The 57,671-nt window shown below is 43.4% G+C and carries 48 protein-coding genes, 13 tRNA genes and 1 pseudogene (2 of these 62 only partly in view); 33 read left to right on the top strand and 29 right to left on the bottom strand.

Features of this window, described 5'->3' with window-relative positions:
* Positions 1–437, top strand: the final stretch of a protein-coding gene (locus tag GSF13_RS21385; protein WP_211867036.1) for a choice-of-anchor U domain-containing protein. Its footprint begins 5,143 nt before the window's first position; only the last 437 of its 5,580 coding nucleotides appear in the window; its start codon lies off the left edge, out of view; the stop codon is at positions 435–437.
* Between the two features lie 172 nt (positions 438–609).
* On the opposite strand, the gene GSF13_RS21380 is transcribed toward GSF13_RS21385, so the two are convergent.
* The 4 genes from GSF13_RS21380 to GSF13_RS21365 form a co-directional block, all read right to left on the bottom strand.
* Positions 610–3,390 carry a serine/threonine-protein kinase gene (locus GSF13_RS21380; protein ID WP_211867034.1) on the bottom strand — a complete coding sequence of 927 codons (2,781 nt, stop codon included), beginning with the start codon at positions 3,388–3,390 and terminating at the stop codon, positions 610–612.
* Between the two features lie 18 nt (positions 3,391–3,408).
* The gene (locus GSF13_RS21375) at positions 3,409–3,957 is read right to left on the bottom strand and encodes an ECF-type sigma factor (RefSeq protein ID WP_211867032.1); all 549 of its coding nucleotides are present in this window, start codon (positions 3,955–3,957) and stop codon (positions 3,409–3,411) included.
* Positions 3,958–4,017: 60 nt separating this feature from the next.
* Positions 4,018–4,254, bottom strand: a complete 237-nt coding sequence (locus tag GSF13_RS21370; RefSeq protein ID WP_211867030.1) for a hypothetical protein — start codon at positions 4,252–4,254, stop codon at positions 4,018–4,020.
* Positions 4,255–4,529: 275 nt separating this feature from the next.
* On the bottom strand, positions 4,530–7,955 hold the full coding sequence (locus GSF13_RS21365) for a PAS-domain containing protein (RefSeq protein ID WP_211867028.1): 3,426 nt from the start codon (positions 7,953–7,955) through the stop codon (positions 4,530–4,532).
* A 411-nt stretch (positions 7,956–8,366) separates the two neighbouring features.
* Here GSF13_RS21365 and GSF13_RS21360 point away from each other — a divergent pair, with 411 nt between their 5' ends.
* The 12 genes from GSF13_RS21360 (at position 8,367) to GSF13_RS21305 (ending at position 23,336) form a co-directional block, all read left to right on the top strand.
* Positions 8,367–8,630, top strand: a complete 264-nt coding sequence (locus GSF13_RS21360) for a DUF4212 domain-containing protein (RefSeq protein WP_010607553.1) — start codon at positions 8,367–8,369, stop codon at positions 8,628–8,630.
* Positions 8,631–8,641: 11 nt separating this feature from the next.
* Positions 8,642–10,366, top strand: coding sequence for a sodium:solute symporter family protein (locus GSF13_RS21355; RefSeq protein ID WP_010607554.1), 1,725 nt, complete (start codon positions 8,642–8,644; stop codon positions 10,364–10,366).
* A 90-nt stretch (positions 10,367–10,456) separates the two neighbouring features.
* Positions 10,457–12,295, top strand: coding sequence for a DUF294 nucleotidyltransferase-like domain-containing protein (locus GSF13_RS21350; RefSeq protein WP_010607555.1), 1,839 nt, complete (start codon positions 10,457–10,459; stop codon positions 12,293–12,295).
* Between the two features lie 3 nt (positions 12,296–12,298).
* Complete coding sequence (locus GSF13_RS21345) at positions 12,299–12,916, top strand: 3'-5' exonuclease (RefSeq protein ID WP_174169715.1); 618 nt, start codon at positions 12,299–12,301, stop codon at positions 12,914–12,916.
* A gap of 109 nt (positions 12,917–13,025) precedes the next feature.
* Positions 13,026–14,036, top strand: coding sequence for an erythrose-4-phosphate dehydrogenase (gene epd, locus GSF13_RS21340; protein WP_010607557.1), 1,011 nt, complete (start codon positions 13,026–13,028; stop codon positions 14,034–14,036).
* Positions 14,037–14,163: 127 nt separating this feature from the next.
* Complete coding sequence (locus GSF13_RS21335) at positions 14,164–15,342, top strand: phosphoglycerate kinase (protein ID WP_211867026.1); 1,179 nt, start codon at positions 14,164–14,166, stop codon at positions 15,340–15,342.
* Positions 15,343–15,540: 198 nt separating this feature from the next.
* Complete coding sequence (gene fba, locus GSF13_RS21330) at positions 15,541–16,605, top strand: class II fructose-bisphosphate aldolase (RefSeq protein ID WP_010607559.1); 1,065 nt, start codon at positions 15,541–15,543, stop codon at positions 16,603–16,605.
* A gap of 528 nt (positions 16,606–17,133) precedes the next feature.
* Positions 17,134–18,087: a porin gene (locus tag GSF13_RS21325; protein ID WP_010607560.1), complete on the top strand. Its 954-nt coding sequence runs from the start codon at positions 17,134–17,136 to the stop codon at positions 18,085–18,087.
* 301 nt (positions 18,088–18,388) lie between these two features.
* Positions 18,389–19,078, top strand: a complete 690-nt coding sequence (phoB, locus tag GSF13_RS21320) for a phosphate regulon transcriptional regulator PhoB (protein WP_010378755.1) — start codon at positions 18,389–18,391, stop codon at positions 19,076–19,078.
* A gap of 51 nt (positions 19,079–19,129) precedes the next feature.
* The gene (gene phoR / locus GSF13_RS21315) at positions 19,130–20,458 is read left to right on the top strand and encodes a phosphate regulon sensor histidine kinase PhoR (RefSeq protein WP_211867023.1); all 1,329 of its coding nucleotides are present in this window, start codon (positions 19,130–19,132) and stop codon (positions 20,456–20,458) included.
* A 77-nt stretch (positions 20,459–20,535) separates the two neighbouring features.
* A complete protein-coding gene (locus GSF13_RS21310; RefSeq protein ID WP_017216573.1) occupies positions 20,536–21,504 on the top strand; it encodes a phosphate ABC transporter substrate-binding protein in 969 nt (322 codons plus the stop codon).
* Between the two features lie 209 nt (positions 21,505–21,713).
* A complete protein-coding gene (locus tag GSF13_RS21305; RefSeq protein WP_211867021.1) occupies positions 21,714–23,336 on the top strand; it encodes a HAMP domain-containing methyl-accepting chemotaxis protein in 1,623 nt (540 codons plus the stop codon).
* Between the two features lie 333 nt (positions 23,337–23,669).
* Here the strand turns inward: GSF13_RS21305 and GSF13_RS21300 are convergent, their stop codons facing one another.
* The 10 genes from GSF13_RS21300 to sfsA form a co-directional block, all read right to left on the bottom strand.
* Positions 23,670–24,077: a phosphate ABC transporter substrate-binding protein gene (locus tag GSF13_RS21300; protein WP_102057510.1), complete on the bottom strand. Its 408-nt coding sequence runs from the start codon at positions 24,075–24,077 to the stop codon at positions 23,670–23,672.
* Between the two features lie 11 nt (positions 24,078–24,088).
* Positions 24,089–25,282 carry a porin gene (locus GSF13_RS21295; protein WP_102057509.1) on the bottom strand — a complete coding sequence of 398 codons (1,194 nt, stop codon included), beginning with the start codon at positions 25,280–25,282 and terminating at the stop codon, positions 24,089–24,091.
* A 329-nt stretch (positions 25,283–25,611) separates the two neighbouring features.
* Positions 25,612–25,842 (bottom strand): hypothetical protein, encoded by a 231-nt coding sequence (locus GSF13_RS21290; protein WP_010607566.1) that lies wholly within the window; start codon positions 25,840–25,842, stop codon positions 25,612–25,614.
* Positions 25,843–25,851: 9 nt separating this feature from the next.
* A complete protein-coding gene (gene panC, locus GSF13_RS21285) occupies positions 25,852–26,700 on the bottom strand; it encodes a pantoate--beta-alanine ligase (RefSeq protein WP_211867013.1) in 849 nt (282 codons plus the stop codon).
* Between the two features lie 85 nt (positions 26,701–26,785).
* Complete coding sequence (gene panB / locus GSF13_RS21280; RefSeq protein WP_010607568.1) at positions 26,786–27,580, bottom strand: 3-methyl-2-oxobutanoate hydroxymethyltransferase; 795 nt, start codon at positions 27,578–27,580, stop codon at positions 26,786–26,788.
* Between the two features lie 20 nt (positions 27,581–27,600).
* Positions 27,601–28,083 carry a 2-amino-4-hydroxy-6-hydroxymethyldihydropteridine diphosphokinase gene (folK, locus tag GSF13_RS21275; RefSeq protein ID WP_010607569.1) on the bottom strand — a complete coding sequence of 161 codons (483 nt, stop codon included), beginning with the start codon at positions 28,081–28,083 and terminating at the stop codon, positions 27,601–27,603.
* The gene (gene pcnB / locus GSF13_RS21270) at positions 28,084–29,400 is read right to left on the bottom strand and encodes a polynucleotide adenylyltransferase PcnB (protein ID WP_029215927.1); all 1,317 of its coding nucleotides are present in this window, start codon (positions 29,398–29,400) and stop codon (positions 28,084–28,086) included.
* Between the two features lie 173 nt (positions 29,401–29,573).
* Positions 29,574–30,521 (bottom strand): tRNA glutamyl-Q(34) synthetase GluQRS, encoded by a 948-nt coding sequence (gene gluQRS, locus GSF13_RS21265; RefSeq protein ID WP_174169719.1) that lies wholly within the window; start codon positions 30,519–30,521, stop codon positions 29,574–29,576.
* Positions 30,522–30,531: 10 nt separating this feature from the next.
* A complete protein-coding gene (dksA, locus tag GSF13_RS21260; RefSeq protein WP_017216564.1) occupies positions 30,532–30,975 on the bottom strand; it encodes an RNA polymerase-binding protein DksA in 444 nt (147 codons plus the stop codon).
* Positions 30,976–31,149: 174 nt separating this feature from the next.
* Positions 31,150–31,869: a DNA/RNA nuclease SfsA gene (sfsA, locus tag GSF13_RS21255; protein WP_010607573.1), complete on the bottom strand. Its 720-nt coding sequence runs from the start codon at positions 31,867–31,869 to the stop codon at positions 31,150–31,152.
* A 76-nt stretch (positions 31,870–31,945) separates the two neighbouring features.
* On the opposite strand from sfsA, the gene pepB reads away from it, so the two are divergent.
* Positions 31,946–33,241, top strand: coding sequence for an aminopeptidase PepB (pepB, locus tag GSF13_RS21250; protein WP_102057504.1), 1,296 nt, complete (start codon positions 31,946–31,948; stop codon positions 33,239–33,241).
* 60 nt (positions 33,242–33,301) lie between these two features.
* Here the strand turns inward: pepB and GSF13_RS21245 are convergent, their stop codons facing one another.
* On the bottom strand, positions 33,302–33,721 hold the full coding sequence (locus GSF13_RS21245; protein ID WP_010378791.1) for a CBS domain-containing protein: 420 nt from the start codon (positions 33,719–33,721) through the stop codon (positions 33,302–33,304).
* Positions 33,722–33,858: 137 nt separating this feature from the next.
* Here GSF13_RS21245 and GSF13_RS21240 point away from each other — a divergent pair, with 137 nt between their 5' ends.
* Positions 33,859–34,512 (top strand): DUF2987 domain-containing protein, encoded by a 654-nt coding sequence (locus tag GSF13_RS21240; protein ID WP_211867011.1) that lies wholly within the window; start codon positions 33,859–33,861, stop codon positions 34,510–34,512.
* Between the two features lie 21 nt (positions 34,513–34,533).
* Here the strand turns inward: GSF13_RS21240 and GSF13_RS21235 are convergent, their stop codons facing one another.
* The 5 genes from GSF13_RS21235 to gpmM form a co-directional block, all read right to left on the bottom strand.
* Complete coding sequence (locus GSF13_RS21235; protein WP_174169723.1) at positions 34,534–35,007, bottom strand: GNAT family N-acetyltransferase; 474 nt, start codon at positions 35,005–35,007, stop codon at positions 34,534–34,536.
* 9 nt (positions 35,008–35,016) lie between these two features.
* The gene (locus GSF13_RS21230; RefSeq protein ID WP_045990310.1) at positions 35,017–35,760 is read right to left on the bottom strand and encodes a divergent polysaccharide deacetylase family protein; all 744 of its coding nucleotides are present in this window, start codon (positions 35,758–35,760) and stop codon (positions 35,017–35,019) included.
* 81 nt (positions 35,761–35,841) lie between these two features.
* The gene (locus GSF13_RS21225; RefSeq protein WP_010378798.1) at positions 35,842–37,053 is read right to left on the bottom strand and encodes a S41 family peptidase; all 1,212 of its coding nucleotides are present in this window, start codon (positions 37,051–37,053) and stop codon (positions 35,842–35,844) included.
* Positions 37,054–37,091: 38 nt separating this feature from the next.
* Positions 37,092–38,237, bottom strand: coding sequence for a peptidoglycan DD-metalloendopeptidase family protein (locus GSF13_RS21220; protein WP_174169725.1), 1,146 nt, complete (start codon positions 38,235–38,237; stop codon positions 37,092–37,094).
* 12 nt (positions 38,238–38,249) lie between these two features.
* Entirely contained in the window at positions 38,250–39,791 is a 1,542-nt protein-coding gene (gene gpmM / locus GSF13_RS21215) for a 2,3-bisphosphoglycerate-independent phosphoglycerate mutase (protein WP_211867009.1), read from the bottom strand.
* 277 nt (positions 39,792–40,068) lie between these two features.
* On the opposite strand from gpmM, the pseudogene GSF13_RS21210 reads away from it, so the two are divergent.
* The 4 genes and pseudogenes from GSF13_RS21210 (at position 40,069) to gpsA (ending at position 42,352) form a co-directional block, all read left to right on the top strand.
* Positions 40,069–40,499: pseudogene (locus GSF13_RS21210) on the top strand (rhodanese-like domain-containing protein).
* 12 nt (positions 40,500–40,511) lie between these two features.
* Positions 40,512–40,769: a glutaredoxin 3 gene (gene grxC / locus GSF13_RS21205; protein ID WP_206473070.1), complete on the top strand. Its 258-nt coding sequence runs from the start codon at positions 40,512–40,514 to the stop codon at positions 40,767–40,769.
* Between the two features lie 83 nt (positions 40,770–40,852).
* Positions 40,853–41,341, top strand: coding sequence for a protein-export chaperone SecB (secB, locus tag GSF13_RS21200; protein WP_010607582.1), 489 nt, complete (start codon positions 40,853–40,855; stop codon positions 41,339–41,341).
* A 3-nt stretch (positions 41,342–41,344) separates the two neighbouring features.
* On the top strand, positions 41,345–42,352 hold the full coding sequence (gene gpsA, locus GSF13_RS21195; protein ID WP_010607583.1) for an NAD(P)H-dependent glycerol-3-phosphate dehydrogenase: 1,008 nt from the start codon (positions 41,345–41,347) through the stop codon (positions 42,350–42,352).
* Between the two features lie 32 nt (positions 42,353–42,384).
* Here gpsA and GSF13_RS21190 read toward each other — a convergent pair whose 3' ends face one another.
* A complete protein-coding gene (locus GSF13_RS21190; protein ID WP_211867001.1) occupies positions 42,385–42,681 on the bottom strand; it encodes a hypothetical protein in 297 nt (98 codons plus the stop codon).
* Positions 42,682–42,808: 127 nt separating this feature from the next.
* Here GSF13_RS21190 and GSF13_RS21185 point away from each other — a divergent pair, with 127 nt between their 5' ends.
* From GSF13_RS21185 to msrB, 6 genes are all read left to right on the top strand, one after another.
* A complete protein-coding gene (locus GSF13_RS21185) occupies positions 42,809–43,543 on the top strand; it encodes an RNA methyltransferase (protein ID WP_010607584.1) in 735 nt (244 codons plus the stop codon).
* A gap of 64 nt (positions 43,544–43,607) precedes the next feature.
* The gene (locus tag GSF13_RS21180; protein ID WP_211866999.1) at positions 43,608–46,997 is read left to right on the top strand and encodes an AAA family ATPase; all 3,390 of its coding nucleotides are present in this window, start codon (positions 43,608–43,610) and stop codon (positions 46,995–46,997) included.
* An 18-nt stretch (positions 46,998–47,015) separates the two neighbouring features.
* Positions 47,016–47,741, top strand: coding sequence for a cell division protein ZipA (gene zipA, locus GSF13_RS21175; RefSeq protein ID WP_211866997.1), 726 nt, complete (start codon positions 47,016–47,018; stop codon positions 47,739–47,741).
* Positions 47,742–47,807: 66 nt separating this feature from the next.
* Positions 47,808–49,826, top strand: coding sequence for an NAD-dependent DNA ligase LigA (ligA, locus tag GSF13_RS21170; RefSeq protein WP_211866995.1), 2,019 nt, complete (start codon positions 47,808–47,810; stop codon positions 49,824–49,826).
* 4 nt (positions 49,827–49,830) lie between these two features.
* Positions 49,831–50,343: a DUF2919 domain-containing protein gene (locus tag GSF13_RS21165; RefSeq protein WP_206473052.1), complete on the top strand. Its 513-nt coding sequence runs from the start codon at positions 49,831–49,833 to the stop codon at positions 50,341–50,343.
* Position 50,344: 1 nt separating this feature from the next.
* Complete coding sequence (gene msrB / locus GSF13_RS21160) at positions 50,345–50,785, top strand: peptide-methionine (R)-S-oxide reductase MsrB (protein WP_174169730.1); 441 nt, start codon at positions 50,345–50,347, stop codon at positions 50,783–50,785.
* Between the two features lie 23 nt (positions 50,786–50,808).
* On the opposite strand, the gene GSF13_RS21155 is transcribed toward msrB, so the two are convergent.
* From GSF13_RS21155 to GSF13_RS21125, 7 genes are all read right to left on the bottom strand, one after another.
* Positions 50,809–52,440, bottom strand: a complete 1,632-nt coding sequence (locus GSF13_RS21155) for a response regulator (protein ID WP_010607591.1) — start codon at positions 52,438–52,440, stop codon at positions 50,809–50,811.
* Between the two features lie 379 nt (positions 52,441–52,819).
* Positions 52,820–52,895: transfer RNA gene (locus GSF13_RS21150), tRNA-Val, on the bottom strand.
* Positions 52,896–53,026: 131 nt separating this feature from the next.
* Positions 53,027–53,102 (bottom strand) — tRNA-Val (locus GSF13_RS21145).
* 130 nt (positions 53,103–53,232) lie between these two features.
* Positions 53,233–53,308, bottom strand: a tRNA-Val gene (locus GSF13_RS21140).
* 131 nt (positions 53,309–53,439) lie between these two features.
* A tRNA-Val gene (locus GSF13_RS21135) sits at positions 53,440–53,515 on the bottom strand.
* A gap of 226 nt (positions 53,516–53,741) precedes the next feature.
* Positions 53,742–53,817 (bottom strand) — tRNA-Val (locus GSF13_RS21130).
* A gap of 65 nt (positions 53,818–53,882) precedes the next feature.
* Positions 53,883–53,958: transfer RNA gene (locus tag GSF13_RS21125), tRNA-Val, on the bottom strand.
* Between the two features lie 521 nt (positions 53,959–54,479).
* Here GSF13_RS21125 and GSF13_RS21120 point away from each other — a divergent pair.
* The 8 genes from GSF13_RS21120 (at position 54,480) to GSF13_RS21085 (ending at position 57,468) form a co-directional block, all read left to right on the top strand.
* Positions 54,480–54,555: transfer RNA gene (locus tag GSF13_RS21120), tRNA-Ala, on the top strand.
* A 75-nt stretch (positions 54,556–54,630) separates the two neighbouring features.
* A tRNA-Glu gene (locus GSF13_RS21115) sits at positions 54,631–54,706 on the top strand.
* 99 nt (positions 54,707–54,805) lie between these two features.
* Positions 54,806–54,881 (top strand) — tRNA-Glu (locus GSF13_RS21110).
* Between the two features lie 100 nt (positions 54,882–54,981).
* Positions 54,982–55,057 (top strand) — tRNA-Glu (locus GSF13_RS21105).
* A 98-nt stretch (positions 55,058–55,155) separates the two neighbouring features.
* Positions 55,156–55,231: transfer RNA gene (locus GSF13_RS21100), tRNA-Glu, on the top strand.
* A gap of 99 nt (positions 55,232–55,330) precedes the next feature.
* Positions 55,331–55,406, top strand: a tRNA-Glu gene (locus GSF13_RS21095).
* A gap of 101 nt (positions 55,407–55,507) precedes the next feature.
* Positions 55,508–55,583 (top strand) — tRNA-Glu (locus GSF13_RS21090).
* Between the two features lie 295 nt (positions 55,584–55,878).
* Complete coding sequence (locus GSF13_RS21085; RefSeq protein ID WP_174169731.1) at positions 55,879–57,468, top strand: PAS domain-containing methyl-accepting chemotaxis protein; 1,590 nt, start codon at positions 55,879–55,881, stop codon at positions 57,466–57,468.
* Between the two features lie 121 nt (positions 57,469–57,589).
* Here the strand turns inward: GSF13_RS21085 and folE2 are convergent, their stop codons facing one another.
* A protein-coding gene (folE2, locus tag GSF13_RS21080) for a GTP cyclohydrolase FolE2 (protein ID WP_102057492.1) crosses the window boundary here: on the bottom strand, positions 57,590–57,671 show its final stretch. It continues 839 nt past the right edge of the window; the window shows 82 of its 921 coding nt (coding positions 840–921); its start codon lies off the right edge, out of view; its stop codon occupies positions 57,590–57,592.

The raw sequence follows: 57,671 nt of genomic DNA, 5'->3' as shown, positions 1-57,671 counted from the left end.
GCTCTGGTGAGGCAGAAGAATACTTCTTTTATGACAGAGAGTTAGCAAGAAAATATATACAAGCGGCGCCAGGCAGGCATAAATATTCTGTTTTTGCCGGCAATAATAGGCTTGCCAATCATAATGAGTGGCTTACTCCGCTAGAGCACGGATACAAAAAAATTGGTGATACCGACTCAGCATCAGCCAGAAGGTTTTATGGTTCTTACAGATATTACGTCATTATGGTCGAAGACAATGAGTATGCTCACATTGATGCAGTTAAGGATCACAATGGAAACTTGTATCAAACTTACATAACAAGCAACGTATTGAACCACCAAAACCTAGCGAATGGCGTTGATGGCAACTATGCAGAACTGGGTTACTACGGTAAGTCTTATATGGTCATTGAAGTCAATGAACACACACGCTACATCAAGGTCTACCCTCATTAGCCAATGGCTTAAACGAACTGCGTATAACTAGTAAGCCAGGCTCAATTATTAAAGATTGAGTCTGGCTTTAATACCAATAGCGTTAATTAATTGACCAATTTTGAACTGAGAAAAGTAAGTTAAGCACCGCTATCGCTAAGGCTCTGCCAGAAATTACCATTATTCTGCAAAACTAGAGCAAAAGTAACACTGGACTTGCTATTTTGCACTCAGAAATAGGCTTGTTAATGTAGCAGTTTTGCAAGCTATGAAGTTCTTCTATCCGTCTGACTCCTCGGTGATTATAGGTTTGTTGTTTAGCCTTAGATAAATCTGTGTGTTTTTTATGCGGAATATTTTTCCAAAAATTAAGTAATGCCTCGCTACTATCATGCGAAACCGTTACATCAATTTTAGATGATGCTATTTTCGCTTGCTCAATATCTCCTCTAATTAACGCACTAAGCACCTTTACCTTATTTATATCATTCGAAAAACGAGTCTGTTCAGCTGAACTTCGTATAAACTCTTCAGCAGCTATAAAGCTTTCTTCAAGTTGTTTATACTCTTTTTTTGACAACTGTATAGTTAACTTGTGCATGATTGCGTCCCAAGTCGTTTTATTTCCCTTAGGATATATCTGCGAAAATACATCTACTGATTTCGAGTTATATTTTTTTGCTTGTTCCAGCTCCCCAATATTTGCATGAACAAAACCTAACCAGAAATACCTATGACCAGTTCGGCTATGAAGCTCTCCCGATGATAATAAATCAATTTTTAAAGCGGAGTTTAGCGTATCGATAGCTTGCTCGTGTCTTTTTAAATAAAATTGAGCAATGGCGAGATTACCTAAAATACTAGCTACATTGGGGTTGTTTTTACCTAGCACCTTTTTGGCGGTTGTAGCTGCTTTCAATAAATAGTGCTCTGATTGCTCAAAGTCTCCTCGTAGGCGTGAGGCTATCCCGATGTCATTCCATAAAAATGCCAGTTGTTCATGGTCCTCACCATAACTTTCTAAAAAAATGGACTCGCTAGACTTGTAATACTCGATCGCGAGTTCGAAATGATCCTGCATTTCTTCTATAAAGCCGATGTTTCTGTATGCATTACCGGTGGAAGGGTGCTGCTCACCGAGTACCTTTTTGGTAATGTTAAGGTGCTTTTTATATATCTTACTGGCCTTTTCAAGCTCACCTAAGCTACTTAGAATGTTGCCATGAGTATTGTAAACATCAAGTAGGCCAATATGGTCAGCAGGGTAGGTGGCTTCTGCCAGTTTAGAAGCTTTTTGTATTTCTTGCAGTGCTTCTTGAAACATGCTCTGCTCATCGTAAGCTATGGCTTTTTTTACTGATGCTTGAATGAGCTGTCTTTGTTGGTTTGCGGTGCTTGGAACTAGGTTTGCAAGTTTATCTAGCGTTTCAACGGCTTCTTTATTGTTGCCTCGCTTTAATTGAATCGCACTTCTAATGATGATTTTTTCTATCCACTCTTCACTACCATGCCTTAGAGTGAGTTTGCTTAATAGCTCATCAGCTTGGTCATAAGCACCTTGATAGAACATGGTTTCTGCCAAGGGTATATTGAGCTTGTTGCTATCTATATCTGACTCTAACAGCATTCGTGCCCTTTCATAATCTCCGAGTGATAATAGTGCGCGAGCGATAATTTCTTTAATTTCTATTCTGGCGTCGTTCTGCTTAGGTAATTGAGTGTCTAAATTAGCGCTACCAGAATATAGAAGCTGTGCATAATCAGGCTTTTCTCCGTTGTAATATCTCGGATCTGCGGCATAAAAGACATCTTTTAAGTAGTTAACAATTGCCGACTTTTGCTGATACTGTTCATTTAAGTGTTGGTTTTTAGCAATCAGTGCTGCAGTCATTGTGATGATTGCAAGTACTGCTACAGATAAAAGTGAGGTAAGAAATGGCTGACGGTAGAATCGTTTTTGCAACCTATAAAGAATTGTATTTTTCTTTGTTGTAGCTGATAAAGGCTTTTTTTCATAAACTGCATGAAGATCGGCCTGCAATAAGGCGATTGAACTATATCTTACTGATAAGGCCGCTGAAGTTGCTCTGTCTAATACTGCAAGTAAATCAGCATTAACTTTAGCCCTATTAGTTTCCGAATTTAATCGTTTTTTTAAGATCTTGCCCAAGCTATACACATCACTTTGTGTGGTTAATGGCTCTCCAGCAAGCTGCTCTGGGCTGGCGTAGTCTCTACTTAGCCCATTGATATATGCTGAATAGGTTGCGTTACTTTGCTCGCTTAGCGTATGAGCTACGCCAAAGTCCACCAGTTTTGGCTCACCCAGCTTATCCACCAAGATATTATCGGGCTTTAAATCACCATGAATAATTCGATTTTGGTGAGAGTAGCTTACTGCATCACATACTTTAATCAGTAGCTTCAGCATTTCATCATTAGTCGCAGTTGCACAAAACTGCTGTAAGGGGTCGCCTTCTATGTATTCCATGATTAGGTAAATTAGGCCACTTTCTGTTGTGCCAACGTCGTACACTTTAGCAATATTGGGGTGGTTTAAGCGGGCCAAATATTGCGCTTCTTTAAACGCGAGTTCTTTTGAGGTTAACAAAGTGATTGATGGCGCAATAATTTTAATGGCGACCTGTTGTTCTAGTTGGCCGTCGCAGCGCTCAGCAAGATACACCACCCCCATACCGCCCGAGCCCAGTAGCGTTTTGAGTTTAAAGTGTTGGATCTGTTCACCGGTGAGTGAAAGCAAATCTTTATCTGCATCTAAAGTATCTACTTGAGCCGCAATGATATTGCTAAACAAAGTTTGCTGCACATTTTGTTCATGTGCTGAGATTAATGCCGTTACTTCATCTCTCAGTTGTGGCGACAATTCGGGTATGCTATTTAAACCCGCGGTCAGGTTTTGAGAATAATTGTCAAGTAAGTGATCAAATACGCTGAGCGCATCATTAAAAGTCATAGGGCTTCCTTTATTATTTTACGCATTTACCCTGATAAAGGCTTTTGCGGCTTTGAGCTCTCTATAAACAGTCGCTGTTGAAATATTAAGTTGCTGAGCCAATTGTTCAGGCTCAAGGCCCAAAAAATAATGCTGTGAAAAAATATCTGCTTTTGTTGGGTGTTGTTTCGCAAGCAGTGAAAGGGCACTATCTAGTGCTAGATATTGGTCAGGAGGTGCCTCTGTAGCTTCTTCAACCCAATAAGTTGGTGGTGTTCTCTTTTGTGCTTTTAATTTGCGAATTTCATCTCGTAGCATATTACGTACAAAAAGGCTTAGGTAGCGATTAAAGTGTGTCTTATGCTCAATGCCATAGCTTGGAGGGATCAATTCCATTAAGGATTGGTGCAAGAGGCAGGTAGTATTAGGCAAATGGCTTAGAATGAATGTCGCGTCCATTTGTTTCTTGTGTGCTTCAAGGTGTAAACTACACACGGTTTTTAAGTGGTTATAAACTAAGGCTTTAAGCTTTTTCTCACTTTCTTTGCAGCCTCTTTGCCAATCGGCCAGCAGTGCAATGATATCCATGCGCATTCCCTATCTTGTTATTACTTCATTATCCTAGCAACAAATAGGTATCAAATGTAATTAATTTCTAGCTGGCAGAAAAAATCTCACAGGTTTTTCGTTAAGACGATTTTTGTCAGACAGTTCAACAGTGAAGCTATCACTTAGGTGTAACTGCATCGCAATGAAAGCACGTAAAGAACCGTGTTGCGTTACTTTAAAGGACCGAGGAGGGATATCCAATAGATTTACGTTGAGTTGTATTGCTTTGAGTTTGCTATTGGCGGGTTGTGGCTCTGATGATTCATCTTCAGACATTCCAAATAATGATAATTCAGGGGATAAGACCACTGGTAGAAGAGATTTCGGATGTGACTGTTGATGAGTTGTTTATTGCACAGCACAAGAGCCAGTTTAGTTTAGTGATGACTGTGAAGGGAGAGATTTTTATACAGCCGAATAAGTTAGCGACGTCGTAGAAGCTGAAAATCAATTACTGGCACTGGCATCACACTAGTTCTTGCTTAGCTTTACAATAATGGTAAAGCTTTGATATCCGCGACTAAAGCCTAAGTTTACTTAGGCTTTTTTGATCACCGTCCATGATTGAGCAGAGCTTTGAGTTTTGCTGGCTTTACTGGCTTAGACAGGTAATGGATCTGCTCACTTTTAGCGGCGATTTTTACTTCTTCATCCCTCACGGCGGTAATTAAAATAGCAGGAATCGTATTCTGCCAAACGGTGCGTAGCGATTTGATCAAAGAGATCCCATCACAGTTATCGTTAAGTTGGTAATCCATTAAAATAACATCAGGTGCGGGATTGTGTTTTGCGTAAGCAAGCGCGTCTTCTACTTTGTAAAACAGCTGATAGTGGCAATGCCATTTATCTAGCAGGCTCGCCATGGCTTCTAGGTTTTTCGGGTCGTCATCAACCGCGATGACATTAAGTTGAGTTTTGCTTTGCGGTTTTTGGCTAATATCTTCTTTTACTTGGAGTAAATCCACATTGCCATAGGGTATGTCTATGGCAAAGCGGCTGCCTTGATTGACAACCGAGTTCACTGAAATTGTGATGGATAAGAGATCGCATAGACGTTTTACAACACCAAGCCCAAGCCCAATACCTTTATTATCGCCTGCTTGAATACGATAAAAATCGTTAAAGATCTTATTCTGCTCATAGTTTGAAATACCTGGACCGGTATCCCATACTTCAAGCCTTAAACTATGTTTACGGCGTCGACAGGCGATGAGCACTTTGCCGCTGTCGGTATATTTAACGGCATTGGAAACCAGGTTTTGAATGATCCGGCGCAGGTAAGTGGTGTCGCTGTGTACAATGCTGTGGGAGCTTCTTACCTTAAGTTCGAGACCTTTCTCTTTTGAAATGATGGCATACTCATTTGCCAGTGGTAATAAGATATCATCAATGTTGAAGTGCCTAGGAGTGGGCTTCATTGCACCTTGCTCAAGTTTTGCAATATCCAAAAGCGCGCTCATCAGGTGCACGGTGGAGTCTAGGCTATCGGTGAGTTTTTCAAAGTTACCCTGATCTTTACTTATTAGATTGTGGGTATCAATCGCTGCTAAGTACAGGCGTGCGGCATTGAGTGGCTGCAAAATATCATGACTGGCAAGCGCTAAGAAGCGGGTTTTACTCTCATTTGCTTGTTCTGCTTCTTTTTTAGCGGCCATTAGTGCCTGCTCTGTTTCGTGACGATTGGCTATTTCCGCTTTAAGATCCATATTAATGGTGCGGATCTCTTGGGTTCTGGCTTCAATACGGTTCTCTAGATCCATATTGATTTCTTCCAGTGCGTTTTGCGTCGCAATATGCGTGGTGATATCTGAAAAACTCGTCACAAACCCGCCTTCAGGAAGCGGGTTTCCCGTCATCTCAAATACTTGGCCATTACGGCGGTGGCGAATAAAGTGGTGAGGAGTGCCATTTTTCAGATGTTGAACTCGTTTATCGACGTGTTTATCAATTTCTCCAGGTCCGCATTCACCGCGCTCGGCGTTAAAGCGGATCACTTCCTCTATCGGTTGTCCTACTTCTAAGAAACCATCTGGGTAGGCGAACATCTCGTGATAACGCCTGTTCCATGCAACAAGTTTTAGATCTTTATCAACAACTGAAATCCCATGGCTTAGATTTTCTAATGAGGTATAAAGTAGGTTTTGGTTGAACTGTAGTGCTTGTGTGGTTTCATCAAAAAAGTTAACCACCTCTTCAAATGCCATTTGGCGACCCGATGACACGGTACGGATCAGAGCTTGGGCAGATGAAGCACCGAGCACCCCCGTGAGTGCGCGCTCGCAGAATGAGATAAATTCAGGGGCTGGGTATGCGTCATTATCTTCTAAAATATTATTTTGAGCATAGTGCCCGAGCAGTTGCTGACTGCGCTGAACGCCCAAGAAGGTTTGTAGCAGCACTTTAAAGTCATACACGGTAGCGCGAACTTGTTTATTCAAGCGTTTAGAGAGCGCAGCCTGATCTTTAGGGTTTACGAATGCCGCGGCCTGAATACGGTCGATTAGGCGCTCCTGTGCGCCGATAGAAAAGCTAATATAGCAACTAATGTTGGCGAGCAGTGCAAGTAAAGTTCCTCGGGTGATAAGGGTCTGGCGCATTTCGTAATCAAGTAATCCTCCAGCTTCCAGAATTGGAAACATAAGAAATAGCATCCAGCAGATAAAACCTGCGATGAGCCCCGCATATACGCCATACGCATGGCCTTTGCGCCAATAAAGTCCACCGACAATTGCAGGCAATAGCTGAGTCACCAATGAGAAGGCAACTAACCCCATATTTGCGAGTGCTTCACCATGACCAAACCATTGCTGGTACATATATGAAAGTAATAAGATTGCGGCGATAACAAAGCGTCGGACTAAGAGTATTTGACTCTTAAAACTGCTGTTAAGAATGTTCTTCTTAAATTTACGCTTGAACAACAGAGGCAATACCACATCGTTTGATAACATGGTACTAAGTGTGAGAGTCGCAACGACTATCATGGCCGTTGCCGCAGATAAACCGCCGATAAATACAAATGTAGCTAGGATCGGATGCTCCATCATGATAGGTAAAGCGAGTACGAAACTATCCGGTGCCGCACCATAGCCAATATCGGGGTGGATAGCGGCGGTAGCGATTGGGATGATCATGGCTGCTATCAATAACAAGTAAAGCGTAAATGCCCAACGTGCGGTTTTTAAGTGTGAAGTATTGTGGTTATCTACCACCACAACATGAAATTGTCGGGGCAAACAGACGATGGCAGCCGCTGCCATAAGCGTTTGTCCAACGAAGTTGAAGTTAAAGAAGTCAAAAGATTGCCAATGTTCGCTCAATGCTTCAAATGAGTCTGGAACTTGAGCTAAAGATTGCCATGCAAGCACGGCAACAATACCGAGTGCGAGTAGTTTAACGATAGATTCAAAAGCAACGGCCAACATCAACCCTGAGCGATACTCAGTCACATCTACCTTTCTGGTGCCAAAGAAAATCGCAAATAATGCCATGATCAAGGTGCCAGCTAATGCGAGCGCAGTGCCAGACACTTGCTCATCCTGCTGTAATAACAAAAAGCTACTACTCAAGGCTTTGAGCTGGAGCGCAATATATGGAATGGTTGCCAATAGGGCTATCATCGTTACCATGACGGCCGTAGTTTGGCGTTTACCGTATCGTGCCGAAATGAAGTCGGCAATGGTGGTGATATTCTGCTTTTTACTGACCAATATGAGTTTGCGCAAAAACCCCTGACCGAACAAAAACAGTAAAATGGGCCCCAAAAGAATAGGGAAGTAATGCCAGCTACTGGTGGCCGCAGTACCTACCGAGCCGTAATAAGTCCAAGAGGTACAATAAATCCCTAAGGAAAAGGCATAAACAAACGGATGATGACTAATTTTGAGTGCGCGGGGGGTGGTTTTATCTCCCCAGTTGGCGAGCCAAAAAAGTACACCAATATAAGCAGCGGCAACAAGGAGTAAAATGGCAGTCATAATGTTTGTTATAGTTTTTGGGTATTAATATCGTCATACTTTAGCAAACAAATGGCACCCATAGTCTAGTTTACTCTATAATTTTATTTGAGCTTTACATGTGATTTAAAATCAAAGTGTTAGAGTTTTCTTTGGTGAGTAAAGACGTTCATTCACCATTCAAGTTAGACTAATGTCTTACTGTCGCATCCACTCATTGAAAATACATCTTCATCCAACCTGTTTTGACTTATCTTTTTGTTTATAAAGACTTTTTAATTCTTATGAATATCACGCATCTGCAGTTTACGTAAACGTTAATTTGCCGTTACGACTAAGGTCTCAATTTCAACTTACCAAGCCGTTGCTACTCTCATTAAGGTCTATTAACACAACTTGCTCCATGTTGGAGCGGGTGATAGGAGATTTAAAATGGCTTTTAAAAGTGAAGAACAAGCGAAAGCATATTGGTCAGAAAATCTCGCCTTGATGTTTAAGCTACTCGCTATTTGGTTTGTCGTTTCATTTGGATTCGGCATCCTGTTAGTTGATGTGCTCAACGAAGTTCGTTTTTTTGGATTTAAACTCGGATTTTGGTTTTCTCAGCAAGGCGCAATTTATACTTTTGTTGCGTTAATTTTTGTCTACGTTTCAAAAATGAATGCGTTGGACAAAAAATACGGCGTGGATGAGTGAGGAGCTAATCGATGGATGTTCAAATTTTAACTTTTATTATCGTCGGCCTTAGTTTTGCGCTCTATATCGGTATCGCTATCTGGGCGAGAGCTGGGTCCACGAATGAATTCTATGTTGCTGGCGGCGGTGTACCTCCTGTTGCAAACGGTATGGCAACTGCTGCAGATTGGATGAGTGCAGCGTCCTTTATTTCAATGGCGGGGATTATTTCCTTCGCTGGTTACGACGGCGGTGTTTACCTCATGGGGTGGACCGGCGGTTATGTATTACTTGCCCTGTGTTTAGCACCTTATTTGCGTAAATTTGGTAAGTTCACGGTACCAGATTTTATTGGTGATCGTTACTATTCTCAGGTTGCACGTGTGGTTGCGATCCTGTGTGCTATCTTCATCTGTTTTACCTATATTGCTGGTCAAATGCGTGGTGTTGGTGTGGTGTTCTCTCGTTTCCTCGAAGTGGATATTGAAACGGGTGTTTACATCGGTATGGTGATTGTATTCTTCTACGCGGTACTTGGCGGTATGAAGGGGATCACTTATACACAAGTTGCTCAGTATTGTGTACTTGTCTTTGCTTATTTAGTTCCTGCTATTTTCATCTCACTGATGATGACGGGCCATTTACTTCCACAAACCGGTTTTGGCGCTACGTTGGCTGATGGCTCGGGCACCTACCTACTCGACAAGCTAGATGGACTTAGTACCGAGCTCGGTTTTGCGCAGTACACTGAAGGCTCTAAGAGTATGGTTGATGTGTTTGCTATTACCGCTGCACTTATGGTTGGTACTGCTGGTCTGCCACACGTAATTGTTCGCTTCTTTACCGTTCCTAGAGTAAAAGACACTCGTATTTCAGCCGCTTGGACCTTAGTGTTTATTGCTATCGTATATACAACTGCACCTGCTGTTGCGTCGTTCGCTCGCGTAAACATGATCGACACTATCAACGGTAAAGATGGTAGTGGCACGGTATATGAAGAAGCACCACAATGGGTGAAAAACTGGGAAAGAACGGGCCTTATCGTATTCAATGATAAGAACGGTGATGGCAAAATGCAGTACTCTGCAGGCAAGATTGATGATCCTGCAAGTGCAAACGAAGTGAAGATTGACCGCGATATTATGGTATTGGCAAATCCAGAAATTGCGAATCTACCTGCCTGGGTGATTGCATTGGTCGCTGCGGGTGGTATTGCTGCGGCGCTCTCGACAACCGCTGGTCTGCTACTGGTTATTTCAACATCAGTATCACACGACTTGTTGAAGCGTACCATTAAGCCGGATATCAACGATAAACAAGAACTGCTAGCCGCGCGTTTAGCAGCGATGGTAGCGATTGGGATCTCAGCATATTTTGGTATAAACCCGCCAGGGTTTGTCGCCTCGGTGGTTGCATTTGCCTTCGGGTTGGCTGCGGCGAGTTTCTTCCCTGCAATTATCATGGGGATATTCTCTAAGCGAATGAATAAAGAAGGTGCGATTGCCGGCATGGTAACGGGTATAGGTTTCACTGCGGCTTATATTATTTACTTTAAGTTTGTTAGCCCTGAGCTAAATGCCCCTGCAAACTGGTTGTTTGGGATTTCTCCTGAAGGGATTGGTATTGTAGGTATGCTAGTGAACTTCGTTGTAGCTGCACTGGTTATGAAGGTGACTGCGGATACACCTGAAGAAGTCAAAGTGATGGTTGATGGGATCCGTAACCCTAAAGGGTCTAGCGCTGCTCACGCACACTAAGCAATGCTAATCGAATTTGCCCAGCCAGCGTGCTGGGCAAATTTGTTTTTGATAGTGCAAAATTGTAGACGATTAAAAGGACAGTTAGGTATGACGCCAGAAATTCAAGATGTCTTTCAGTTTGTTTATAAACAAGCCCCGTTTTCTGAATTGCCCGAAGCGGCTGCCAGCTACTTTTCAAAACATATCGAAATTGTTTATCTTAGCCAGACGAATCAACAAGATTGGCTTCAAGATGGCAAGCCAAATCTATATCTGCTGCGCTCAGGTGTGGTTGATCTGATCTCTGCAAAAGACGAAGTCATTGGTCGTATGAGTGAGGGAGATTACTTTGGTTATCCTTCTTTATTAACCGGTGATGCCATTCAAAATCGCATCGAAGTTCAAAAAGATGGCTTGGTTTATATTCTCAATGAGCAGAACTTTGATTTTTTGCGCCGAGAATATAAACCTTTTGAGCAATACTTTGTTAGAGCACATGCTAACCGACTACTTTCTTCTCGTTATAAACAGCAAAGCGAAACTTGGTCAGAGCGGAAAATATCTGAGCTAATGACTAAAGACGCGGTTACTATCGCGCCGACAGCGAGTATTCGTGACGCTGCCAAATTGATGAGCCAGCATCGTGTTTCATCAATTATGGTCACGGAGCAAGCGCGCTTGGTTGGCGTTGTGACGGATAGAGATCTGCGCAATCGAGTTCTAGCGCAAGACAAAGATCCCAGTGCTCCACTTGCTGAGATCATGACGGAAAAGCCAAAACATATTTTCGAAAACAATCGTGTGTTTTCGGCCCTGCATTTAATGCTTAAGCACAATATTCATCACTTGCCTGTGTTAAATGAAGCATATAAACCACTGGGCATGCTGACTAGCACCGATCTGCTGAGACAGCAAAAAAGTGATCCGGTGCAACTTATTGGCAGGATCTATAAAGCACAAAATCTTCTGGCTATCAAAAATTGCGCTCAGGAGATCCCGGATCTATTGCGTCAATTTTCCTATCATATCGAAGATATTTCACTGATTGGCAAGCTACTAAGTGGCCTCACTGATGCGCTAACATCAAGATTAATCTATTTATATCAACAGCAGCACGGCGCCGCGCCATGTCGTTTTGCATGGATCTGTTTTGGCTCTCAGGCACGAGAAGAGCAGACCTTACATTCAGATCAAGACAATGGTTTATTGCTACCAGACAATATCAGCGAAAACGATAGTTGTTATTTTGCTGCTTTAGGCGCGTTTGTCTGTGAGCAACTCAACGAGTGCGGTATTCAATCTTGCCCAGGAAATATCATGGCTAGTAATGCAGACTGCCGTGGCACAGTTGCCCAGTGGACCGCCAAATTTAGCAAGTGGATCTTGTCTCCTACGCCAAAAGCGATGCTTAATTGCAAGATCTACTTTGATATGCGTTTTATTGATGGCGCCAGCGATCTCTATGCGACCCTGCGCCAATCTTTGGATCAGATCAGTCGAAACGAGCTGTTTTATGCGGCAATGGCGACAGACATCAACGCAAATTCGGTACCGATCGGGATATTTCAACAATTTAAGCTGGAAAAAGACAAGAGCAAACATAAGTATTTAGATCTGAAAAAACGTGGGGTTGCCATTATCAACGATGTGGTTAGGTTGTATGCGCTAAAGGTTGGGGTTGCAAGAGCTAACACATTAGAGCGCCTAGAGGCGCTGACTAAAAGCCCATTACTTGCTAAGTCGGATATCGACAATCTAAAAGACTGTTGGCGATTCTTAACACAATTGCGGTTAAAGACTCAAATCAACCGTGAAGGATTACCAGGAAATTGTATAAACCCAGAAAATCTCTCTTCTCTTGAACGCCATCAACTCAAAGAAGCATTTTATTTAGTAAAACAAGCACAGCAGGCGAGTGCGTTTAAGTTTGCTCGAGGGAGTTTATAAGCAATGAACTGGTTTTCTCACTCAGTTGCTAAGTGGCGCTATAAACATCTGCCGTTTGCGCAAGCCGAGTTGGTGGTGCTTGACCTTGAGCTCACAGGTCTTGATCCTAAGCGCCATGAAATTGTGTCGGCTGGTTGGTTGCCGATTAAAAATATGCGGATCCAAGTGAAAGATGCACAGTATCATTTGAACAGTGAGGTGCAATCGCTTGCACAGAGTCCAGTTTTCCACGGTATTGATAGTAGTCGATTGGCTGACGGTGAGTCCTTACAAACTCTGTTGCTGGCGCTTCAGCGCACGCTCCACGGTAAAGTGTTGGTATGTCATAACGTACAGATGGATTGGGCGTTTCTTAAGGCGGCATTTCAGCGCTTTGAGCTAAACGTAAGACCTGCCTTGCTGTTAGATACCATGCAGATAGATAAGCGTCGTGTGTTAAAGCAAGGCTATCCGCTGGCGCAAGATGCGTTAACACTAAACGCTTGTAGAATGCGTTATGGTTTACCTCCTCACCAATTGCATGATGCGCTTAGCGATGCTTTAGCGACAGCGGAGCTACTGTTGGCGCAATCTCTGGCCATCTGTGCCGGTGGTAAATGTAAAATTGCGGATTTAACTTGAGTTAAAAAATTGCCCTAGCCTCTTACACATTTCACTCAGGTCGATTACAATAGCGCCATCAAAACGAAGGGGAACTTTCGTACTTGCGACTTCATGGATTTTCAATTTAATGACAATCAAGCTTGCAATTAATGGCTTTGGTCGAATAGGGCGTAATATCGTAAGAGCACTCTATGAGTCGGGTCGTCACCACGAAATACAAATTGTAGCCATCAATGAGTTGGCGGATCCTAAAGGGATCGCGCATCTTCTAAAATACGATACCTCACATGGGCGTTTTGCTTTTCCAGTTTCGTTAACAGAATCTTTTTTGGAAGTAGCTGAGGATAAGATCCAGTTATTTTCAGAGCCAGATCCAAGTCACCTGCCTTGGCGTGCGCTGGATGTTGATGTGGTGCTCGATTGCACTGGCGTCTATCATTCTCGTCAGCACGCACTTGCGCATATTCAGGCTGGGGCAAAGAAAGTACTGTTTTCACACCCCGCGGATGCTGATGTTGATGCGACGGTGATCTTCGGTATCAACGAAGAGATATTGTTACCTGAGCACACCATTGTGTCTAACGGCTCATGTACAACAAACTGTATTGTTCCGGTAATTAAAGTGCTAGACGATAAGTTTGGTGTTGAGTCCGGTGCTATTACGACTATTCACGCCTCTATGCATGATCAACAAGTGATTGATGCTTATCACAGTGATTTGCGGCGTACGCGTGCGGCAAGCCAATCCATCATTCCTGTTGATACTAAGCTGGCTCGCGGTATTGAGCGTATTTTACCTAAGTTTCAAGGTCGTTTTGAGGCGATCGCGGTACGGGTGCCAACAATCAATGTTACGGCGATGGATCTGAGCGTTACGCTCAATGAAAATGTCACAATTGATGCGGTAAACTCGGTTCTAAAGCAGGCCGCTGGTGGTCGTTTAGAAGGGGTATTGAGCTACACTGAAGAGCCGCTAGTATCGGTTGATTTTAATCACGATCCACATTCTTGTATTATAGATGGTACGCAAACTCGAGTGAGTCACAAGCGCTTGGTTAAGCTGCTAGTTTGGTGTGATAACGAGTGGGGTTTTGCTAATCGTATGCTTGATACCGCTTGCGTGATGATGCGTGGCTAATCATTTGTTTCAGACGCTGTTATAATCAAATTGTCTGCACAAAATTAAAACAATAATTCAAACCGAGGTAGCAAACGATTGCTGCCTTGTAGATAACAAAATGTATCGTTCTTTAAGGAGATGTCCAATGTCAGTCATTAAGATGGCGGATTTAGATTTAAACGGCAAGCGTGTGTTGATCCGCGAAGACCTAAATGTGCCAATTAAAGATGGCAAAGTCGCGTCGGACGCGCGGATCCGTGCTGCACTACCTAGTATCAAATTAGCGCTAGAAAAAGGTGCTAAAGTGATGGTGATGTCTCACCTTGGTCGTCCAACCGAGGGAGAATATGATGCACAATACTCCATGCAGCCGGTTGTGAATTATCTTAATGATGCGTTATCTCAAGATGTACGTTTAGTGACTGACTATCTAGACGGCGTGGATGTACAAGACAATGAAGTTATCGTATTCGAAAACGTGCGTTTTAACGTTGGCGAGAAGAAAGACGATGAAGTACTCGCGAAAAAACTAGCTGCGCTTTGTGATGTCTACGTGATGGATGCCTTTGGTACTGCGCACCGCGCACAGGCTTCAACACATGGTGTTGGCTTGTACGCAGAGGTGGCTTGTGCAGGTCCATTGCTTGCAGCTGAACTCGACGCGCTTGGTAAAGCACTAGATAACCCAGCTCGTCCTTTGGTGGCCATCGTTGGCGGCTCTAAAGTATCAACTAAACTAACCGTGCTTGATTCATTGTCTAAGGTTGTTGACCAACTCGTTACTGGTGGTGGTATTGCGAATACTTTCATTGCTGCAGCGGGTAACCCTGTCGGTAAGTCGCTGTACGAAGCGGATTTGATCCCTGAAGCGAACAAGCTAGTGGCCGCTGCTAGAGCGAATGACGGTGATATTCCTGTTCCGACTGATGTGGTTGTCGGTAATGAGTTTTCAGAATCTGCAGTTGCTACCATTAAAGATGCGAGCGAAGTTTCAGACGAAGACATGATCTTCGACATCGGTCCTGATACTGCAACTCAACTTGCCGAGATCATTGCAAATGCTGGCACTGTGGTTTGGAATGGCCCAGTGGGTGTATTTGAATTTGATCAATTTGGTAATGGTACTGAAGCGATTGCCAATGCTATCGCTAAGTCGTCAGCATTCTCAATTGCTGGTGGTGGCGATACGTTAGCTGCTATCGATAAGTATGGTGTTGAGCAAGATATCTCTTATATTTCTACAGGTGGCGGTGCTTTCCTTGAATTTCTTGAGGGTAAAACGCTTCCTGCGGTCGCCATGCTTGAGCAGCGAGCTAGAGACTAAAATTGATTGAGGTAGCGTTAAGCTGCCTCTTAATATCAGGTAAACATCACTCTCTCACATACTTGATGTTTGCTTGACGACGCGTAGCGTCCGGTTAGCCAACAAATAAAGTGGTTAACTTCATCAGCGTTGGCTGGTGTAAACATATTATCCGTTCAAACCGATAGCGGTGGCTATCAACAATTGGAGAAAAGCAATATGGCTTTAATCAGTATGCGTCAACTTCTCGATCATGCAGCTGAGCATGGTTATGGCGTTCCTGCATTCAACGTGAATAACCAAGAGCAAATGCGTGCGATCATGGAAGCTGCGGACAAGACAAATAGTCCGGTTATCGTGCAAGGTTCTGCTGGTGCACGCAAATATGCTGGTGCACCATTTATCCGCCACATGATTTTAGCGGCTGTAGAAGAATGGCCTCATATTCCAGTTGTAATGCACCAAGATCATGGTACTTCACCTGCTGTATGCCAGCGCTCAATTCAACTTGGTTTCTCATCAGTCATGATGGACGGCTCTCTAATGGAAGACGGTAAAACGCCTTCAAGCTACGAGTATAATGTGGACGTTACTCGTCGTACTGTTGAAATGGCGCACGCTTGTGGCGTGTCTGTTGAGGGCGAGTTAGGTGTACTTGGTTCTCTTGAAACCGGTGAAGCTGGTGAAGAGGACGGTATTGGCGCTGAAGGTAAATTAACAGAAGATCAGCTACTGACAGATCCTGAAGAAGCTGCAGACTTCGTCAAGAAAACCAATGTAGATGCGCTTGCTATTGCATGCGGTACATCACACGGTGCTTATAAATTTACTCGTCCACCAACGGGCGATATCTTAGCAATTAACCGCATCAAAGAAATCCACGCTCGTATTCCTGACACTCACTTAGTAATGCATGGTTCGTCTTCAGTACCGCAGGATTGGTTAGCAATCATCAATGAGTTTGGTGGCGAAATCCCTGAGACTTACGGTGTACCGGTCGAGCAAATTGTTGAAGGTATTAAATTCGGTGTTCGTAAAGTTAATATTGATACTGATCTACGTTTAGCATCAACAGGTGCTATTCGTCGCCACCTTGCGCAAAACCCAAGCAATTTCGATCCTCGCAAATTCTTAGCGGAAGCGACGAAAGCGATGACTGAGATCTGTGTTGCGCGCTACGAAGCGTTTGGTACAGCTGGTCAAGCTGCTAAGATCAAGCCAATTTCACTTGATGATATGCACTTGAGATATCTAACTGGTGAGTTAGATCCTAAAGTGAAATAACTTACGGATCAAAATTTGACTAAGTAAAATTGTGCATCGCACGCTGATACTTCAAAAAGCCTCTGAAATAGAGGCTTTTTTGTATCTGATCCTTGATTGAAAGCCAATGTTTAATAGGGTTTGCAAGGTGAAAATACACTTGGACCGCCATTTTACTAGCGAGGTAAATAGGGATCAGATCTTTACTAACAAAGATCATTGTTTAACTAAGTAGATATATTTCAAAACCTCAGATCAATAAGTTAGCCTCGCTTAGATCATTTTTATACCAACGTGATCCAGTGTTAAGTAGTAAGAGGTTAGTAAGAAAATGATCTTGGGGACGATCTTGTTAGTAAAAATCTGATCCTGACTATGGATGATCCCTACCAGTTAATAAAATACTGATCCCGGAGTCAGTTTCTTGATCTCCAGCTAAAAGTGTCTAACTTTAACAATACGAGATCTGTTCGCTACCTCCTCTCTGTCTGGCCTCAGCATCTCAAACCTTGTTGTACTGCGCCCAAATACTATCCAAGGTGATCAAAGATGAAAATGAAATACCTACCATTTGTTGCTCTAAGCCTTTGCTCTATGAGTGTTTGTAGTTATGCAAACGAAGCTGTATCTCTATACGGTAGAGCTCATGTCGGGGTGCAAAACTCTGATAAAGACGGTGATAGCGATACTTCAATTGAGAGTTATAACTCTCGCATGGGGTTAAAGGGATCGACAAAGCTGCAGGATGGGCTTGAGGTCTTTTATAAATATGAATTCCAAGTTGAGATCACAGATCAAGACAAAGATGGTAAGTCAGGTGATAACCTTACAGCACGCTCTCAGTATCTTGGGGTTAAAGGGAGCTATGGTCAGCTCCTGATCGGCCGTGATGATACACCGATGAAAAAGTCGCAAGGCAAAGTGGACTTAATGAATGACTTTTCTGGTGATATTAATTCGTTCTTTGTTGGTGAAAATCGCCTTGGTGACACCGTGCAATATACAACTCCGGCGATCAATCATTTGCAGTTTACAGTGAGTTATATTGCCGAAGACAACAGCAAACAAAACGGTGAAGATGGCTTATCTTTGTCGGCAAGTTACGGTGATAGCAAACTCAAAAAAACCAATGTATATGTTGCTGTTGCTCACGACAATAAAGTTGCGGGACAAGACATTAATCGCGTGACGGTACAAGGAAAACTAGGGGACTTTAAACTCGGCGGTATGTATCAACAAAATGAAGCGATTGATAGTGATGAGGAAGTAGATAGCTTCATGGTGAGTGCTGCTTACCAGATTGAGTCATATACCTTACTGGCTCAATATCAAGATTCGGATGGGGCTGCAGGTAAGCTGAAAGACTCTGGCAATGCAGCCTCAGTAGGTGTGGAAAAAAGTCTAAGTAAACAAGCTCGTATGTATCTTTGGTATTCGAAATTTTCTTTGGATAACAACGAAGATCACAACACGATGGCGGTCACATTGAGATATGACTTTTAATTTACAAAGGCGTAAGGCTATTTACAAAAAGCATGCTGATTTTGCGGTGAATTGCAGCATAGTTTTTGTAGTATGGTTTGGAGATCGTAGTTCATATTTCGAAAACACTATTTTGAGACCAATATTTTAGTATAAAATATATTTAAAATCATATTATTACAAATAAATAAGGTATTCCCTTTGTAGCCAAAAAAGAGATTTTTTTGGCTTGTTTTGCGTTTACACGTTACACTTTCATAAAAATGTCACAGTTAGTCATAATAATGACATCAACAACGTCGGTAACGAGAGAACATTGGGAATGTCACGTAAAGTACTTGTAGTTGATGATGAAGCACCTATCAGAGAAATGTTGGTGTTCGTACTAGAGCAAAATGGTTTTCAAGCAATTGAAGCGGAAGACTATGATTCAGCAGTTGCTGCTATGGTAGAACCTTATCCAGATATGGTGCTACTAGACTGGATGCTGCCAGGAGGCAGTGGTATTCAAATTGCTAAAAAGTTTAAGCAAAGTGAATATACCCGTCAGATCCCAATCATCATGCTAACGGCAAGAGGTGAAGAGGAAGACAAAGTTAAAGGATTAGAGGTTGGTGCGGATGATTATGTGACAAAGCCTTTCTCTCCTAAAGAGCTAATGGCTCGTATTAAAGCGGTAATGCGTCGAGTTTCACCGACGTCGCTAGAAGAAGCGATAGAAGTTCACGGATTACGTTTAGACCCTATTTCTCACCGAGTGACATCTGCGGGCACTGAGTTAGATATGGGGCCGACAGAGTTTCGTTTATTACATTTCTTCATGACACACCCTGAACGTGTTTATAGCCGTGAACAGCTGTTAGATCACGTATGGGGCACTAATGTGTACGTTGAAGATCGCACTGTAGACGTTCATATTCGTCGCTTACGTAAAGCTATCGCACCGCTTGGCCACGATCGCTTAGTGCAAACCGTACGTGGTGCAGGTTACCGCTTTTCGAGTAAACTGTAATTAGTATTCCAAGAGGAACTGAATTATTTGGTTCCTAAATGGATTTAGTCTATGTATCGAGTGATTGATAAACAGGCGTTAACGAGACGCCTGTTTTTGTATTTCCTACCACTAGCCTTAATTGGCTATTTAGTCAGTGCACCTTTTCTGTTTCTTTTCATAGGTGCTTTCGTCTTATTAGTTTGGCATTACAAACAACTCTATCGTTTGAGCGACTGGCTGCTCAACCAACGTAGTTTTAATCCACCTGAAGGTAAGGGCGCTTGGGAGCAAGTGTTTGAAGGGATCTATCAGCTTCAGCAACGTAATCGTAAAAAGCGTAATGAGCTCGCGGAACTGATCCGACGCTTTCGTGAGGGGGCTGAAGCTATCCCAGACGCGGTCGTTGTACTGCAACAAGATCTCAGTATTGTGTGGTGTAACCAATTAGCTTTGAAAGTGTTAGGTTTGCAATGGCCTACAGATCATGGTCAAAGATTGGATAACCTTATCCGAGATCCTAAATTTGTAAAATACATGCATGAACATCGCTTTGATGAAGCATTAGAGCTTGAGACCGGACTTGCACATGAGCAAGTGTTGGAAATACGAGTCATGCCTTATGCCGAGCAGCTTATGCTAGTGGCGCGTGATGTCAGCCGACTAAAGCAATTAGAGCAAATGCGCAAAGACTTTGTCGCAAATGTATCTCATGAGCTAAGGACGCCGCTAACCGTCATGGCTGGCTATCTAGAGATGATGGATAGCGATAATATGCCACCCCCCGCGATGTGGGCTAAAGCACATGGCACTATGATAGATCAGTGTAAACGGATGGATAGTCTGGTAAATCAACTTCTTTCCTTGTCTCGAATCGAAGGGGCGAGAAAGCAAGACAATGACAAAGCCGTGAATATTCCTGCCATGCTTGATCTTATTCATACCGAAGCGAAGTCACTTAATCAGGAAAAGGGCCATGAGCTCGTTTTTGATATTGATCCGACTTTGGATATCAAAGGGGCTGGGGATGAGTTACGCAGTGCTTACTCAAATTTAATTTTTAATGCTATTCATTACACCAGACCCGGTGGGCACATTCGTGTACGTTGGTATTTAGAAAACGACTTGCCGACGTTTAGTGTCGTCGATAATGGTGATGGTATTGCGCCCGAACACATTAACCGACTAACTGAACGTTTTTACCGTGTGGATAAAGCACGAAGCCGAAAAACAGGCGGTTCGGGTCTTGGTTTAGCAATTACTAAACATGTGTTGTCTCGTCATGACTCAGCTTTACATATTGAAAGCAAAGTGGGTGAAGGCTCTCGCTTTTGGTTTGCTTTCCCCAAACAAAAGCGAATTTTTATGACAAATGATGAAAGTCATAAAAGTGTAATTTAAGAGTAATTTTATTGTCATTTTATCGCTGCACAATGAGCTGCGTAAAATAACTGGGACCAACAACTGGAGTGACCCCAATGAAATTTAAAAGCTTAGTTGCCGCAATGGGTGTGGCTATTACTACATTAGTTTCTACTCAAGTATCTGCTTTAGACGAAAAGTTACCAGAGTATAATAAAACCAGCGGTATCTCAGGAAACTTCTCTTCTGTAGGTTCTGATACGCTTGCCAACATGATGACGTTTTGGGCAGAAGAATATAAAAGAATTTACCCTAACGTAAATATCCAAATCCAAGCTGCTGGTTCTTCTACTGCGCCACCTGCACTAACGGAAGCAACGGCAAACTTCGGCCCAATGAGCCGTAAGATGAAATCAAAAGAAATCGAAGCTTTTGAAAAGCGTTATGGTTATAAGCCAACAGAAATCCGCGTAGCAATTGATGCGCTCGCAGTATTTGTACACAAAGATAACCCAATTGAAGGCTTAACAATTGAACAGGTTGATTCAATCTTCTCTTCAACGCGCAAGTGTGGTTCGGCAGCACAGGCAAATCGCTGGAGTGATGTTGGTCTAACGGGTGATTGGGCAGCAAAAGATATTCAGCTTTATGGTCGTAACTCAGTATCTGGTACTTATGGTTACTTCAAGAAAAAAGCACTGTGTAAAGGTGACTTCCGCAATAATGTTAACGAGCAGCCAGGTTCTGCGTCTGTAGTACAGTCTATCTCGTCTTCAGTGAATGCGATTGGTTATTCTGGTATCGGTTATAAAACGTCAGGCGTACGTACCGTACCATTAGCGAAAAAAGGCACGAACTACGTTGATGCAACATTAGAAAATGTGGCACAGGGCAAATACCCACTGTCTCGCTTCCTATACCTATATGTGAACAAGCACCCTAATAAAGAATTAGCACCTATCGAAGCTGAATTCTTGAAGATGGTATTGTCTAAAGAAGGTCAAAAGATCGTTGAGAAAGATGGTTACGTTCCTCTTTCTAGCGAAATGGCGACACGTGAATTGAAAAAGTTAGGTTTACTTTAATCAATTACTCAACCCGCTAATTACTTGTTGTTATTGATGCCGCTCGTTGAGCGGCATTTTTTATTTTCACACTTCTATGTTCCCAGATTGAATAATTTGTTTAAATCTTCATCCTCAAGCGGCAAAAAAGCTGGAAATATTCTATATTTAGTTAAAATTTATAATAAATCAGTCGATAATGAACTCGTCTTACTTCAAAAGGTGTATATATGAGTCTAGGTACTGCTTTTGCTGATCTTAGTATCACCAAAAAGATCCACGCAATTACGCTCGTTGCGGTTGTCGCTTTTGTGGTTATCGTGTTTGTTAATTACAACGCTATTAGTTCTAACCAAAGGGCCTTAAATGAATTAGAGGAGCAGACATACAAAATTCTTAACCTCGCCACAGAAAACGCAAATAAGCTGCAGAATTTAGATGAGCTATTCACTCAATCTGTAACCTTCGGGGATGCTGAATTATTAGATAAAGCAAAAGAATATCAACAGCAAATCCAAGCTAACTTGCAAAAAATTGAGTCGGTACAAAGTGGCTTTATGCCCTCAGATAATAGCGATGAACTTACGCAGTACGGCAAAATTGCGCAACAAATTGCTGGAGGAATGATAGATGGTACAGCTGATTTTTCCCGTATCCAAGAAGATGCCAAAAAGAAAACTGAAATCTACGAAGGCTTAGTCGCAGATTTTACCAAGGCTAAAACGAACGCGAATGATCGTTTTGTTGAATTACTTCAAAATACCGAAGAGCGCTCAGCAAACGCGCTCACGATAATGTTGATTGTGGCCGTTATTTCTTTACTTGTGCTGGTTTTCTTAGCGGTTATGATCGCAAGAGGTATAGGCAACTCTGCTAAGGATGCGGCGCAAAATCTGAAACTATTAGCGCAAGGGCAGGGTTCTTTGTCCACCACGCTCAATGTGCGCTCTCACGATGAAATTGGCCAGGTATCCATAAACTTTAATGAATTTGTCGGGTTACTAAAAGGGGCTGTTGTTGAGGTGATGAGTGTCGTCGAACCTCTGATGAAAGACTCAAGTCGCCTTATTCAGGGGATGGAAAAAGCTGAGGGGGCAACTAATCAACAAACGCATGACGCGGAAGTAGTACGTCAATCTATGGAAGAAATGCGGTTAAGTGTGGGTGATATCTCTCATTCAGCGTCACAAGCTTCTGATGCTGCTCAGCTGGCCGAACAAGAAGTTGAGCAGAGTAAGCGCCAAATTCAGGTGTCAGTTAACGAATCACAAGCGTTAAGTGAAGAAATTAATCATGCAGCAGAGACGATCAATAAGCTAGCTGATGATACACAGAACGTGACGCAAATCTTAAATGTGATCACATCAATTGCAGAGCAAACCAATTTACTTGCCTTGAATGCTGCGATTGAGGCGGCTCGTGCTGGTGAGCAAGGTCGAGGTTTTGCGGTGGTTGCTGATGAAGTCCGCGAATTAGCCTCAAGAACAGCAAAGTCGACCAATGAGATAAGAGAACTTTTAAATGTGCTAACAGAAGCGGCAAATCAAGCGGTGAAAGCAATGACAAGTGCAAGCAGTATGGCAATTAATAATGCTGAAGCTGCAGCACAAACTGGGCAGTCGATTGAGCAGATAGCAGCACAAATCTTGTCAATTAATAGCATGAATGGTCAAATTGCTGCGGCAACGGAGGAGCAGACCTCGGTAGCCGCTATGGTAGTAAACAATGTGACATCTATGCACCAGTCTTTCCAAGACACAATGCAAGCGTTGAATGAAGTACAAGACGTTGCTGAGAATCTCCATGTATTGTCCGATAACTTGAAAGATGCAACCTCAAAATTTAGAGTCTAATGCTTTAATTTTTAAACGATAAATAAAAACAGCCACATTAAGTGGCTGTTTTTATTTGATGAGGAATATTAGGGCCTGTTTATCTTTCAAGTTTGCTTTTGCAGCAGTTTGATTGGTATTTATACAAGGCAGAGCCTGCGTAGCATAGTCATTCTATGTGAGTCAGGCGAGAACACAGTAGAAATGCCAATCAAGCGCTGCCCTTTGGGTTCACCTGAGTGCGCTTTGTTCATTGTTGCTCAACTTTTGCCTAGATCACTAGGCGGCAAGTCGGGCGTCGCGACCAAAACCCACTCAGAAGAACAAAAATCAAACAGCAAAGGTCAACAGGCCCTAGTATTTACCAATCACTTTGACGGCACCGGTTACTTTAGTAGCATCGATATAACCAATTGCGTCTGCATTGCTCGAAACAAAATCGATTACCGCTTGATCGCTATCTAGCTTCTTCGGAGGTGTTCCCTTACCGGTGAATACTAATTTAGACCAATGGGCATTTAGCTGAGAGCTAGATTTACCAATCACTTTGTCGTTAAACTCGTCAAATACCGCGTTACCATCCTGATTCACAGGGGTCGCACTACTACCATCGGCAAATGATTTGCTTTTGCCAAGGAATAATTTTTTGATAGTACCATCATCTACAGTAGATGCATTTGCTGAGTTCACGATAACAGCAACATCTGCTAAAACTGCCTGACTGGCTAATAGTAGCCCTAAGGTCATTATTTTTTTAATCATATTAACCTCCGTTAGAATACTAAATCGATACCGAAGCTCAACAGTTCAACTTTTTGATCTGTTAGCGTGTTATCGAATTGGTTTAGTTCAATCTTGAATGCTGCTGACGGATGGAAGTCATAACGTGCACCAATACTCCACGTTTCTGATTCTGCACGAGCGCCTGCAAGCGCACCATTAACAAGTGTTCTTAAATAAGGTGCATTTGGATTGGTTGGATCGGTCGTGACAGGAATGGTTACACCATTTGGAGCGGTGATGGTGAGTGGGACAGAGTTAAACTCGTCGTTGTCATTCTTATCTTCATTGTGTTCGTAGGTTAGGTGGACTGTCCATGCATCAATACGGTAACCGAGGGAAGCGTAATACTGCTGTTGTTTAGCAAGTATGCTGTTATCCACTTCAAACTGAGTGTATTCTGCATCGAACAAGATATCGTTGTAGTCGATAGCAATACCAATCGCGGCAAAGTAAGCATCATCTTTATCGACAGCAATATCATCCGCTTGTTGCGTTAGCCCGTAGCCAGTTAACCCTGCCAATAATCCCGATAGTTCAGGGCTATTAGCTGCGCTAATGCTCGCTTCGGTAGCAAAGTAGGCCGCACGCGCACTGAACCAATCTCTGCTTAGTGTCCAGTTAATACCTACCGTGTTATTTAACTCGGCTTCATCTGAATAGGTAATAGCAACAATGTCGTCATCTACGCTGCCTAAAGCTAGCTGTACAGTGCTTTCCCACTCCCCTAATGTCGAGTTATGGATATAACTCAATCCGTTATAGGTGCTAAAGCTTAGGTTATATACAGATTGAGGTGGTTTAACCCAGCGGTATGCATAGCCCACATCTAAAAAGTCAGAATAGCGATAGAATGGTATACGCATTTTACCTGCGCTTATCTGCGAAGAATCTGAAATCGCATAAGTTAAGTATGCCCATTCAAACTCGGCATCAAAGTCATTCTGGCCACGACCTACGATCTGTGCTGTGGCAGTTAGACTTTCTTGTAGATCGGCGGACAGCTGTAAAGCAAATAAGCTACGATTTTCCATATCAAAATCATTATCATAGCCATATAGTGTGTCGTCACTATCTAGCGTTTGACCACCAATAATGGAAGCAAAACCATTAATTCTGATCTCAGCGGCACTTTGAAAACTCACTGTCCCAAGCGCTATCGCTAATGCAATTGCAGATTTTTTCATATTGATTCCCATTTTCTTTGCAAAGAGTCGTGTCTGTAACACGCATTAAAAGCACTGATACTGAGCTCAACAGTCGTGTTACTTTTGTCTTAGAGATTAGAATAAAAACCAGAAATAACAAGTTATTAAGAAAAGTTAGTGCTTACAACCTGCGTTGTTTAGTAAATCAAGCCTTAAGCCAAGCTAAGTTGGTGTTGTATGTCTATCTCATCAGACCAGTTTATTGTATCGTAAAATATTCTAAAAAGGTGAATAAAAAATAACTGCTGGAGTCAGGAGGTATTTGTATTTAAAAGAATAAAGGGGATTTTTTGCTAAAAAAGAGCAAACTATCGTTTGCTCTCGGTAATTTTTTCAGCCTGTACTTTACAGGCATTATACTGCTCAATACATTTATCAGTGCATATCTGTAACGACATTGTCTCTGGCGTGTTTTGCATCTCACAGTTGCGCTCGCATTGATAATTCTGTTGTGCACATTGATTCAACTCAGGTGAGATAGAGTTACTACACCCCAGTAGGGTGGTAGAAAGTACTAACAAGGCGAACGCAATTTTCATTATTATTCCTTAGACTGTGACTTGAATATTATCAATCAGTCTGACTTTACCGAGAAAAGCTGCGGCAAGAATGACGAGTTGACTATCCTCGAGTGTAGCAGGTTTCAAGCTATCTTTTTGACAAATGTTAAAATAATCCAACTTTAAACCTGCATTATGCAGCATTTCTGTTGCATTTTTTGTTACCTTCGAAAACTCTTTTTCGCCATTTTCTAAAGCGCCAGCTGCTGCTTTTAGTGCTTGAAAAAGTACTTTAGCAGTGTCTTTTTCTGATTCAGAGAGGTAGCCATTACGTGAGCTCATCGCCAGTCCAGAAACTTCTCTTTGAGTCGCAACACCAATCACTTCAACAGGAATAGACAGGTCTTTCACCATTGTTTTGATAACCTGTAACTGTTGAAAGTCTTTTTCACCAAAGCAGGCAAAATCAGGTTGTACTAAGTTAAACAGTTTAGTGACAACCGTTGCAACGCCACGAAAGTGTCCTGGGCGTGTGCCACCACAATGTCCTTCTGATACTCCTGGTACATCAACAAAACTTTGCGCATTTAGGCCGTTAGGATATATGGTCTCAACGGTAGGCGTAAACACAATATCAGTTTCTAGTTCTGCAAGGCCTTGCTTGTCTTGCTCAAGCGTACGTGGATAGCTGTCGAGGTCTTCGTTCGCACCAAATTGCATTGGATTTACAAAGATACTGACAACGACTTTATCCGCTAGGGTTTTTGCTTTTTCTACTAAGGAAAAATGACCACGGTGAAGGTTGCCCATCGTTGGTACGAAGGCAATGCTCAACCCTTGTTGGCGCCAAGCTTTAATCTGGCTTCGTAACGATTTAATCTCAGTAACTGATTGCATGTTGTACTCTAACTCAATAATAACAATACTAACCCAAACAAAACGCTTGGATCAGACTCAGCGATAAGCATCGCTCATCGCAAATTTAATTAAATTCGTGATCAGGCCCCGGGAACTCACCTGATTGCACGTCTGCACAAAACTTTTTCACCGCATCTGGCATGTTGCCAGTTTCGAGCAGGAAGTTCTTCGAAAACTTAGGAATATATCCTGCAGAAATACCAACCAAGTCATGCATAACCAAAATTTGGCCATCGGTCTCTTTACCTGCGCCAATACCAATGACTGGAATTGTCACTGCGTCGGTAATGCGTTTAGCCAGTGCTGAAGGTACGCATTCAATCACAATCATTTGTGCACCAGCACGTTCTAACGCTTGTGCATCGGCTATCATCTTTTGCGCTTGTGCTTCTTCACGACCTTGAATTTTAAAGCCGCCAAACACGTGCACTGATTGTGGGGTTAAACCTAAATGACCACAAACTGGGATCCCTTGCTGAGTAAGCAGTGCAATGCTGTCGTAAAGCCATTCACCACCTTCAAGCTTAACCATATTAGCACCAGAGCGCATCAAGGTAGCTGCATTCTGACAGGCTGACTGCGGATCTGAATAGCTCATAAAAGGCATATCGGCGATAACGAATAGCTCTTTACTACCAGCTCTGACACAACGGGTGTGATAGGCAATGTCATCCGTGGTAACGGCTAAAGTGTCTTCACCACCTTGTAAAACCATACCCAGAGAATCACCCACTAAGATGACATCTACGCCATTGTCGTGAAATAACTTTGCAAAACTTGCATCGTATGCGGTGAGGGCTGTTATTTTTGTTCCTTCACGCTTCATTTTGGCAAGTGTTGAGACGGAAATTTTTGCCATGGTAAACCCCTTGGATTGGTTTATTTGAGGATTGTTAATCCGTTAAGTGGTAACTTTTGTGTTAAAGAGCTAAGCTCAGTGCCATCAGGTAATTTGAGTTCTGGCGCTATCTCTAATAGTGGATAGACGACAAATTCTCTTTCTTTCAAGCCGTAATGTGGCACCGTCAGTCTATCACTGTTAATGGTGTCGGTATTAAAAAGCAGTATATCCAAATCGAGCGTGCGCGGTCCCCAGCGCTCAGCTTTGCGTACACGACCATGTTCAAGCTCTATTTGTTGCAACACATCGAGTAAAGATGCTGCTGTTAATGATGTCGCTAGTTTTGCTACGGCATTCACATAATCAGGTTGATCTTGAGGGCCCATAGGTTTTGAGCCATACAGGCTAGAGTGCTGGACAAGCGAGAGGTCTGGATGGGCGGCGAGCACATCGAGTGCTCGCTGTATTTGTGCCATCGGTTCGGATAGGTTTGCACCCAATCCAATGTACGCAATATTCATTTAATCTTCTTTCGGTTTTCTTTTTGGCTTACGTCTATTATAACGACGCTTAGGTTTGCTTTGGTTACCTAAGTTGCGCACCATGTCTTTTTGGCCGGTGACGTCATTCTTGAGGTAGTCAGTCCACCAAGCTGCAAGTTCTTCTTGCTCTTGTTCACCACTTTCAACACGCAATAATAGGAAATCATATGCGGCTTTGAATCTCGGCTGCAAGCTTAGGCGGTATGCACGCTGGCCTGAACGTTTATCTAGGCGTTGTTGAATATGCCAGATATCTCGGGCACCTAAAGTAAAGCGTTTAGGCACTGCAACGTGTTTAGCATTTTCAGCAAGGACGTGATTAATGGCTTGCATAAAGGCATCATATTCATTCATACCTTCGGCCGCGAGCGCTTCGCTTTTAGCTAAAATAGGGAACCATAAAAGTGCTGCATAGATAAATGCAGGGGTTACTTTTTTATCCGCGTTGATACGGCTATCCGTATTGGCAAACATTTGCTGAATAAAGCGACGCTCAAAGTCATTATCAGGCTGTGCTAGGATTTTATCTAACGCCGGGAATAATTGTGCAAACAAGCCGTATTCACGCATCTGAAGAAAGTTTTCTTCCGCTTTACCATTTAAAAATAGCTTTAGCGTTTCTTCGAACAAGCGTGCAGCTGGGATATGCCCAAGTAACGGCGCTAATGCTTTAATCGGAGTGCGGGTCGGCGTAGCAATCTCCATATCCAGTTTGGTTGCAAAGCGGATAGCTCTCAGCATACGTACCGGATCTTCGCGATAGCGAGTTTCAGGATCGCCAATCAGCTCAATTTTACGCGCTTTAATGTCAGCAACACCACCGGCAAAGTCGCGTAAAGTAAAGTCATTGATCGAATAATATAGCGCATTGATAGTAAAGTCGCGGCGCTCGGCGTCTTCTTCAATACTGCCGTAGACATTGTCGCGTAATAGCTGCCCGTGTTCGCTGGCTTGACTTGTCGTGGCACAAGAGTCATCACTTTGATGATGGCCACGCATGGTGGCAACTTCAATAATTTCTCGTCCAAAAACAATGTGCGCAAGGCGGAAGCGACGACCTATTAAGCGACAGTTACGGAAGAGCTTTTTGATTTGTTCAGGTGTCGCATTGGTAACGACATCAAAGTCTTTAGGCTCTATTCCTAGCATGATATCGCGGATACAACCACCAACTAGGTAGGCATCATAGCCACCGTCTTTTAAGCGATAGAGCACTTTGATAGCGTTAGGGCTAAATTGTTTACGAGATATACCATGCTCGCTGCGAGGAATTATCGCAGGTGTCGGGCTGGCCATTTTCACCGTCTCATCGCCTTTTCCAGTTACAAACTGGCGGCAAAAGTTTACAAGCTTGGAAATAATAACTCGTCTCCTGAGCAATCAAGTTTTCTATTCTAGTTGTTGTGAACCACTGCTTTTGTCTTAAAACAGGTCGCATTTAAGGCTCGCTATCATATACTCAAATGAGACTAAATTGAAGTACTTGAAAACAGTGGGCGAAAAGCAAAATCGCCATTTTCTAGAGAGTCTAGTTGAATTTCTTGTACTTTAGGAACGCTATCTAGACTAAAAATATCAATAGCGTGAGTCAGTAATGCCTCAACATCTTGATAATTATGGAGAGAATCAACCGGCACATGCAAATAACGCAGCGCGGCATAAAGGGTTGGTAACGGGTTATGGTTATCAATAGCTGGAGCATGATTCTGCTTAGATAACTTATATCCGGGCTCTGCGACAGCCAGTGGTACGTGAGCGTACTTAGGTGATGGCTGATTGAGTTGCCGAAATAAACTAATTTGTCTTGCTGTGGGTTCTAGCAGGTCGGCACCACGCACGATATGACTAATCTTTTGCTCTATGTCGTCAACGACCACCACCAATTGATAAGCAAATAAGCCATCGCGGCGTTTAACGATGTAATCTTCATGCGCAATTGCAGGGGGAATGACAACCATGCCCTGTATTGCATCATTAAATTCAGTAACTGGACAGCGCTGCTGTAGGCGTAAAGCATTATCTTGCCAACTTAGCGCTAAAGCTCGGCAATGATTGTCGTAAAACCCACCCATTGCTTTAATTTGCTTTCTTGTACATTGACATGCATACACAAGGGAGTCTGATTTCAGTGTCGTCAAATAGGCTTGGTATAGAGCATGGCGCTGTGATTGATAGGCAACGTCTTCATCCCAATAAAGGCCATATGCTTCAAGAGTGGTTAATATATTGTCGGCAGCACCCGCAACTACGCGCGGTGTATCTATGTCTTCGATGCGAACGAGCCATTTACCTTGATTGACTTTTGCATCTAAATAGCTACTCAGGGCGGCCACTAGAGAGCCGAAATGAAGCGGTCCAGAAGGCGAGGGAGCAAATCGACCGCGATAGCTCCCAGTTTGCTTTAAGCTTGGGGACACAGGGCTGAGATTATCCTCTGCCTTGTTGTTTTTCTTTGATTTCTGCGAGAGATTTACAATCAACACAAAGATCAGCTGTTGGACGCGCTTCTAAACGGCGAATGCCGATTTCAATACCGCACGACTCACAAAAGCCGAAGTCATCATCTTCGATAAGTTGAAGTGTTTTCTCAATTTTCTTGATTAGCTTACGCTCGCGGTCGCGAGTACGCAGTTCAAGAGAAAACTCTTCTTCTTGCGCTGCACGGTCCACAGGATCAGGAAAGTTTGCCGCTTCGTCTTGCATGTGTGTCTTAGTACGATCTACTTCATTACGTAGATCGGCACGCCATGCTTCTAATATCGCTTTGAAATGAGCACGTTGTGCTTCATTCATGTATTCTTCGCCTGGCTTTTCTTGATAAGGTTCTACACCGGCTTGAGCCAATAACCCTAGTTTTTTCTGGTCTGGCATACCATTCTCCTAAATCCTTAATACATAACCCCAGCTTTCGCCGGCGGGTATAAATAGCAAAATCTTTACCCCTTAGCAAACACTTTTTTACTGCAAATGTCAGCCACTTTTTTCAATGTTTAACTATTTGGGGGAGAAAACTATCACGGCTATATGTGGGCAGCATGAAAAAAGTCAAGCGTAATCAAAAGGAATTTCTTCAATTAATTGTACTTGGTTGTCGTCAATATGCGCTCGGTAAGCAATGATTTCTACTCCATGAGAAATTGCTTCTTTTACTAACGCTGCATATTTTTGATCGATATGGCTGGCTGGTTTGACACAATTTATCCCTGTATGGAGCGCGGCAAACAGTAACACCGCACGATGACCTTGCTGTTTAATGTGGATTAATTCTCTAAGATGTTTTTGACCTCTTAAGGTTTCTGCATCAGGGAAAAAACCTTGCTGTTGCTCGAGCAAAGTCACCGACTTTACTTCAACGTAGCAGAATTGCGAGGATTGTCCATTTTCGAGGTCGCTCAACAAAATATCAATTCGGCTATTTTCAGCCCCGTATTTCACTTCAGTTTGAAGTGTTTTGTAGCCTTGCAGTTGCGTTATTCTTCCTTGCTCTATGGCCTCAACAGACACTTTATTGGCCACCGCTGTATTTACACAAATAAAATGACCATCATTATCTTGCGTCAGCTCCAACGAATGAATGTACTTTCGTTTAGGGTTATCGCTGGTGGAGTAATAGGCCGTAAATCCCGGATCTGCACAATTGGTCATTCTACCCGTATTGGCGCAGTGTACGGTGAATTCGTCACCACTTGGGGCGCGTAAATCGACTAGAAAGCGTTTATATCGTTTGAGCAAGGTTGCTTGTTGTAATTGCCTAGAAAACTTCATTGGTCGCTTTAGGTTGGGTGTATTTAGTGGCTAGTGTACACTTAACCACACTTACAAGCACAAGAGTGAAAAGAGAATGTCAGAGAAATTTATTGTACGACTGAGTGAAGACGCAAAACCAGAGTATTTATCTGCTGGTGCTGCATTGTCGTTTGAAAAGGACGGTGCTTTTATCCATTTACAACAAGACGAAACGCTGAAGAATATTCAAAAGGCGGCTCGTAGCATCGCACAACAAGGGATTAAACAAGTTCATCTAGAAGGTGGCTTGTGGTGTACTGAATCTCAATGGGCTTTTTATCAAGGTTTTGTGTCACCAAAAGCATTAGATGGTGTGGTGTTTGTTGACAACGACCAGTCAAGTCTTAACGAACTTGATGCACTAAAAGCGTCGGCAACATGGATGCGTCAGATGATCAACGGGACGGCCGAAGATATTTATCCTGAAAGCCTTGCTGGAAAAGCGGCTGAGTTTATTCAGTCATTGGCACCTGAGCATGTTAGCTATCAAATCATTAAAGGCGACGCGCTGTTAGAGCAGCAATGGATTGGTATCCACGAAGTGGGACGCGGCAGTGAGCGTCCTCCTGTGTTGCTTGAGCTTGACTACAACCCAACAGGTAATGATGACGCACCAGTTAGCGCAGCACTTGTGGGTAAAGGGATCACGTTTGACTCAGGTGGCTACTCGATTAAGCCAAGCGAAGGCATGCTTACGATGAAGTGTGATATGGGCGGGGCCGCAACCGTAACGGCTGGTTTAGCGCTGGCTATTCAACGTGGTTTTGACCGTCGTGTTAAGTTGTTCCTATGTTGTGCTGAGAACCTTATCTCAGGCCATGCCTATAAGTTAGGTGATATTCTTACCTACAAAAATGGTACCACAGTTGAAATCGTAAATACCGATGCAGAGGGTCGCTTGGTGCTTGCTGATGGCTTGATGGCTGCCGGTGAAACAGGCGCAGAGCTTATCATTGATGCCGCGACATTAACGGGCGCCGCGCTCGTTGCTGTAGGCCAAGAGTACAATGCGTTATTTGGTTTAGACAAAACACTTGTCGGTGATGTGCAGCAGTTCGCGAGTGACGAATTTGAAGCCGCGTGGCCATTGCCTCTAGAAAAGTGGCACCAAAATAACTGTCCATCGCCTTATGCGGATACTGCTAACAGCCGAGCGCAAAAAGGTGGCGGTTTTGGTGGTGCATCAAATGCAGCGGGTTTCCTATCTCGCTTTGTACCAAATGAAGGTCAAGGTTGGGTGCATATCGACCTTGCGGCTTCTTTCCAAAATAGCGCTAGTGGTCAATGGGCTGCGGGTGCAACGACTTTAGGTATGAGAACTGTAGCGAGAACGCTCCAAGAAAAAGCGTAATCATGCTAATAGCTGAGTGTATTCCGCGAGTCAGTGGAATACACTCGCTTGTTACCACGTTTAAGACAAGAGTGCAGCAGCGAGTCGCACAAAGTCTGATGAAGTCAGTATACCAACCAATTTGTTTTGCTCGTCTACCACAGGCATACAGCCATGGCGATTATCGACAAAAAAGCGCACCACATCTTGTAGTGATTGGCTTGGGCGCACGCTCGCAAAATCGGTCGCCATAATATCTTGTACTTTTGTTTGCTTTTCTTTTCTTGCAAGCGCATTTGCGCCATAGGTTGCCATTATTCCCATTACCTTGGCGATCATAATCTTTTGCGTGAGCATACCAACCAAGGCTCCTGCTTCGTCAATCACTGGAATGTGACGAACATTTTTTTCTTTCATTAAATTGTGTGCATCTTGCAAGGTATTTTCAGCAATCACTGCGAACGGATCTGGGGTCATTAAATCAGCTACGGTTTGGGTCATCTGCTACTCCTTTTCACTCCATATGCTTATGTTGAGTTTAGCCTGATCTATTTGGCATGTATGGAATTGAGATCAAGTTTTGAACTATTTCTCGAAGAACTCCTCATATGAAGACAACAATAATAAAGGATAACCCAATGAAAAAGTTACTGATGTTAGGTGCTGTTGCGAGCTTACTTTGCAACTCTGTTTTCGCCGCTGAGCGAAGTGTTGAATATGGTGAGATTAATCAAATTCTAGATTTAATCGCCAACAAAGCGCAGTCGCAATATATCTTGTCTAAATTTACTGTGGAAGTGAAGCAGCCTGATATCGCGCTAGAGGATGTTAAACTTTGGCTGGAGCAAGATGACAAGATCATTGCCAACGGTATCATAGACAAAGACGGCAATATTGATTTACCTATTCTCCCGCAGTCTCGTGCAGATCAAGTTAATTTAGTGATCAATCAAGAAAAAGGTGCCGTTGCGATTCTGGTCAATACCGATATAGCGCCGTTGACTAAGCCGCAGGTTATGTATCGCGATTTGTTTATTCTTTTAGAGGATATGGACGCTTTTGTTGAGTTGATGGCAGGTAGCTTGTCTTGGTTTGCTCCAAGCTTTGATGAACTAGAGTTTACATTTACCGAGCCTGCATCAATTCAGTTTGTGAATGCCAAGGGTAAAACCCAAAAGTTTGTGACGGATGATGAATTTAAGATCCAAATCCCTAATAAGAAAACGTGGATGAAGCAAAATCCATCCTTGCAATTTAGTGCCTTACCCACGCGGTTTGCGCCCATAGATTAGGGAAGAAAGTTCGTATGCCTGCTAGCAGGCAGGCATACTCTTTTCCATCAGGTAATTAGTTAACACTTCGCCACGAACCGTCACTTGTTGTTCCTTTATCACTTGGAAACCAAAATATTCAAAGAAAGGTTTAGCCGTTTTACTAACATGGGAAAATAAGCGCGTTGTGTTGGTTATTTTGCTGTGTTCTAAGAGTGCGAGCATAAGTGCTTTACCTATGCCTTGGCCTTGATGTTCCGCATGGCAAAAAAAGTGATCAATAAGACCGTCAGCTTGGATATCGGCAAAGCCAACAATTTTACCATTTAGTACGGCGACAAGGGGCTGATTGTTCCTTAATCGGTCTTGCCAGCCTTTATCGGCAACGTCGCTATGTGCCCATGCATTAACTTGGCTATTGGAGTAATGCTGTACATTTACCGAGCGTATTGTGTCAAACATAAGCTTGCGTAGCACGGCTTCTTCGCCGTTTTGAAACTGTCTGATGATAATCATTGTTAATCTTTATTCTTGGAGTCTTAATTGTCCGGAAATAGCATGCTGCTCAGCAATTTCTGCAAGTCGTACGTATTTTTGTTCAACCAGTTGAGAGACGGGTACCAGTTTGGCATCAATACTTTCAAGCTCAGCTAACTTGGCTGCAAGAAAGGCGGCGGTTTCCTTATATGGGTGCGCAATGATAATAACATGCTCGTGATTATCAAGTAGCTTAAGCATATGTTGCCACTGCTTGTTGAGCGCCTCAGTGGATATATCATTATCTAGAAAGACCTGTCGAGCGACGTTTTTTACGCCGTAAAGGTTGGCAGCATATTGGGCTTGACTGTGGCTAGTGGTACGGCTATCCAAAAAGTATAATCCGCGCTTTTTTAGTATTTCCATTGTCCATTTCATTGGCTCTATTTGTTCTGTTAATGCTGAGCCCATGTGATTGTTTACGCCTTTAACCTGAGGCAGTGTCGATAGCGCATTGCCAAGTGTCATTTGCAACTGCCACTTTTCCATATCGGTGGTTAATGCGCCCGGACCAAGGGCCTTTTCCGTGTCTTGTGCCTGCATTGGCACATGTAATAAAAGCTCGCGTTGTTGGCGGCTGGCTGCAAAGGCAAATTGTTGAGAAAAAGGCGTATGGGGCAGGATCGAAAAGGTGATCCCACCCGGTAAGGACAGCAACTCTAAGTCACGTTGGTGATTGCCAATATCGTCTATAACAATGGCAAACTGTTTTGCTGGCACTGCAAAAGTCATGCAGGCCAGTATTATCCCGATTATTTTTTTTAGCACACAAATTATTATTATAGTTTACAGCCCTACAGGACCGTTTTTTATTTACTGTGATTGAACTAACGCCAGTGCCTTAGGCCAATGCGAGGCAAGTTGTTCAATACCTGTTGTTTTGATTGATTCTTCACCAGTGATTATAGCGCTTTTATCCAACAGGGAAAGCGCTTGTTTGGTAAAATATACATCGGGCTCTATGCCTTTACCTTCAATTGATGTACCTGCTGGTGTGTAGTATCTCGCTGTCGTTAACTTTAATGCAGTAGTGCCATTACCAATCGGGATCAAGGATTGAACCGAGCCTTTACCATAGGAACGTAAGCCAACGACTAAGGCACGTTTATTATCCTTGAGTGCGGCGGCTAAAATCTCGGCAGCTGAAGCGGAATTATTGTTGATTAATACCAAAATAGGCGCACCATTTAAAATATCTCCCCGCTTTGCAATGTAAGCCTGATTGGCGTCATAGAAGCGGCCTTTGGTCGTGACGATTGTGCCACTATCTAAAAAAAGATCTGAGATTGCCACGGCACTATTAAGTGTACCACCAGGGTTGTCACGTAAATCAATAACCAGCTTTTTCAACGGACTACCTAACTGTACTTGTAGTCGGTTTATGTGTCTTGCAACATCATGGTAGGTGTGATGATTAAAACTGTTGACGCTTAAAAAGCCGGTGCCGTCGTTTAAGAGTTTACTGGCGACACTTTCAATGACTATCTCTTGACGTTTAAGCTCAAGTGCAACCAGCTCGTCTTGTCTTAATACTACTAAATTGATGAGATTTTTATTTGCAGCTTTGAGTAGGGCAGACACTTCTTCTATCGATTTACCCGCGACATTAGCGCCATTGATTGCATGGAGTTTATCACCACTCTCTATGCCTGCTTGGGCTGCTGGTGAATTGGGCAGGGTATCCAAGATAATCACGTAATTATCTTGCTCTTCGACTTCAATACCGAGTCCCGTGTAGCGCCCATTTGCTGCACTGAAGATGGATTCCAAGTCTTCCTCATTGAGGTATTTAGAGTAGGGATCTAAATTATCAAAGAGGCTCGATAAGTTGCCCGCGTTGTAGCGACTGAGAGGCAAGTCTTCAACATAATAGGTGTGAATATGATACAGGATTTCATCGATTTCTTGAGCCGAGAACTTTTGTGTAGACGCGTGACTAAAGGCGCTAAAACTTAACAAAAGCAGGAAGCTTAATAATGCAACATAGCGCGCTGCGAGCGCGTAAAAACGGGTTTGTCTATTCATGTGCTGCTCCTCATCAAGGTGCAGCACGGGTTATTCAGTTAACTGGATCTGCACCATTTTATCGGATCTACAGCGCTTCCCTTATGCCGTATTTCAAAGTATAGACCAGGATCTCTTTGTCCGCCGCTTTGTCCTACCAAAGCGATCACTTCACCACTGCGAACTTGATCGCCAACATCGCGAAGCAGCGTTTGTGCGTGGCCGTATAGACTCATAAAACCATGACCATGATCGAGCACAATAACCCAGCCAAAGCCATTTAACCAATCTGCATACACAACTTGACCGGGGGCGACACTCGCAATTTCAGCCCCTTCTTTTGCACCAATGAGGACGCCCTTCCAATTCATGCCTGCATGTTTGCTTTGGCCGAATTTATGTTTAATTCGACCTTTGGTTGGTAAACTCATTTTGCCTTTGAGTTTGGCTAATCCATCTAAACGTACTTCGGCTTCTCTTTGTGCCTTGGCAAGCTCTTCTAACGTTTGGATTAAGGTTTGTTCATTTTCTTTTAAATAAGCAATGGCAGAGCGTGTTTCACTGAGTTTGTTATTTAGGTTTGCAAGCTGGTTTTGACGTTCTTGCTGCGCCTTCTTGAGCGCTTCCAAGCGTTCATTCTGATGGTTTTGTAGCGCTTCTAAGCGTGCTTGTGTTCTTGCTAACTCAGCTTGAGTCTGTGCCAATTCTTGGCCGATAGATTTCAGTTGTTCGAGTTGTTTAATACGTGCTTTATTTAGGTAATCATAATAGGCAATGGTGCGCTCGAGCTTTGTTGCATGCTCTTGATTAAGTAACATTCTAGAATAATCATGAGAGCCCGTCATGTAGGCACTTTTTAGCTGAGCCGCAAGGATCTTTTCAAATTTTTTCTTGTCGTTTAACAGCGTGCTTTCTTGCTTTTTAAGTTCGGCCTGCTCGGTTTGGTTTTCTTTGATCCCGATTTCTGTGAGTGAGATAGCTTTGGCACTTTTGGCAATATCAAGTTCGAAGGCTTTGAGCTTTGCTTCGTGACTGTTAATTTCACCGCGCTGCTTTTCTAATGCTTGTTGGCTAGCTTTAAGCTGTTGCTGAACTTCGCTTAAGTCTTGTTTGGTTCTAGATTCGTTGGCAACAGCGGGCGCTGTTGTCATGAGTAACGCCGCACCGAGAAGTGCGGCATAGTGAAATGTCGTTTTTAACGGCATACAGGCAGGCCGTTATTTTAAACGCATAATTGGAGTGCCTGTCATCTCGCTAGGCTGCTCCATACCAAGTAAATGCAGCATTGTTGGTGCAACATCGCTTAGTGCTTTTCCTGCTTGTGGCCCTGCATCACGACCTACATAAATAAACGGTACAGGCTCACTAGTGTGTGCTGTATGAGCTTGGCCCGTTTTCGGGTTTTGCATTTGCTCAGCATTGCCGTGGTCTGCTGTGATCAAAGCTTCACCACCGGTTTCTTTTAACGCTGCAACCACACGACCGATACACTTATCAACGGCTTCACATGCTTTTACTGCGGCTTCAAATACACCAGAGTGTCCAACCATATCACCATTCGGGTAGTTACAGATAATGACGTCAAACTCACCGCTATGAATGGCTTCAACTAACTTATCAGTTAGCATTTCTGAGTTCATTTCTGGTTGTAAGTCGTAAGTGGCAACTTGTGGAGAAGGAATAAGTTCACGTTTTTCACCTTCAAAGAGATCTTCGCGACCGCCGCTAAAGAAGAAAGTGACATGGGCATATTTTTCCGTTTCTGAAATACGCAGCTGAGTTTTGTTGTGCTTAGCTAGCCATTCACCTAGCACATTGACAAGTGCTTCAGGCGCGAAAGCGATAGGGGCTTTAATGTCGGCAGCGTATTCAGTCATCATAACAAACGCACTTAAGTCCGGTGCTTTGCGTTTTTCGAAGCCGTTAAAGTCAGCATCGACAAAAGCACGGGTCATCTGGCGCGCTCGGTCTGCACGGAAGTTCATAAAGATAACCGTATCACCATCATTGATAGTAGCGGCAGGTTGCCCAGCTTCGGTGATCACTGATGCTTTAACAAACTCATCATTTTCATCACGCGCGTAAGCTGCTTGTAGCGCTTCAACGCCATTACTATAAGTAAAATCAGCGTCGCCACTTACCATCAGGTTGTATGCAGACTCGACGCGGTCCCAACGATTGTCACGGTCCATAGCATAGTAGCGACCAATAATAGACGCTAGTCGGCCACAATTGAGTGACTGCATCAAGGCTTCCATTTTTTCAATTGATGCTTGTGCGCTGCGAGGTGGTGTATCGCGGCCATCCAAAAATGCGTGCAAATAAACGGTTGCACCGCGCTCAGCTGCTAATTTAATTGCCGCAACAATGTGATCTTCATGGCTGTGAACGCCACCTGGGCTCAATAACCCCATTAGGTGAACGGCTTTTCCCTTTGCCACGGCTTTGTCGATATTCTCAACCAGAGCTGGATTGTGCTCAAACTCACCATCGTCAATCGCTTTAGTGATCCGCGTGAAGTCTTGATAAACCACACGTCCTGCACCGAGGTTAACGTGGCCAACTTCGGAATTCCCCATTTGTCCATCCGGTAGACCAACATCAAGGCCTGAACCTGAAATCAAGGTGTGCGGAGCAGAGCGCCATAGTTCATCTAATACTGGGGTATTGGCTGCTAAAATAGCATTGCTCTCGCTTTCTTCGCGATAGCCCCAACCGTCTAAAATCATTAATACCAATGGCTTTTTCTTAGCTGTCATTTGCGCTCCTGAAATCCTGAATTAGGCACGATGTTGATGTCTTATAGCAAACGCTACAAGGTTAGATTTACTAACTTGGGCTGCAGCGCTTCGATAAGCTTGCTCTGGTTGCTGGTAAGTAGAATACCTGTTTTTGTATGAATATTCAGCCCCACAGTGATGAATTATCAACTTTGAGATTGATATTTGCTCATGTTGAACAAGTCTGTTTTGTCGAGAATAAAGCAGGTATACTTGCTGCCACTTTATCGTTTAATAATTTTTGGTTGATAAATTAATGGAACAATACGTTGCGTTTTTAGGTAACCATCCGGTACTTAGCATCATTTGGGTTGTGTTAGCCGCGATGTTAGTGAGTAGTTGGTTTAAGAGTCAGTTTTCTAAAATTAGACAAATTAACCCCAGCAGTTGACTATGCTTGTTAACCGCCAAGATGGTCAGGTACTCGATATGCGTGCAGCAAAAGAGTTTAACCAAGGTCACATTGCAGGTTCTGAGCAGGTGAATGCGGAAAAACTCAAGCAAAAAGATTTTGCTGGTCTTGAAAAACATAAATCTAAGCCCATTATATTGGTCTGTAACACAGGTATGACGGCATCTGCTGTTGCTGATAACATGCACAAAGCTGGATTCGAGCAAGTGTACGTATTATCAGGTGGTATTGGCGCATGGCAAAGTGCGGGTTTACCAATCTCTAACGGAAAATAACTGAGGTCTATGATGAGCCAAGTCGTAATTTACACCAAAGACTATTGTCCATTTTGTCATCGTGCAAAAGCACTATTAGATGCAAAAGGTGTCACATACACTGAGTATGATATTGGCGCACAGCCAGAGCTTCGTGACGAGATGATCGAAAAAGCCAACGGTGGCTATACCGTGCCACAAATCTTTATCGCTGAGCGCCATATTGGTGGTTGCGACGATATGATGGCGCTTGAAGCGAAAGGCGAACTCGATAAGCTATTACAAGCATAAGATTGATTGAGCTTTGGCTCAGCTTACTTTTTATAATGACTGCTAGGAACTAGCAGGATCACAACAGAATTTAGGAAATTATCATGGCAGAACAAAACCAAGCAGCAGAACAACAACAAGAAGGCGCTCAGTTCAACATTCAACGTATCTATACTAAAGATGTATCGTTTGAAACGCCAAACTCACCAGGTATCTTCCAAAAAGAGTGGACACCAGAAGTTAAGCTAGACATGGACACACGTTCAGCAAAGCTTGATGACAACGTTTTTGAAGTTGTTCTCGCGCTAACGGTAACGGCAACTATTGGTGAAGAAACTGCATTCCTATGTGAAATCCAACAAGCTGGTATCTTTGCAATTGCAGATCTTGAAGAAATGCAAATGGCACACATGCTAGGCGCATTCTGCCCTAACATCCTATTCCCATATGCGCGTGAAGCGGTAGCTAGCCTAGTTAACCGTGGTACTTTCCCACAGTTAAACCTTGCGCCAGTTAACTTTGACGCATTATTCGCTCAGTATATGCAGCAACGTGCGGCTCAAGCACAGCCTGAGCAAACTGCTGACGCATAATTGATGAGTACAGCAAAATCAGCTGTAACTGTATTGGGGGCGGGGTCTTATGGCACCGCCCTTGCTATTTGTTTCGCCCGAAATGGTCACCAAGTGACACTATGGGGACGCAATAGCGAACACGTTGAGGCGCTAGCAGCTGAGCGCAAAAACCAACGTTATCTTCCTGACATCCAGTTTCCAAACACGCTTGAACTTGAGGCCGATTTAGAAACGGCTGTTAAGTCTAGTGAGCGTATTTTGGTGGTTGTGCCAAGTCATGCGTTTGCAGACACCTTAAAGAAGATTAAACCTATGCTACTTGAGAATGCAAAAGTAGCTTGGGCAACCAAGGGGCTCGAACCAAATACTGGGCGATTATTGCAAGAGGTTGCACTGGATGTGTTAGGTGACGATGTGCCGCTGGCGGTGCTAAGTGGACCTACTTTTGCAAAAGAAATGGCCGCAGGATTACCTACTGCTATTTCAGTGTCTTCGATTTGTGCAAAGTTTCGTGAAGAGCTCGCAGAGCTGTTGCATTGCGGTCGCTCGTTTAGGGTGTATAGCAACGAAGACTTTATTGGTATTCAGCTCGGCGGCGCGGTCAAAAACGTTATCGCAATTGGCGCGGGCATGTCTGACGGCTTTGGTTTTGGTGCGAATGCTAGAACGGCGCTTATCACCCGAGGACTCGCTGAACTTTGTCGTTTAGGATGTGCGTTAGGCGCGCGCTCTGAAACCTTTATGGGTATGGCGGGGCTTGGTGATCTCATTCTCACTTGTACGGATAACCAGTCGCGTAATCGCCGTTTTGGCCTTGCACTTGGCTCGGGAAAGTCGGTCGATGAGGCGATGTCGAGTATAGGTCAGGTGGTCGAAGGTTATCGCAATACCAAAGAAGTTTATCTACTTGCCAAACGCACGGGTATTGAAATGCCGATCACTGAGCAGATCTATCAAGTGCTTTATGAGCAAAAAGATGTGAAAGAAGCCGCAATGGCGTTGCTTGGTCGCGAGAAGCGAGCTGAGTGATAATCGAATAGAGAGGCGTAGCTACCTCTCTATTACTCTCCAAACTTAATGTTATAGCGACGCTTAAACCACAGTAAAAATGGGATTTCAATCACGCTAAATACGACAATCGTAAACACCACCCAATTACTCTTAAAAAACACTAACGAAAATTCGATACCCTTGCCATAGTACAAACTTCCAGACACGACTAAAGAAACCGCAGTAACCAATAAATCTTGTTTGCTGATACTGGCGAGGCTTTTCTCTTTTAACTTTGGGTAAACGAATACGTAGGCCACAAAAAGTAGAATAAAGTTGAGTAAAATAAGCGTTAGCTCAGGTGACATGATTACCTCTATGCCTTGTGTGTCATTCGGCACAAGATAACATAATTTCTTAGCTTAATGCCTCGTGGAAACGCTTTTTATCTGATACTGAACAGGTATAATGGTGAATCCAACTTTTGAGGTGCACATGATCTCCAAGAATCAACAAAAACTACTTCGTGCTTTAGGGCAAAAAAAATATCGCAAACAACATGGCCTGTATTTAGTACAAGGCGAAAAGAATGTGATTGAGTTAGTTGATGCTGGGTTAGCTGTTGAACAGCTGTTCGCGACCAATGAGTTCATGACAAAGTATAAATCCAAACTCGTTAATATTGACTGTGTAGAAGCAGAAGAGGAAGTGTTGAGCAAGGTGAGTACTTTGGTGTCAAATAATGCGGCGATAGCGGTCGTTGCAATGCCGCCAGCAGAAGAAATCAATACTGCTGGGCTGGTGTTGGCATTAGATGGAGTCTCAGACCCGGGTAATCTCGGTACCATTATTCGTCTTGCTGATTGGTATGGATTAACGCAGCTCGTGGTAAGCGAAAACTGCGCCGATCAATTTAACCCTAAAGTGATCAGTGCCACTATGGGCTCATTTGTGCGTGTTAATGTGGTGAGAACCGATCTCGAGGCCTTTTTAAAACAATATCAAGGCGAGTGCTATGGTGCATTCCTTGGTGGTGAGAGCGTACATCAGTGCCAATTTAGTCGTAATGCCGTGTTGGTCATGGGTAGCGAGTCTCATGGTATTAGCGATACCATAGCGGCGCACATCAATAAAAAGGTGACTATTCCTGCGTTTGGTGGTGCTGAATCATTGAATGTGGCGATGGCTACCGGGATCATTTTGGATAATATTAAACGCTGTCATTGCTAACTCATAGATCTTACTAATGAATTGTCTTATTCTCAAAAGTAACCGCGAACAATAATAATAAGCTATGCGACTGAGTAGCATCAAACTGGCCGGCTTTAAATCTTTCGTAGAGCCAACCAAGATCCCGTTTCCTGACCAGATGACATGTGTGGTTGGGCCAAACGGCTGCGGTAAGTCTAATGTTATTGATGCAGTTCGCTGGGTACTGGGAGAAAGCTCCGCGAAAAACCTCCGTGGCGATGCCATGACGGACGTTATTTTTAACGGTTCGACCAAACGTAAACCTATCTCGCAAGCTTCTGTAGAACTGATTTTTGATAATACTCAAGGCCGGTTGCCCGGCACGTTTGCAGATCGTAACCAAATTGCCATTAAGCGCTTAGTGACGCGAGATGGCCAATCTCTTTATTTTTTAAATGGTAGTAAGTGCCGTAAGCGCGATATCACGGATATCTTTTTAGGTACTGGCCTAGGTCCTCGCAGTTACGCAATTATCGAGCAAGGGATGATCTCTCGCTTGATCGAAAGTAAGCCGCAAGAGTTAAGAGTTTTTTTAGAAGAAGCCGCCGGAATTTCAAAATATAAAGAGCGTCGACGAGAAACTCAAACTCGCATCAAGAGTACTCGCGAAAACATGGAGCGTTTGCTCGATGTTAGGCAAGAGCTACAGAGTCAGCTAGATAAACTGGCACTTCAAGCACAACAGGCGAGCGAATATAAGTCTTTAAAGTCGCAAGAGCGTGACTTAAAGTCGTGGATAGCAATTTTAAAGTGGCAAAGCCTTGAGCAAAAGCAGGCAATAAAAGCCAAAGAAATTGCCAAACTCAACGAAAAATTAGCATTTTTTAATGAAGCTCACAGTGGCCATGACAGCATTTTGGCGACGCTAGAACATGAAATTAAGCATTTCAATGATGGCTATGAGCAAGCACAACATAGCGTGCACCGAATTGAAACCCAGTTGGCAACGCTTGAGCAACAGAAGGTCAATCTAACTGAAAAAAAGCGTCAGCTTATTGAGCAGTCCCAAATACTGAAATCACAACAGCAAGAAGTGATTGAGGCGCAAGACGAGCAAGCCGAGTATGTGGCGAGCAGTGCTGAAAAAGTCGCTGAAGTTTCTGAGCGACTTGAGATTGCGCTATTGCAATTGGAAGAAATTCAACTCACAAATGAGCAAAGTGACACAGAGCAAACTCAATTAGAAGCACAGTATAATGACGCGCAGAAGCAGTATCAACAAATACATGCTCAGGTACAGCAAGGGGCAAGCCAATTAGCGCAACAACAGCAAGCTAAACTGCACATAGATAAGCGTCAGGCTGAGTTGCAGGAACAGGCTGACGCGCATCACGCATCTATGTTGGAAAATGACTTGGCTAAAGCTCAGGATGCACATCATCAGTTAGTTCAAGCGATGGCTAAATTACAAAGCCAAGCTGGTAAGTTGCAAGGTCAAGAGAAAACCAATAAAGAAGAAATCTTACAGGCACAGACTCATGCTCAAAAAGCGCTTCAGGCGTTACAAGAAGTGCAATCTGAAATAAAGGCGTTATCACGCTGGGCAGAGGAAACGTCGGAGACTTCTGCTACGACTATGTTATCGCAGCTTGTTGTTGAGTCTGGGTATGAAGAGTGCGTGGAGGCGGCACTGCTTGGGTTGACGCATTTAGTCGTTGAGCAACGCGAAATGAATACGCTGTGGCCCACTGAACTCGAAGTTCCCGCTGATTCCGTTGCGACAAAAATAAGCTCAGGACTGTTCCCCAGCTTTTTAACGAAAATAAAATTATGCGCTGAACCTACAGACTTTAAATCGTGTGAACAATTCCTTCTCGGCGTGACGGTCGGTGGCGTTATTGTGGGAGATAACTTTAAGGCCAAGGCGAAAAGCAATGAAGAGAGTGGCGCGTTAAAACGCTATGCCCAATTGCAGTCATGCCATACTCAACTTCCTGATTTGCAACAACTCGCCGAAGAGGCTGAACAGGTTGTAGCACAAAAACACATTGTTCTTGAGAACACGCAAGCTGGCTTATTAGAAACACAGCAATGCGTTCACGAAAAAGCCCAAGCGATCGCCAGCCATAAAACCAAAGTTGAAATGCTGGATGAGAATCTGAGCGCTTGGCGTGAGCAAGGACAGAAAATTCAGGAACAGCTTGATGCCATTGCTCAAGAACGAGGCGAGGTCATTGAACAACTTGAACTTTATACTGAACAGCAATTACAACGTGATGAGTTGCTAGCGCAAGTACAAGAAACACAACAACTGGCCGAGGCTAAGTTGGCCGAGTTTAAACAATATAGTCAATCTCGGCGCGCCGCATTACAAGACGCGCAGCAATTAGTTCATACTACTAAACTTGCGTCGCAGCAGGCAGAAAGTGAGCTACAGCTCAGCAATTCTAAGTTGGAACACTTGCAACATCGTTGCGATGAAATAAACCAACGCATCGAACAAACACAAGAAGACATTGTACTTTGTGAAGAGCCACTCGCGGAGGCACATGAAGATATAGAGTTATTGCTCGCCCAACATCTAGAAGCCAAAGCACAAAAGCAAACGATGTTGGATACGCTTAACCAAGCCAAGGAAAACCTCTCCCAAAAACAAGCGGCATTAAAAGATGCACAAGGCGAAGTGAGTAAACTCAATGAGTCTTTGCAACAAGTGAAACTTGAAGAGCAAAGCTTGATGATAAAGGCGCAAGCGGCACTTGAACCTTTGCAGGAGCTTGGTCGGACGCTAAAAGCGGAGCTGGCACAATTACCTGAAGACGCAAACTTGGGCCAGTATCAAGCCAATTTGAGTCGAGTCAGTAATGATCTTGGTAAGTTAGGGGCTGTAAACTTAGCTGCAATTGAAGAGTTTGAAGAAGCGAAGGCACGCAAAACCTATTTAGATACACAGCTGGATGATCTCACTAATGCGTTAGAAACGTTAGAGGCGGTGATCAGAAAAATTGATAAAGAGACCAAAACCCGCTTTAGTGCCACCTTTAATCAAGTGAATGAAGATTTAGCCGAGTTGTTTCCTAAAGTGTTTGGTGGGGGGAATGCATATCTAGAATTGACTAGCGATGACCTGCTAGAAAGTGGTGTTTCTATCATGGCAAGGCCGCCTGGTAAGAAAAACTCGACAATTCATCTGTTAAGTGGTGGAGAAAAAGCGCTGACCGCATTATCATTGGTGTTTTCAATATTCAGGCTTAATCCAGCCCCATTCTGTATGCTGGATGAAGTAGATGCACCGCTTGATGACGCAAACGTAGGGCGATTTTGTCGTTTGGTTGAAGAAATGTCGCAAACAGTGCAATTTATTTATATCAGTCATAACAAGGTCGCTATGGAAATGGCGGGTAGACTGACGGGGGTAACCATGGCAGAACCAGGGGTGTCGCGCATGGTTGCCGTAGATATAGAACAAGCGGTGCAAATGGCACAGGCATAACAACAAAAAAGGTGAGCAATGGCCACAGAGTTAAGATGGGCATTAATCGTGATCAGTGCGTTGGTCATAGGCGGGTTACTCATACATGGACTTTGGTCTGTTCGTAAGAAGAACAGCGATAAAGCTTCAAAAAAGGAGCCCAATGAACTCAAAGAGCAAACGCCGAATCATGATAAAGAGCCTGACGAACCTGAAATTGGAGAGATGACCTTTAGTGCGGTGGATGACGAGCCTGCGACTGAGGGCATTATAGCGACGGAAGAGCCTGAAACTGAGGTGCAAACCGAGAGCAGTGGATCTGAAGAGGCTGAGCCTGAAGAGAGTGCATTAGAGCCACAAGACTTTATTATTCTTCACGTTGACATGCCTGAAGGCCTGAAAATGGCAGGTTCAAGGTTGTTACCAACCGTGTTAAGCCTTGGATTTAAATATTCTGATGAGGGCTTCTTCAATCGCCATTTAGAGCCGTCCGGAAACGGTCCTGTGTTATTTAGATTGGTAAACATGTACAACCCAGGTACGTTTGATATCGATAACATGGAACAATTTAGCACCGCTGGCATTAGCCTATTTATGACCTTACCTTGTGAAGGCGATAACTTGGCTGCATTTAATATGCTTCACAGTGCATCGAAAAAACTAGCTGAAGAGTTTGGTGCAACCGTACTTGATAAAGACCGCGAGCCGTTAACGGTTGAAGCCGTGCGTGGTTATGTTGAAAAAGTGCGTGAATTCGCCGCTTAATCGCTACTTAGAATTATTTTTAAGCCACTGGCATCCGCTGGTGGCTTTTTACGTTTAGAGGTTTAAATGTCAGACAACATTGAAAGCCAAGTTGCAGCTCTTAGGCAGCAACTCGAAGATTACAATTACCAATATTATGTTCTAGATAACCCAAGTGTGCCTGATGCGGAATATGATCGTGTAATGCGCCAGTTGATGGTGCTTGAGCAGCAGCATCCTGAGTTACAAAGTCCGGATTCCCCATCGCAGAAAGTGGGTGGTGAAGCGCTTAGCAAGTTTGAGCAAGTAACACACAGAGTACCTATGTTGTCGCTCGATAATGCCTTCGACGAAAGTGAATTTACGGCATTTAATCGCCGTTTAAAAGAGCGCCTATTGACAAGTAAAGATGTTACTTTTTGCTGTGAACCAAAGCTCGATGGCTTGGCTGTGTCTATTTTGTATCGTGATGGTGTGCTCGTTCAAGCGGCGACAAGGGGAGATGGTCAAGTTGGGGAAAACATCACTGAGAACGTCAAAACCATTCGCAATATTCCGCTGAAACTGCGTGGAGAACATATTCCGCATGAAGTAGAAGTGCGTGGTGAAGTTTTTATGGATACTGCGGGTTTCATTAAGCTAAATGAAACGGCACAAGCGAAAGGTGATAAGACCTTTGCAAACCCAAGGAATGCGGCAGCGGGAAGTCTGCGCCAATTAGACTCAAAAATTACCGCTAAGCGTCCATTGATGTTTTATGCTTATTCTATGGGTTTAGTTGAAGGCGGTGAGCTGGCCAACGAGCACTATGCGCAGCTACAGCAATTACAAGGTTGGGGCTTGCCAATGAGCCCTGAGACAAAGCTTGTCGATAATGCACAGCAAGCTTTGGCTTATTATCAAGATATCATGACGCGCCGTGCTGAGCTTCCCTATGAAATTGATGGCGTAGTGATCAAAGTGAATGATAAAGCGCAGCAAGAGCAGCTTGGTTTTGTTGCTCGTGCGCCGCGCTGGGCGATTGCATTTAAGTTCCCTGCACAAGAAGAGATCACTCAGCTGCTTGATGTTGAGTTTCAGGTCGGTCGTACTGGGGCGATCACGCCCGTCGCACGCTTAGAGCCTGTTTTTGTTGGTGGTGTTACGGTATCGAATGCCACGCTTCATAATGGTGATGAAATTGCGCGTTTAGGTGTAAAGATTGGTGATACCGTTATTGTACGCCGAGCTGGGGATGTGATCCCTCAGGTAACTCAGGTCGTGTTAGATAGGCGTCCAGATGATGCCAAAGAGATTGAGTTCCCAGATACTTGTCCGGTGTGTGATTCTCATGTTGAACGCGTTGAAGGAGAAGCGGTTGCGCGTTGTACTGGCGGTTTAGTGTGCCGTGCACAACGTAAAGAAGCAATTAAGCACTTTGCATCGAGAAAGGCCCTCGACATAGATGGCCTTGGCGACAAAATAGTTGAGCAGTTAGTTGAGCGCGAGCTAATCAAAACCCCTGCCGATCTGTTTACCTTAAGACAAGGGCATTTTGAGTCTCTTGAACGTATGGGACCTAAGTCTGCTAAAAACTTGGTTGCGGCACTTGAAGAAGCAAAGCAAACAACGTTAGCCAAATTTTTGTATTCGCTTGGGATCAGAGAAGTCGGTGAAGCGACAGCACAAAACTTGGCAAATCACTTCCTGACGCTTGAAAAAGTGATGGCCGCCTCCATTGATACTCTACAGCAAGTAAGTGATGTTGGTGTTGTTGTTGCACAGCACATCCATAGCTTTTTTGCCGAGCAGCACAATCAAGAAGTGGTAACTGCATTGATTGAAGTGGGTGTAACTTGGCAAGATGTGGCAGCACCGTCAGAGGATGCACAGCCTTTAGCAGGGCTAACTTATGTGTTGACTGGAACCTTGAGCCAACTGAACCGCAACGATGCTAAAGCGAGATTGCAAGCGCTTGGCGCTAAGGTCGCGGGTAGTGTGTCGAAAAATACGGATGCAGTTTATGCCGGCGAAAAAGCAGGCTCTAAGCTCACTAAGGCACAAGAGCTAGGTGTTGAGGTGTTCGATGAAGAGGCGCTGATCGCACTGTTAAACAAATACGAGTAGTAAAATGAAATCAGTAACACGATACGGCCCTGAATACTGGGATAAATATGGCGTTTATCGTACACCAATCGCTTTTAATTTAGCGCTGGTTGTGTTGCTCCGCCCGTTGCTTATTTGGGTGTTTTCCGCACTTGCGAGACGCCCTGACTTGGATTTGATGTCGCTATTTTTTGAGTCTAAGTTTCACTTTTTTGTCGCGACAGGGATCGCTTGTATCGCGCTCATACCAACCGTTGTGTTTTCTCTTCGGCGGCCAACAAGCTCTTCAAAGCTCGCAGCCGTCTGGCGTTATATGCGTTTGCCACTTATATTAACAGCAGTACTCGATTTGGCGTGGTTGATCCTGCAAGCTGGGAAAACCCATTATAGTTTTTCTCCTTATATTGCCGTACAAATTGTATTGGTGAGTTGGGTACTTTTATATTTAATTAAAAGTCGCTATCTAAGCTGCTTTTTTGGCGATTGGCCACTTCCTGTTGAAGAGCAAAAGACAGAAGTAAACAAGAGAGAGAATTGAGATGTTAAAGTGGTTAGATATACTAAACTTTGCCAGAAATGGTAATCCTGTTGCTCCTCGCAGAGTTGATAAATCGGACCAGCAATGGCAATCAGAGCTTGCTCCAGAAACTTACATGATCACTCGGAAAAAGGGGACCGAGCGACCGTTTAGTTCACAAAGTTGTCAGCTTTTTGAACCTGGTAAATACTACTGCGTATGCTGTGGCGAGCTGTTATTCGATGCCGAAGAAAAGTTTGATAGTGGCTCTGGTTGGCCCTCGTTTACACAGCCTGCAGCAGTGGAAGTGGTGGCGTATCATGGCGATAAGAGCCATGGAATGACGCGCATCGAAATCACTTGTAACGTGTGTGATAGCCACTTAGGTCACGTATTCCCTGATGGCCCTGAACCAAGTGGACTGCGTTATTGTGTTAATGCCCTTGCAATGGAAAAGAAATAGCTCAATTGCGATAAAACAAGTGATTACTCAAAGTCGAGTTTCATTTCATGTAGTTTAGCTTTGAGTTTACCGTAGCGGATCTGCTGTTCACTATCCAACTCAGACTGATTTAGCAAGGTAGTACAACGCTTTGCTAAATTGGAATTAAAAGTACTTCCTGACTTAGCACAACTATCACTCATACATTGCAGTAAATTTAGCGCTATTCCTGAGTTTTTAGGCATAATTCTAAATGCTTGAGTGAATGCCTCCAAAGCGGTTTCATATTGTCCTTTGTTAAACTGTGTGACCGCATGATTATTGAGCTCTCTTGGGCCCATGGTGATCTCTTTTTTCTCTTGCTGCTGCTGATATAGATAGTGCATTGTGATGGGATCTGCGCTTGAGTTATGGCGTTCACAGTGTGCAATAACTTGACTAAATAGCTCCTGAGCTTTGTGGTTTAATCCCACCTCATGTAGTGCTTTTGCTTTGTCTAAAGTGGAATCTACCGAGCGAATAACGGGTTCATCTTCTAACTGTTCTAGCAGTTGTTTCGCTTTTTTATGCTCATCTTTTAGATAATGGACGCGGGCGTTGAGGACATCGATTTGCGCTTGAGTTTGCGCGTTTGGAAATTGCTGTTTTAAATCACTCAGGTATTGTTGCGTTTGCCTTGTGAGACGAGTGACTTGGTCTGATTGATCGGTACTCAAGGCAAAGTCTATTCCTGCTCGTGCGGCGTTCAAATACACTTCTGGTTTGTCATGGATCGAGTAGCGCGCGAAACTTGCGATATCTTTATGCGCTTTATAGCTGGCTTCATAGTCGTGATTAATTTGCGCAACTCGACCAAGTGACTGTTGCCTATTTATGTTTCTGGGTGCCATCTCAATTGCTTGCTCTAACAATTGTTGGGCATTCTCATATTGGTTTAGTTTTATTTCGAGTTTGCTCAATAAATCGAGCGCAGGAAGACGAGTTTCCGGTCGCTCTATTAAGGTTTTCAACATCTTCTGAGCAATAACATCTTCATTGTTGGTAATGAGCGCCTCGACCAAGCCTAGCTTTGCCCATGTAAACTTTTGCAGAGCCAAAACCGACTTGTAAAAAGACTTTGCTTCTTCTAATTGATTGAGTCTGAGTAGAAGTTCTCCTTTTAGCTTTAGGAGTAGGGAAGTGTAGTTATGATCTTTGTTGTCTAGTTCTAGATCTAGCGCTTTTAAGGCCTTTGAATAGTTCTTATCGTCTACAAGCAAGTTTATATGCCTTAAAGCCTGTTTACGCTTTAAAACTCGTTCTATACGGTTTTGTAGTTCTTTTATTGAAAAGGGCTTAACTAAAAAGTCATCGGGTTGGAGTTCGATAATACTATGGACTAACTCGGGGCTAGTTTCAGAAGAAATAAAAATAAAAGCGGTACTTGAGCGAATTAACTGTTTGGACCGTAACTCTTCATAAAATTGATAGCCATTTTGCTTTTTTGCTAAACCAAAAGAGCATACGATGAGATCAAACTTATTGATAGTGCAAAGCTCTTTTGCACTGTCTGCACTTTCTGCAAATTTTAAATTTCTGAAATCTAACTGTTCTAAAGATTGTTTCATATAGCTCAATGCTAATGGTTGATCTTCAACGATTAACATTTTGGCATTTTGAATAGATGGAGCTGACATAGAAACAATTTTTAGACAATGGCTTTGCTTCTAGTCTAGTACTTAGGTGTAGTTTTGAAAACAAAAATTAACTCATTTTTAGTAGGTTAGTCTATTTAGCTTGTCCCAACTATTTACTGAGGTTAGTGTCAAAATAGTTAAGGGTATAACCAAAATTTGGGAGGCTGAGTAGAGTATCTAATTAGTTAGTAAATGAGAAAAACGAGGTTGTTTCTATGGACTTTATGGCAGGTTTAAGTTTATTCAGTTTGATGTGCTGTTTGAGTATGTGATAAGTAATAACGACTGTACGGAAAGTGAAGTGGTGTAATGGATTTAAAGCTGTGACTTTAGCCTTAGTGCGATGTTTTGCATAGACCACTCTATCTAGAAAATAAAGTGGTGGGTTGTACTGGACTTGAACCAGTGACCCTCGCCTTGTAAGGGCGATGCTCTCCCAACTGAGCTAACAACCCGAATTGTGTTTCAATTTATACTCTTGAATAGAGTTATGGTGGGTTGTACTCGACTTAAACCAGTGACCCTTGCCTTGAACAGGCTTAGTGCGATGCTTTGCATCGACCACTCCATCTAATAAAGGATAAAGTGGTGGGTTGTACTGGACTTGAACCAGTGACCCTCGCCTTGTAAGGGCGATGCTCTCCCAACTGAGCTAACAACCCAAATTGTGTTTCAATTTATACTCTTGAATAGAGTTATGGTGGGTTGTACTGGACTTAACCAGTGACCCTTGCCTTGAACAGGCTTAGTGCGATGCTTTACATCGACCACTCCATCTAATAAAGGATAAAGTGGTGGGTTGTACTGGACTTGAACCAGTGACCCTCGCCTTGTAAGGGCGATGCTCTCCCAACTGAGCTAACAACCCAAATTGTGTTTCAATTTATACTCTTGAATAGAGTTATGGTGGGTTGTACTGGACTTGAACCAGTGACCCTTGCCTTGAACAGGCTTAGTGCGATGCTTTACATCGACCACTCTATCTAATAAAGAATAAAGTGGTGGGTTGTACTGGACTTGAACCAGTGACCCTCGCCTTGTAAGGGCGATGCTCTCCCAACTGAGCTAACAACCCAAATTGTGTTTCAATTTATACTCTTGAACAGAGTTATGGTGGGTTGTACTGGACTTGAACCAGTGACCCTTGCCTTGAACAGGCTTAGTGCGATGCTTTGCATCGACCACTCTATCTAATAAAAAATAAAGTGGTGGGTTGTACTGGACTTGAACCAGTGACCCTCGCCTTGCTCAGGCTTAGTGCGATGCTTTGCATCAACCACTCTATCTAATAAAGAATAAAGTGGTGGGTTGTACTGGACTTGAACCAGTGACCCTCGCCTTGTAAGGGCGATGCTCTCCCAACTGAGCTAACAACCCAAATTGTGTTTCAATTTATACTCTTGAATAGAGTTTAATGTCCAATTCTAATCTAAGAGTAGAAGTGGTGGGTTGTACTGGACTTGAACCAGTGACCCTCGCCTTGTAAGGGCGATGCTCTCCCAACTGAGCTAACAACCCAAATTGTATTACAACGTCTGCCGTTGTGGGGCGGTATTATAGGTTTAGTTTGAAAAGAGTCAACACTTAACTTTAAAAAACTATACTGTGTGATGTTTTTATGCTCAATGCTTTAAGCTCTTCATTATAGAAGAGGTGAGGGGCCTTATATTTTTGGTCCAAGAATCATCTTATTTTGGGGGAAAGTAAGTTGCTGTGCTTTGCATGTTATAGCGAAAAATTAAGCAGGGTTGGATACCATGCGGAATAAGAAAAGAGCCGTAAATCACTCTGGCCTAATTGGATTTAAAACAAAAAGGCAGAGGTTCGGTAACTATGCGTTTTAAATTGTGTAATAAATAATCCAATTCAAGGTGTTAGGCTTGCAAAGGGAAGTGGTTTGGTTATATTCTACGCTTCTTGATTTAAAATGAATCAGTTAGAAAAAACTTTCATAAAAGTTGTTGACTTTATTTTTGCTCCTGCATAGAATGCGCCCCGCACTCAGCGATACAGGCTAGCAGTTCAGGTCTGACTATTATGGGGCTATAGCTCAGCTGGGAGAGCGCTTGCATGGCATGCAAGAGGTCGACGGTTCGATCCCGTCTAGCTCCACCAATTTATCGTTAGTGCATATGTCCTAGTACATAATTCAAATGGCAACGCCTCGAGTGCGAAGTTGTTTGATATTGTGTCCCCTTCGTCTAGAGGCCTAGGACACCGCCCTTTCACGGCGGTAACAGGGGTTCGAATCCCCTAGGGGACGCCACTTACTTTGGTAAGTAACTCGGTTAGCAAGAGAATAAACCGCTAAATAAAGTCCTAGTGACACAGAAATAGCAAGTCTGTGATTTGCAAAAAATTCTGCGTCCCCTTCGTCTAGAGGCCTAGGACACCGCCCTTTCACGGCGGTAACAGGGGTTCGAATCCCCTAGGGGACGCCACTTACTTTAGTAAGTAACTCGGTTAGCAAGAGTATAAACCGCTAAATCAAGTCCTAGTGACACAGAAATAGCAAGTCTGTGATTTGCAAAAAAATTCTGCGTCCCCTTCGTCTAGAGGCCTAGGACACCGCCCTTTCACGGCGGTAACAGGGGTTCGAATCCCCTAGGGGACGCCACTTACTTTGATAAGTAACTCGGTTAGCAAGAGTATAAACCGCTAAATCAAGTCCTAGTGACACAGAAATAGCAAGTCTTTGATTTGCAAAAATTCTGCGTCCCCTTCGTCTAGAGGCCTAGGACACCGCCCTTTCACGGCGGTAACAGGGGTTCGAATCCCCTAGGGGACGCCACTTACTTTGATAAGTAACTCGGTTAGCAAGAGTATAAACCGCTAAATCAAGTCCTAGTGACACAGAAATAGCAAGTCTGTGATTTGCAAAAAATTCTGCGTCCCCTTCGTCTAGAGGCCTAGGACACCGCCCTTTCACGGCGGTAACAGGGGTTCGAATCCCCTAGGGGACGCCACTTACATTAGTAAGTAACTCGGTTAGCAAGAGTATAAACCGCTAAATCAAGTCCTAGTGACACAGAAATAGCAAGTCTGTGATTTGCAAAAAAAATTCTGCGTCCCCTTCGTCTAGAGGCCTAGGACACCGCCCTTTCACGGCGGTAACAGGGGTTCGAATCCCCTAGGGGACGCCACTTACTTTCCATCTTCTATTCTAATCATATTCATATTGCCTTTCTTAGTTGTTTAAGTTCAGAACTCTGCTAGCTTTTATATTAACTTTCTGTTGTTCGTTAAGCATTCATACCAATTTGTCTTAGTACTTGATCCTTCAAAATAGCACACTTAATTGTGTAAATTGGTATCAAATCATATTTCACTATGATCTCAATCAGTCTTTTGGTGAAATCTCTTACGGTTTTTAAGAAAGTAATAATTTATTATCTATTGCCCTTTTTAATTATTGCCCTTTTTAATCGAGAGCGAGCTATGACAAAAGGTAGAGCTGATTACACAGGAAAAGAGAATGATTATCCAAGTTCTTACAATCTACTTTCAACGACAAACGTAAAAGGTCAGATAAAGTATGCGAATTCGCAGTTTTGTGAAGTTGCAGGGTTTTCACTTAGCGAGTTAGAGGGGAAGCCTCACAATATCGTTAGGCATCCAACAATGCCTAAAGCCGCTTTCAAGAACCTATGGGATTATATTGAAGCGGGTAAACCTTGGATGGGAATGGTTAAAAACCGCTGCAAGAATGGTGATCACTATTGGGTTAATGCTTTTGTCACTCCTATTAAAGATGCATCCGGTAAGATTGTCGAATATCAATCAGTGAGGACAAAGCCAAGCCGGGAAGTTGTCAACCGTGCAGAGAGCATCTATGCCGATTTAAATAATGGTGTTTCACCAAGTAAATTTACTCGAGCCTCTTGGTCCTTATCAGCTCAAATGATGGCAATAATAATTGTTTTCTATGCCTTAACCATGTTGATCTCAGCTTTATCATCACCTTGGAATTACCTCGCTGAAACTCTACTTACTCTTGCTGTTTTATTTATTACTTATTCTCGCCTTGCTCCAGTGCGGTCGCTCAGCGAAAAAGCAAAAAAAGTATACGATAACCCTCTGATGCAAAAAGTGTATCTCAATAAGGTTAATGATGTTGCATCTATAGAGCTTGCTTTACTCGCTAGAGAATCCGAGCTTCGGGCTGTGCTTGGGCGTGTTAAAGATGCTAGTGCCACCGTTTCAGAATACGCAACCAAAACGATGCAAGAATGCAAAACGAGTTCTGATATTTTAAATCGACAGCAAGCGCAAACCGGCTCCTTAGCAACAGCAATTAATCAGATGTCTGTTTCGATTGGTGAAATAGCCTCTAATACTAACAATGCAGCGCAGCAATCCGAAGCGGCGCTTGAATCCGTTGTGAGAGGCAACAAAGCCGTTGATGACAATATGGAGAATAATTATGCTTTATCGGAAGAGCTATCTCGCACTCAAAAAGACATAGAAGATCTTAATGCGCAAACGGTTAACATCGAAGGGGTTGTTGATGTGATCCGTGGGATCTCCGAGCAAACCAACTTACTCGCTTTAAATGCTGCTATCGAGGCTGCACGTGCAGGGGAACAAGGCAGAGGGTTTGCGGTTGTTGCTGATGAGGTAAGGGCGCTTGCGCAAAGGACACAAGATTCGACAACCGAGATTAATGGTATTATTGCCGATCTGAGGCAACGAGCAGAGAGGGCAGTTACTGCAATTCAAAGTGGAGTAGAGCGTTCTTCTGAATGTGTAGTAAAGGCAGAAGGCACTAAAGTGAGCCTTGAAACGATCAACACAATAGTAAATGAAATATCAGGTTTGAACTATCAAATTGCGACATCGACAGAAGAGATGTCGAGTGTTTCTAATGAGCTAAACGCAAATGCAGTGACAATTTCAGGCCTTGCGGATGAGTCTATGAAAAGTGCGCGCAAGACGCATGAAACGATGAAAAATACAGAGCAGGCTTTAGAAAACCAAGAAGTGCTCGTCGAGCAGTTTATTCGCAAATTAAACCGTGCCCACCGTTGAGTGGATAACTTACGGTAATACAGCACTTACTTCGTTGTGTATGGGAGGAGATTAATCAGAGCTATCTAGCTCTGATTAATAATAGTAGTCAACGGAGTGGCTCTAATACCAATTGCTATAATTAAACGTTGTAGCCGTCTTCAACCCCTTTCACGGCATAAGCTACAGCATCATGGGCGTGAAGGGATTCGTAATGGTTGATT

Source organism: Pseudoalteromonas sp. M8 (assembly GCF_018141365.1).
Classification (GTDB): Bacteria; Pseudomonadota; Gammaproteobacteria; order Enterobacterales; family Alteromonadaceae; genus Pseudoalteromonas.
This window is presented reverse-complemented; position numbering and strand designations above follow the sequence as displayed.

Coding starts and splice junctions, on each gene's coding strand:
- GSF13_RS21165 (WP_206473052.1), top strand. CDS start 49,831: ATGAAATCAGTAACACGATACGGCCCTGAATACTGGGATAAATATGGC.
- GSF13_RS21190 (WP_211867001.1), bottom strand. CDS start 42,681: ATGTCACCTGAGCTAACGCTTATTTTACTCAACTTTATTCTACTTTTT.
- GSF13_RS21230 (WP_045990310.1), bottom strand. CDS start 35,760: ATGACTTTTGCAGTGCCAGCAAAACAGTTTGCCATTGTTATAGACGAT.
- epd (WP_010607557.1), top strand. CDS start 13,026: ATGACAATCAAGCTTGCAATTAATGGCTTTGGTCGAATAGGGCGTAAT.
- GSF13_RS21225 (WP_010378798.1), bottom strand. CDS start 37,053: ATGAATAGACAAACCCGTTTTTACGCGCTCGCAGCGCGCTATGTTGCA.
- GSF13_RS21380 (WP_211867034.1), bottom strand. CDS start 3,390: ATGACTTTTAATGATGCGCTCAGCGTATTTGATCACTTACTTGACAAT.
- folK (WP_010607569.1), bottom strand. CDS start 28,083: ATGAATATTGCGTACATTGGATTGGGTGCAAACCTATCCGAACCGATG.
- GSF13_RS21365 (WP_211867028.1), bottom strand. CDS start 7,955: ATGACTGCCATTTTACTCCTTGTTGCCGCTGCTTATATTGGTGTACTT.
- GSF13_RS21325 (WP_010607560.1), top strand. CDS start 17,134: ATGAAAATGAAATACCTACCATTTGTTGCTCTAAGCCTTTGCTCTATG.
- GSF13_RS21290 (WP_010607566.1), bottom strand. CDS start 25,842: ATGAAAATTGCGTTCGCCTTGTTAGTACTTTCTACCACCCTACTGGGG.
- GSF13_RS21235 (WP_174169723.1), bottom strand. CDS start 35,007: ATGATTATCATCAGACAGTTTCAAAACGGCGAAGAAGCCGTGCTACGC.
- fba (WP_010607559.1), top strand. CDS start 15,541: ATGGCTTTAATCAGTATGCGTCAACTTCTCGATCATGCAGCTGAGCAT.
- GSF13_RS21370 (WP_211867030.1), bottom strand. CDS start 4,254: ATGTCTGAAGATGAATCATCAGAGCCACAACCCGCCAATAGCAAACTC.
- gpmM (WP_211867009.1), bottom strand. CDS start 39,791: ATGACAGCTAAGAAAAAGCCATTGGTATTAATGATTTTAGACGGTTGG.
- GSF13_RS21300 (WP_102057510.1), bottom strand. CDS start 24,077: ATGATTAAAAAAATAATGACCTTAGGGCTACTATTAGCCAGTCAGGCA.
- secB (WP_010607582.1), top strand. CDS start 40,853: ATGGCAGAACAAAACCAAGCAGCAGAACAACAACAAGAAGGCGCTCAG.
- GSF13_RS21355 (WP_010607554.1), top strand. CDS start 8,642: ATGGATGTTCAAATTTTAACTTTTATTATCGTCGGCCTTAGTTTTGCG.
- GSF13_RS21375 (WP_211867032.1), bottom strand. CDS start 3,957: ATGGATATCATTGCACTGCTGGCCGATTGGCAAAGAGGCTGCAAAGAA.
- grxC (WP_206473070.1), top strand. CDS start 40,512: ATGAGCCAAGTCGTAATTTACACCAAAGACTATTGTCCATTTTGTCAT.
- GSF13_RS21310 (WP_017216573.1), top strand. CDS start 20,536: ATGAAATTTAAAAGCTTAGTTGCCGCAATGGGTGTGGCTATTACTACA.
- GSF13_RS21185 (WP_010607584.1), top strand. CDS start 42,809: ATGATCTCCAAGAATCAACAAAAACTACTTCGTGCTTTAGGGCAAAAA.
- GSF13_RS21240 (WP_211867011.1), top strand. CDS start 33,859: ATGAAAAAGTTACTGATGTTAGGTGCTGTTGCGAGCTTACTTTGCAAC.
- GSF13_RS21345 (WP_174169715.1), top strand. CDS start 12,299: ATGAACTGGTTTTCTCACTCAGTTGCTAAGTGGCGCTATAAACATCTG.
- GSF13_RS21220 (WP_174169725.1), bottom strand. CDS start 38,237: ATGCCGTTAAAAACGACATTTCACTATGCCGCACTTCTCGGTGCGGCG.
- pepB (WP_102057504.1), top strand. CDS start 31,946: ATGTCAGAGAAATTTATTGTACGACTGAGTGAAGACGCAAAACCAGAG.
- GSF13_RS21305 (WP_211867021.1), top strand. CDS start 21,714: ATGAGTCTAGGTACTGCTTTTGCTGATCTTAGTATCACCAAAAAGATC.
- panB (WP_010607568.1), bottom strand. CDS start 27,580: ATGGCAAAAATTTCCGTCTCAACACTTGCCAAAATGAAGCGTGAAGGA.
- sfsA (WP_010607573.1), bottom strand. CDS start 31,869: ATGAAGTTTTCTAGGCAATTACAACAAGCAACCTTGCTCAAACGATAT.
- msrB (WP_174169730.1), top strand. CDS start 50,345: ATGTTAAAGTGGTTAGATATACTAAACTTTGCCAGAAATGGTAATCCT.
- GSF13_RS21085 (WP_174169731.1), top strand. CDS start 55,879: ATGACAAAAGGTAGAGCTGATTACACAGGAAAAGAGAATGATTATCCA.
- gpsA (WP_010607583.1), top strand. CDS start 41,345: ATGAGTACAGCAAAATCAGCTGTAACTGTATTGGGGGCGGGGTCTTAT.
- ligA (WP_211866995.1), top strand. CDS start 47,808: ATGTCAGACAACATTGAAAGCCAAGTTGCAGCTCTTAGGCAGCAACTC.
- GSF13_RS21360 (WP_010607553.1), top strand. CDS start 8,367: ATGGCTTTTAAAAGTGAAGAACAAGCGAAAGCATATTGGTCAGAAAAT.
- dksA (WP_017216564.1), bottom strand. CDS start 30,975: ATGCCAGACCAGAAAAAACTAGGGTTATTGGCTCAAGCCGGTGTAGAA.
- GSF13_RS21180 (WP_211866999.1), top strand. CDS start 43,608: ATGCGACTGAGTAGCATCAAACTGGCCGGCTTTAAATCTTTCGTAGAG.
- GSF13_RS21155 (WP_010607591.1), bottom strand. CDS start 52,440: ATGTCAGCTCCATCTATTCAAAATGCCAAAATGTTAATCGTTGAAGAT.
- GSF13_RS21295 (WP_102057509.1), bottom strand. CDS start 25,282: ATGAAAAAATCTGCAATTGCATTAGCGATAGCGCTTGGGACAGTGAGT.
- GSF13_RS21245 (WP_010378791.1), bottom strand. CDS start 33,721: ATGACCCAAACCGTAGCTGATTTAATGACCCCAGATCCGTTCGCAGTG.
- zipA (WP_211866997.1), top strand. CDS start 47,016: ATGGCCACAGAGTTAAGATGGGCATTAATCGTGATCAGTGCGTTGGTC.
- phoB (WP_010378755.1), top strand. CDS start 18,389: ATGTCACGTAAAGTACTTGTAGTTGATGATGAAGCACCTATCAGAGAA.
- panC (WP_211867013.1), bottom strand. CDS start 26,700: ATGCAATCAGTTACTGAGATTAAATCGTTACGAAGCCAGATTAAAGCT.
- pcnB (WP_029215927.1), bottom strand. CDS start 29,400: ATGGCCAGCCCGACACCTGCGATAATTCCTCGCAGCGAGCATGGTATA.
- phoR (WP_211867023.1), top strand. CDS start 19,130: ATGTATCGAGTGATTGATAAACAGGCGTTAACGAGACGCCTGTTTTTG.
- GSF13_RS21335 (WP_211867026.1), top strand. CDS start 14,164: ATGTCAGTCATTAAGATGGCGGATTTAGATTTAAACGGCAAGCGTGTG.
- GSF13_RS21350 (WP_010607555.1), top strand. CDS start 10,457: ATGACGCCAGAAATTCAAGATGTCTTTCAGTTTGTTTATAAACAAGCC.